Annotated in this window: 44 protein-coding genes (1 of these 44 running past the window's edge); 20 read left to right on the top strand and 24 right to left on the bottom strand. The window is 42.8% G+C overall.

The genetic code is table 11. The features are described from left to right. Window positions 1-21: the end of a DegT/DnrJ/EryC1/StrS aminotransferase family protein gene (locus Q0Q74_RS07635; RefSeq protein ID WP_294429756.1), read on the top strand. Its footprint begins 1,668 nt before the window's first position; 21 of the gene's 1,689 nt are visible here — the last part of the coding sequence; the start codon falls outside the window, past its left edge; it ends in the stop codon at window positions 19-21. 124 nt (window positions 22-145) lie between these two features. After that, window positions 146-769: a hypothetical protein gene (locus Q0Q74_RS07630; protein WP_294429755.1), complete on the top strand. Its 624-nt coding sequence runs from the start codon at window positions 146-148 to the stop codon at window positions 767-769. A gap of 146 nt (window positions 770-915) precedes the next feature. Here the strand turns inward: Q0Q74_RS07630 and Q0Q74_RS07625 are convergent, their stop codons facing one another. From Q0Q74_RS07625 to Q0Q74_RS07610, 4 genes are all read right to left on the bottom strand, one after another. Then, a complete protein-coding gene (locus Q0Q74_RS07625; RefSeq protein ID WP_294429754.1) occupies window positions 916-1,692 on the bottom strand; it encodes a DUF4469 domain-containing protein in 777 nt (258 codons plus the stop codon). 28 nt (window positions 1,693-1,720) lie between these two features. Further along, window positions 1,721-2,116, bottom strand: coding sequence for a hypothetical protein (locus Q0Q74_RS07620; protein WP_294429753.1), 396 nt, complete (start codon window positions 2,114-2,116; stop codon window positions 1,721-1,723). Then, window positions 2,107-2,574 carry an NlpC/P60 family protein gene (locus Q0Q74_RS07615; RefSeq protein WP_294429752.1) on the bottom strand — a complete coding sequence of 156 codons (468 nt, stop codon included), beginning with the start codon at window positions 2,572-2,574 and terminating at the stop codon, window positions 2,107-2,109. The genes Q0Q74_RS07620 and Q0Q74_RS07615 overlap by 10 nt, the downstream gene beginning before the upstream one ends. Before the next feature lie 184 nt (window positions 2,575-2,758). Beyond that, window positions 2,759-3,784 (bottom strand): NAD-dependent epimerase/dehydratase family protein, encoded by a 1,026-nt coding sequence (locus Q0Q74_RS07610; RefSeq protein ID WP_294429751.1) that lies wholly within the window; start codon window positions 3,782-3,784, stop codon window positions 2,759-2,761. 110 nt (window positions 3,785-3,894) lie between these two features. On the opposite strand from Q0Q74_RS07610, the gene Q0Q74_RS07605 reads away from it, so the two are divergent. The 8 genes from Q0Q74_RS07605 to Q0Q74_RS07570 are packed head-to-tail and all read left to right on the top strand — an operon-like array spanning window position 3,895 to window position 12,680. Then, window positions 3,895-5,079: a nucleotide sugar dehydrogenase gene (locus Q0Q74_RS07605; RefSeq protein ID WP_294429750.1), complete on the top strand. Its 1,185-nt coding sequence runs from the start codon at window positions 3,895-3,897 to the stop codon at window positions 5,077-5,079. Window positions 5,080-5,084: 5 nt separating this feature from the next. Continuing rightward, entirely contained in the window at window positions 5,085-6,101 is a 1,017-nt protein-coding gene (locus Q0Q74_RS07600) for a glycosyltransferase (RefSeq protein WP_294429749.1), read from the top strand. Continuing rightward, window positions 6,098-7,237: a glycosyltransferase gene (locus tag Q0Q74_RS07595; protein WP_294429748.1), complete on the top strand. Its 1,140-nt coding sequence runs from the start codon at window positions 6,098-6,100 to the stop codon at window positions 7,235-7,237. The genes Q0Q74_RS07600 and Q0Q74_RS07595 overlap by 4 nt, the downstream gene beginning before the upstream one ends. 12 nt (window positions 7,238-7,249) lie before the next feature. After that, the gene (locus Q0Q74_RS07590; RefSeq protein WP_294429747.1) at window positions 7,250-8,761 is read left to right on the top strand and encodes an amino acid adenylation domain-containing protein; all 1,512 of its coding nucleotides are present in this window, start codon (window positions 7,250-7,252) and stop codon (window positions 8,759-8,761) included. After that, window positions 8,745-9,908, top strand: a complete 1,164-nt coding sequence (locus tag Q0Q74_RS07585; protein WP_294429746.1) for an alanine racemase — start codon at window positions 8,745-8,747, stop codon at window positions 9,906-9,908. The genes Q0Q74_RS07590 and Q0Q74_RS07585 overlap by 17 nt, the downstream gene beginning before the upstream one ends. A gap of 27 nt (window positions 9,909-9,935) precedes the next feature. Further along, complete coding sequence (locus Q0Q74_RS07580) at window positions 9,936-10,157, top strand: phosphopantetheine-binding protein (RefSeq protein ID WP_294429745.1); 222 nt, start codon at window positions 9,936-9,938, stop codon at window positions 10,155-10,157. A gap of 2 nt (window positions 10,158-10,159) precedes the next feature. Continuing rightward, a complete protein-coding gene (locus Q0Q74_RS07575) occupies window positions 10,160-11,716 on the top strand; it encodes an MBOAT family protein (RefSeq protein WP_294429744.1) in 1,557 nt (518 codons plus the stop codon). Next, window positions 11,703-12,680 carry a hypothetical protein gene (locus Q0Q74_RS07570; protein ID WP_294429743.1) on the top strand — a complete coding sequence of 326 codons (978 nt, stop codon included), beginning with the start codon at window positions 11,703-11,705 and terminating at the stop codon, window positions 12,678-12,680. Before Q0Q74_RS07575 ends, Q0Q74_RS07570 begins: the two co-directional genes overlap by 14 nt. On the opposite strand, the gene Q0Q74_RS07565 is transcribed toward Q0Q74_RS07570, so the two are convergent. The 5 genes from Q0Q74_RS07565 to yidC (Q0Q74_RS07545) form a co-directional block, all read right to left on the bottom strand. Then, entirely contained in the window at window positions 12,677-13,345 is a 669-nt protein-coding gene (locus Q0Q74_RS07565) for an MBOAT family O-acyltransferase (RefSeq protein WP_294429742.1), read from the bottom strand. The genes Q0Q74_RS07570 and Q0Q74_RS07565 overlap by 4 nt on opposite strands. Next, window positions 13,338-13,574 (bottom strand): hypothetical protein, encoded by a 237-nt coding sequence (locus Q0Q74_RS07560; protein ID WP_294429741.1) that lies wholly within the window; start codon window positions 13,572-13,574, stop codon window positions 13,338-13,340. The genes Q0Q74_RS07565 and Q0Q74_RS07560 overlap by 8 nt, the downstream gene beginning before the upstream one ends. A gap of 80 nt (window positions 13,575-13,654) precedes the next feature. After that, window positions 13,655-14,509 carry a hypothetical protein gene (locus tag Q0Q74_RS07555; RefSeq protein WP_294429740.1) on the bottom strand — a complete coding sequence of 285 codons (855 nt, stop codon included), beginning with the start codon at window positions 14,507-14,509 and terminating at the stop codon, window positions 13,655-13,657. A gap of 67 nt (window positions 14,510-14,576) precedes the next feature. After that, on the bottom strand, window positions 14,577-15,803 hold the full coding sequence (locus Q0Q74_RS07550; RefSeq protein WP_294429739.1) for a CDP-glycerol glycerophosphotransferase family protein: 1,227 nt from the start codon (window positions 15,801-15,803) through the stop codon (window positions 14,577-14,579). Then, window positions 15,800-18,523, bottom strand: coding sequence for a membrane protein insertase YidC (gene yidC / locus Q0Q74_RS07545; RefSeq protein WP_294429738.1), 2,724 nt, complete (start codon window positions 18,521-18,523; stop codon window positions 15,800-15,802). Before yidC (Q0Q74_RS07545) ends, Q0Q74_RS07550 begins: the two co-directional genes overlap by 4 nt. 104 nt (window positions 18,524-18,627) lie before the next feature. Here yidC (Q0Q74_RS07545) and yidC (Q0Q74_RS07540) point away from each other — a divergent pair, with 104 nt between their 5' ends. The 10 genes from yidC (Q0Q74_RS07540) (at window position 18,628) to Q0Q74_RS07495 (ending at window position 36,675) form a co-directional block, all read left to right on the top strand. After that, window positions 18,628-21,420, top strand: a complete 2,793-nt coding sequence (yidC, locus tag Q0Q74_RS07540) for a YidC/Oxa1 family membrane protein insertase (protein WP_294429737.1) — start codon at window positions 18,628-18,630, stop codon at window positions 21,418-21,420. 1 nt (window position 21,421) lies between these two features. Next, window positions 21,422-24,133, top strand: coding sequence for a YidC/Oxa1 family membrane protein insertase (locus Q0Q74_RS07535; RefSeq protein ID WP_294429736.1), 2,712 nt, complete (start codon window positions 21,422-21,424; stop codon window positions 24,131-24,133). 5 nt (window positions 24,134-24,138) lie between these two features. Continuing rightward, complete coding sequence (locus Q0Q74_RS07530; protein WP_294429735.1) at window positions 24,139-26,865, top strand: YidC/Oxa1 family membrane protein insertase; 2,727 nt, start codon at window positions 24,139-24,141, stop codon at window positions 26,863-26,865. Window positions 26,866-26,937: 72 nt separating this feature from the next. Continuing rightward, window positions 26,938-28,929 carry an aminotransferase class I/II-fold pyridoxal phosphate-dependent enzyme gene (locus Q0Q74_RS07525; protein ID WP_294429734.1) on the top strand — a complete coding sequence of 664 codons (1,992 nt, stop codon included), beginning with the start codon at window positions 26,938-26,940 and terminating at the stop codon, window positions 28,927-28,929. A gap of 78 nt (window positions 28,930-29,007) precedes the next feature. Further along, entirely contained in the window at window positions 29,008-30,252 is a 1,245-nt protein-coding gene (locus tag Q0Q74_RS07520; protein WP_294429733.1) for a CDP-glycerol glycerophosphotransferase family protein, read from the top strand. 13 nt (window positions 30,253-30,265) lie between these two features. After that, window positions 30,266-31,354, top strand: a complete 1,089-nt coding sequence (locus tag Q0Q74_RS07515; protein ID WP_294429732.1) for a glycosyltransferase family 1 protein — start codon at window positions 30,266-30,268, stop codon at window positions 31,352-31,354. Then, window positions 31,351-32,487, top strand: coding sequence for a glycosyltransferase (locus tag Q0Q74_RS07510; RefSeq protein WP_294429730.1), 1,137 nt, complete (start codon window positions 31,351-31,353; stop codon window positions 32,485-32,487). Before Q0Q74_RS07515 ends, Q0Q74_RS07510 begins: the two co-directional genes overlap by 4 nt. Window positions 32,488-32,503: 16 nt before the next feature. Further along, the gene (locus Q0Q74_RS07505) at window positions 32,504-33,595 is read left to right on the top strand and encodes a glycosyltransferase family 1 protein (protein WP_294429729.1); all 1,092 of its coding nucleotides are present in this window, start codon (window positions 32,504-32,506) and stop codon (window positions 33,593-33,595) included. A gap of 61 nt (window positions 33,596-33,656) precedes the next feature. Next, window positions 33,657-35,081: an undecaprenyl-phosphate galactose phosphotransferase WbaP gene (gene wbaP, locus Q0Q74_RS07500; RefSeq protein ID WP_294429728.1), complete on the top strand. Its 1,425-nt coding sequence runs from the start codon at window positions 33,657-33,659 to the stop codon at window positions 35,079-35,081. Between the two features lie 175 nt (window positions 35,082-35,256). Next, entirely contained in the window at window positions 35,257-36,675 is a 1,419-nt protein-coding gene (locus Q0Q74_RS07495) for a hypothetical protein (RefSeq protein ID WP_294429727.1), read from the top strand. 11 nt (window positions 36,676-36,686) lie between these two features. Here Q0Q74_RS07495 and Q0Q74_RS07490 read toward each other — a convergent pair whose 3' ends face one another. The 15 genes from Q0Q74_RS07490 to Q0Q74_RS07420 form a co-directional block, all read right to left on the bottom strand. Further along, complete coding sequence (locus Q0Q74_RS07490; RefSeq protein WP_294429726.1) at window positions 36,687-37,790, bottom strand: hypothetical protein; 1,104 nt, start codon at window positions 37,788-37,790, stop codon at window positions 36,687-36,689. Between the two features lie 33 nt (window positions 37,791-37,823). Then, window positions 37,824-38,927, bottom strand: coding sequence for a flavodoxin-dependent (E)-4-hydroxy-3-methylbut-2-enyl-diphosphate synthase (ispG, locus tag Q0Q74_RS07485; RefSeq protein WP_294429725.1), 1,104 nt, complete (start codon window positions 38,925-38,927; stop codon window positions 37,824-37,826). Between the two features lie 52 nt (window positions 38,928-38,979). Beyond that, window positions 38,980-41,313, bottom strand: coding sequence for a C13 family peptidase (locus Q0Q74_RS07480; RefSeq protein ID WP_294429724.1), 2,334 nt, complete (start codon window positions 41,311-41,313; stop codon window positions 38,980-38,982). Continuing rightward, the gene (locus Q0Q74_RS07475; RefSeq protein ID WP_294429723.1) at window positions 41,303-42,463 is read right to left on the bottom strand and encodes a BMP family ABC transporter substrate-binding protein; all 1,161 of its coding nucleotides are present in this window, start codon (window positions 42,461-42,463) and stop codon (window positions 41,303-41,305) included. The genes Q0Q74_RS07480 and Q0Q74_RS07475 overlap by 11 nt, the downstream gene beginning before the upstream one ends. Window positions 42,464-42,478: 15 nt before the next feature. Beyond that, window positions 42,479-43,906 carry a hypothetical protein gene (locus Q0Q74_RS07470; protein WP_294429722.1) on the bottom strand — a complete coding sequence of 476 codons (1,428 nt, stop codon included), beginning with the start codon at window positions 43,904-43,906 and terminating at the stop codon, window positions 42,479-42,481. A gap of 8 nt (window positions 43,907-43,914) precedes the next feature. Next, on the bottom strand, window positions 43,915-45,603 hold the full coding sequence (locus Q0Q74_RS07465; protein ID WP_294429721.1) for a hypothetical protein: 1,689 nt from the start codon (window positions 45,601-45,603) through the stop codon (window positions 43,915-43,917). Between the two features lie 10 nt (window positions 45,604-45,613). Then, complete coding sequence (locus Q0Q74_RS07460; RefSeq protein WP_294429720.1) at window positions 45,614-47,152, bottom strand: hypothetical protein; 1,539 nt, start codon at window positions 47,150-47,152, stop codon at window positions 45,614-45,616. 92 nt (window positions 47,153-47,244) lie between these two features. Further along, window positions 47,245-49,815, bottom strand: a complete 2,571-nt coding sequence (locus Q0Q74_RS07455) for an MAC/perforin domain-containing protein (RefSeq protein WP_294429719.1) — start codon at window positions 49,813-49,815, stop codon at window positions 47,245-47,247. Between the two features lie 434 nt (window positions 49,816-50,249). Next, window positions 50,250-50,681 carry a V-type ATP synthase subunit K gene (locus tag Q0Q74_RS07450; protein WP_294429718.1) on the bottom strand — a complete coding sequence of 144 codons (432 nt, stop codon included), beginning with the start codon at window positions 50,679-50,681 and terminating at the stop codon, window positions 50,250-50,252. A gap of 200 nt (window positions 50,682-50,881) precedes the next feature. After that, window positions 50,882-52,810, bottom strand: coding sequence for an ATPase (locus Q0Q74_RS07445; protein WP_294429717.1), 1,929 nt, complete (start codon window positions 52,808-52,810; stop codon window positions 50,882-50,884). Beyond that, on the bottom strand, window positions 52,807-53,484 hold the full coding sequence (locus Q0Q74_RS07440; protein ID WP_294429716.1) for a V-type ATP synthase subunit D: 678 nt from the start codon (window positions 53,482-53,484) through the stop codon (window positions 52,807-52,809). Before Q0Q74_RS07440 ends, Q0Q74_RS07445 begins: the two co-directional genes overlap by 4 nt. Before the next feature lie 19 nt (window positions 53,485-53,503). Then, a complete protein-coding gene (locus Q0Q74_RS07435) occupies window positions 53,504-54,799 on the bottom strand; it encodes a V-type ATP synthase subunit B (protein WP_294429715.1) in 1,296 nt (431 codons plus the stop codon). 17 nt (window positions 54,800-54,816) lie between these two features. Then, entirely contained in the window at window positions 54,817-56,580 is a 1,764-nt protein-coding gene (locus tag Q0Q74_RS07430; RefSeq protein WP_294429714.1) for a V-type ATP synthase subunit A, read from the bottom strand. A gap of 42 nt (window positions 56,581-56,622) precedes the next feature. After that, window positions 56,623-57,165: a DUF2764 family protein gene (locus tag Q0Q74_RS07425; protein ID WP_294429713.1), complete on the bottom strand. Its 543-nt coding sequence runs from the start codon at window positions 57,163-57,165 to the stop codon at window positions 56,623-56,625. A gap of 12 nt (window positions 57,166-57,177) precedes the next feature. Further along, the coding region (locus tag Q0Q74_RS07420) for a V-type ATP synthase subunit E (RefSeq protein ID WP_294429712.1) at window positions 57,178-57,671 on the bottom strand (494 nt) is incomplete at its 5' end.

Here is a 57,671-nt window from a genome sequence, read left to right as displayed (position 1 = left end):
TTGTATCAAACACAGAAATAAGATAATTTCTCATTCGCAATAACAAGATTTATGTCACAGATTTATGTTACATCAGTTTTTAAGATTATCAAATTTTCTTAGCAGTTCTAATACCACCCGATAATCCCATTAGGAGGAATACCTTATGGGATTCAAAAAAGTTTGTGTGTACGGATTCGGCATGAACGAGTATTTTTTCATGCTGCCCGCAATCCGCTATGTTCTCGGCAATATCAAGTACGAGATGATTTTAAGCCTTGACGAAATCAGGGAAAAAGAGCCGGAATGTGATGTTTTTTGCGTGAACTGCGCGATGTCGTTCTTTGACCTGGAGCTTTTCTTCAATTTTTTTGAAGAGGCTTACGGCTCGGAAAAGAGGCCTGTTGTTTTCTGCTTGGCTTGGGAAGGTGTGCCGTATGAGAATCTTGAGATAATGCTGAATCACAAGACCGAAATCATCATGTTCGACCTTCGGAGCGAGGAAGAATTTTCATTCTGCAGAAACGCGGTTCTTGAAGGAAAGCCCTTCCGCTCGCAGGGAACTTTCGCCAGTTCCGATGAGTTTTACTGCGACCGTGTTGATACTTATTACAAGCTGTCCAAAAATCAGAAATACGCTTTTTTGTACATGATGGCGGGCAAGACTCAGAAGGAGCTACAAATTGACTTCGGCTTTAACTCGTTGAATACCGCCGCCTCGCACTGGCATGGCGTGCTCACGAAGTTCAATGTCCGCTCCGTGTTCGAGCTTCGGGCAAAGTTCAGGTAGACAAAAAAATACGGCAATGCTTTTGGAAAAGTATTGCCGTACTTGTGTGTAAGTACAGTAATGCTTATGCGTAAGTATTGCCGTACTCGTATGTAAGTACAGTAATGCTTTTGTATAAGTATTACTGTACTTTTATGTAAGCAGTGCTATGCTACTGTAAAAGTATTGCCGAATGTCTGCGACTTCGATTCCTTGCATGGAACGGTGCTCTTTGCGAATTGCGTCACAATCTTAATCTTGTAGCTTCCGCTCGCGAGCTGTGGCACTACGCAGGCGATTCTTGCCGAGGTGTTCACGCCGATTTTTGTTGCAGCGATCTTCACGCTCTGAGACGCGTCTTCGGTATTCTCGAAGTACAAGCCCACGTCAGCGTTATCGCCGGTGACAAGGATGCTCTTTCCCGTGATGTCTAGGAAGCCGCCCGGTGTGAGCGTTTCGGATTTTCCACTCTCAATGTCCGTGACGGAGATAATCTCTGGCTTCACGCTGTTGCCCTGTGCGATTACTGGCTGAATCTGAGAAGAAAGCTCCTTCACGGTCTTTCCGCTCCTGAACGCAATGTCAATCGCGTTCTTCTTTGAGTCGAACGATGACTGCTCGCTGTCGAAGCTGCCTGTGACTCTCGCGTAGAATGTTCCGATTCCGCCGTCAACGATAGAGCCGTTGAGGATTCGGTCAATCATGGCATTGTTCGCGACCCGCCAGATTGAAATAATCTGCTCCGGCGTGTAACCTTCAAGCGCGCCTGTGGCGATGATGTCGTTCGCGATATTCTCCATGGTGAGCTTGTTTCGGAAAATCGGGCGTGCGTGGTAGGTTGTCTTTCCGTCTTTTTCCTTTCGCATTGATGTCGGATAAAGTGCCACCGCGAGTTTTGATGATTCGTAATCCGCAGTTGTCTTTGAAAGTGTGTTGATATTCATAAATTTTTCTCCTTAATCGTATTATTTTTCAGAATTCTCCGTTTGAGAGGATGTTTCTGATTCGCGCCTTTGCGTTTCTTGCCGCTCCGTCTGCTTTCGCAGAAACTTTTCTCTGAGCGGAAGGGCTGTAAGCTCGCCCAAGACAAGTCCCAGAAGCAGGGCTGTCACAGTCAGTTTCCTTTTCATCTTCATGTTCTCCTTTTCCAAGATGGTTCATAATCTGCTTGCCTGTCCTGTTCGTGATGATTCCGAGAATCAGCGAGCACCAGACCGCGCCCGAAATCACCCCGATGTACAGGAACGCACAGCAGACTATGAAAGCCGCCCCCTTGAAGCTGATGAACTTCGCCACGAGGTAGACGAGGCGTTTGAGCACCAGCGACCAAAGCTCCGAAAAGCTCACTTCGCAGAGATTTATGCCCATGCATTTTCCCCCAGTTTCCGCCGTACCATGAGAAACGGCGAGTACATTGCCTTAAGTTCGCTGAGTGTCCGTGGTGTTCCGCCGTTTTTTTCAATGCGCGACTCGTTGAGGAACAGGCCTTCGCCCATATATCCCGCGACATGCACGGTCTTTCCGCTCTCGTTGAGAAAGAATGCCGCCTGTATTCCGTCGTAGCAATCGGCCTTCTCGCTGAAGAAGTTCCTGAAAAGGCTGTCTGCCGTCACACGGATTTGTTTCCCGAAAATCGCGTTGAGGCTCGCGCAGACCGTGCCTGAGCAGTCGCTTCCGTCGATTGAAGATCCGCCCCATATGTAAGGAGTGCCGTTGAACTCGGCGAGCAGGCTGTGGAAAATCTCGTCATCTGCGAGACCTTTCCTTCGGAGTGTGTTTGCATAATTGCACAAGTATTCGTGCGAGTCATTTTTGTTTTGATTCATGAGAATCTCCTTTAGTTAAGATTTATAAGCGCTTATGACTAAAGGATAGCGGAAAATTTCGAGGAAAAATCTAGTAGTTTAGTTAGGGTATAAAAAACACCGCATGAATGCGGTGAGAAACAAAGTGAAAATTCAAATATTTAAACGAACAATTTTCCGAATATTTGATTGCAGGAAAATAGGCTTATTTTCTGTAATACCCCTTATACCATGCCGCAAATTTCGCCAGACCTTCGGCTAGCGGTGTGGCAGGCTTAAAGCCGAAATCTTTCTGCAAGTCGGTGACATCGGCATAAGTCTGATAAACATCACCGGGTTGCATTGGCAAAAGCTCTTTTTTGGCTGGCTCAGTGATGATTCCTTCTTTGAGCAGGCATTTTTCCAAAGTCTCCACGAAATACATGAGACTCTCTGGGTTATTGTTTCCGATGTTGTAGACTTTGTATGGTGCTCCGTCCTCTGTCTCGCAAGGAGTCTTCTGCATTACATTCACGATTCCTGTCACGATGTCATCAATATAAGTGAAATCGCGGTACATGTCGCCCATGTTGTAAATCTGGATGCTCTCGCCTTTGACAAGTTTGTTCGTGAATTTAAAATATGCCATGTCCGGCCGCCCCATGGGGCCATAAACTGTAAAGAAGCGCAAACCTGTGCATGGAATTTTGTAAAGTTTTGCATATGCATGGGCAAAAAGCTCATTTGATTTTTTTGTTGCAGCATAAAGAGATACAGGATTATCAACTTTATCCTCGGTAGAATACGGAACTTTTTTGTTCGTGCCGTAAACGCTTGAAGATGAAGCATAAACCAAATGCTCCACAGGATAATGACGACAAAGCTCAAGAATCGTATAGAATCCAAGCATGTTTGAGTGAATGTATGCATCAGGATTGTCGATTGAATAACGCACGCCAGCCTGAGCCGCAAGGTTCACTACGACAGAAATCTTATTCTCGGTAAAAATTTTTTCCATCGCTTTTTTGTCGGCAATATCCGCTTTGATAAAGGTAAATCTGCCGTCAAATTTGGCAAGCATATTCAAACGCTCTTCTTTGAGAGATACATCGTAATAGTCAGTAATGCAGTCAACACCAATAACACGGCATGATTTTGTAGATTCGATAATTCTTTTTGAAAGAAAACTTCCGATAAAGCCCGCGGCACCTGTGACGAGTACAGTCTTATTTTCCAGCTCAATGTTTTTCATATTCTTTACAATACCACACAAATTGTTTTATGTCTTGCCGATTCTATTGATTCTGAGTAAAATTATAAATCTTCTATAATATTGCATTAATGTAAACATTCGAGGTCAATATGAAAATCGCAGTCGCAGGAACAGGATATGTAGGTCTCTCAAATGCCATTCTTCTGGCACAGCACAATGAAGTTTACGCAGTTGACATTGTGCAGGAAAAGGTTGATTTGATTAACAGCAAAAAATCCCCGATTATCGACAAAGAAATTGAAGAATATCTGGCTACAAAAAAACTCAACCTAACGGCCACAACAGATGCAAATCTTGCATATAAGGACGCTGATTTCATCATCATTTCAACTCCTACAAACTACGACCCGGAAAAGAATTACTTTGACACTTCAAGCGTTGAGGCTGTCGTTGAGCTGGTAAAAAAATCCGGCTCAAATGCAACGATCATCGTAAAATCAACAGTTCCGGTCGGCTACACAGAAAAGCTTCGTGCTGAGTCTGGCTACAAGAATATGCTTTTCTCACCAGAATTCTTGCGCGAAGGTCACGCCCTTTACGATAACCTCTACCCTAGCCGAATCGTCGTAAGTTATCCAAAAGATTCCCCGGAGCTTAAAACTCAGGCAGAAAGATTTGCATCTCTTTTAAAAGAAGGCGCAATCAAAGAAAATATCGAAGTTCTGCACCCCAACTGCACCGAAGCCGAAGCAATCAAGCTTTTCGCTAACACCTATCTTGCCCTGCGCGTTGCTTTCTTCAACGAACTTGATACTTATGCCGAAGTCCGAGGATTGAACACAAAATCAATCATTCAGGGAATCTGTCTTGACCCTCGAATCGGCGACTTCTATAACAATCCAAGTTTCGGTTACGGCGGCTACTGCCTTCCAAAGGACACAAAGCAGCTTCTGGCGAACTACAGGGATGTTCCTCAGAATTTGATTCAGGCAATCGTAGAGTCCAACACAACGCGAAAGGACTTCATCGCCGACACTATCATCCACAAGCATCCCAAAGCAGTTGGCGTTTACCGTCTCACAATGAAAGCGAACAGTGACAACTTCCGTCAGTCTTCTATTCAGGGTGTAATGAAGCGAATCAAGGCAAAAGGCATCCCGGTCATTGTCTATGAGCCAACATACAAAGGTGATGAATTTTTCAACTCAAAGGTCACAAAGAATCTCGAAGAATTCAAAAAAGAATGTGACGTAATTATTGCAAACAGATATTCAGAAGAACTGGCCGACGTAAAAGAAAAGATTTTCACACGCGATTTGTTCAGCAGGGATTAATTTTTATGAAATATGTATATGTTCTGACATCAACTCCAAAAGATTTGTATTACGAGCAGGCTTTGATGTCCGCTTATTCTCTCCGAAAGCGCAATCCTTCGGCTCAAATTATAATTCTCGTTGACAACAAGACGAACGCAACTTTTACCGAAGAAAACAAACGAACCGCTCTCAAAAAATATGCAAGCCAGATTATCAGCATTGACTTTGCGGATGACGTGCCGAACGTTGACCGAAGCCGCCTCATCAAGACTGCGATTCCAGAATATGTCAGCGGAAGTTTTCTTTACATTGACTGTGACACAATTATTTGTGACGATTTGAGCGATATCGAAAAGGAAGATTACATTACAGGCGGCGTTTTGGACGGACACTGTATGCTCGACGAACATATTCACAAAAAATACTTCCTTGCCCGTGACAAAAAGCTTGGTTTTTCCGGCACGAAAAAACTCGGTGCAAACATTAACGGCGGCCTGATTCTCGCAAAAGCCGAGAACGAGGAGCAAAAAAAACAGACAAACGAGCTTTTCAAACAATGGAATGAAATCTGGAAATACTCGGCTTATACAAAGCACGACAAGCACGACCAGAGCGCACTCAACGAAGCAAATTACCGCACTGGCCTTAAAATGAAATTCCTTGACGGAAAGTGGAACTGTCAGCCAAGTCACGGCGGACTCGCTTTCTTAAAAAATGCAAAAATCATCCATTATTATTCAAGCGAATTCTCTGGAAAGAATTACATTCCATATTACAAGCTTGCGGATAAGGCATTACAGGAGCGCATAAAAGAAGCCGGCGACATTCCAGAAGACATAAAAAAAATGATTGATGAGCCGAAATTCCAGTTCAATTCTGTTCATTTAATAAATGATTCGCGCATCGTAAGCATAATGCAGTCCCCACTCACATTCACGCTTGCAGATATTAAGGCTCATTGCCCCGCACTTTTCAATTTTATGGAAGCAGTTGTTGGAGGATTACGCGGAATGGCAAAAAAATTAAAGGGGAAAAAATGAACATTGCTATAGACTGTACTTTTTTTGGACATGCGGAAGCTCGTTCAAAAAAACTTTCTCTCTCTACCTCTATTTTTACAGCGGATATATTAGATGCTTTTGTAAAAATGGGCCTTTCCGATAATTTCACACTTTTTGTAAATTACAATCACGCATCTTTCTTTCAAGAACGTTTTCCGCAATACAAATTAAAAATTCTTAAATTTTTCCCACTCACACTTGCAAACAAAATCTCTGACGGTCGTTTCAAGGGAACAAAATATCTCAAAAAATTAGGCATTTTCAAGCGGGCAGTCAAAAAAGGCGGATTCGATTCAATCTGGTTCCCCTACTGCGTTGACTATACTTTTGTCCAAACTGCACTTCCCGCTCTCTGCACAATCCACGATATTTACCCTGTTCACCGCAATGGAATGTCAGGCTGGAATTTCATAAAAAATCAGAACTGTACGCTCACAACTGTCTCAAATTACACGAAGAATGATATCATAGGCACTTTTGGACTTGACGAAGCTCGTGCAAATTCCATAACAAAGATTCCGAATTCAATTATATTCGATGTATCAAAAAAACAGGAAAGAAAGGAACTTTCAGGAAAAAAATATATCCTCGACCTCAACGCCTACATCGAAAAAAAGAACCCTCTCACGCTCTTAAAGGCATTCAACCTGATAAAAGAAAAGACTAACGCAACTTTGGTTTTCTGCGGCGGTTATAAGGATGAAAATCTTTTCGCAGAAATGAAGAACTTTATTGAAGAAAACTCACTTTTCGAACGGGTCTTACTATTGTTCCGTGTTACAGACGAGGAACGCAACTGGCTTTTGACAAACGCCACACTTTTTGTAACTCCGTCGCTGTTCGAAGGCTTCGGTCGCACGCCTGTCGAAGCCGCCATCTGCAAGATTCCAGTAATTTCCACAAAAGAAACTTCACTTTTCGAAGCAACATTGGGATTGTGTAATTATGTAGAAAATCCAAAAGACGAAAATGAACTTGCAGAACTGATTCTCAAAAAACTAGGAAATCCCGATTCCGAAGAAAAACTTACGGAAATCGCAAAAATTCTCACGGAAAATTATGAGCCAGAAACACTTGCTAAAAGATATATGGAATTATTTTCAAAATTAAGATAAAATATTTTTTCTATGAAATATACAATTCTTGATTACCTTGAAGAAACAGCAAATAAATATCCTGATAAAACAGCTTTCGCAGATGTAAATTCTTCTGTCACTTGGGCAGAATTCGTTGAACGGGCAAAACAAAAGTCCGCAATTATCGCAAAATACTTTGAGCCAGGCATGGCCGTGCCTGTAATGATTGATAAAAGCGTCAAGACTCTTGAATATTTCTTTGGTGCACTTTATGCAGGCTGCTTTTATTCATATTTTGATGCGACATTCCCTGACGAGCGGCTCAACTCAATGATTTCAACCCTCGGTGTAAAGCACATCATTGCTGACAGCCGCTTTGAGAAAAAACTTTCGAATCTCAATGTAACTCCCCTATTCTATAAAAACCTTGAGGAAGAAAAAGTTGAATATACAGAGGCCCGCCGCCGTTCAATCATCGATACGGATCCGGTCTATGCAAACTTCACCTCTGGCTCAACAGGCACTCCAAAGGCCGTCGTTGTTTCTCACCGCTCGGTAATCGATTTTATTTCGATTTTCACTGAGATTTTTGGAATTGAATCAAGCGACAATATTGCAAACCAGGCGCCATTTGACTTCGATGTTTCCGTAAAAGACATTTTCTCAGGAGTATTCACAGGTGCTACTGTTCATCTGGTGCCAAAAATGTTCTTTTCATTTCCGACAAAACTCCTTGACTACCTTGAAGAACGCGAAATCACAATTCTTATCTGGGCTGTCTCAGCACTCTGCATTGTCTCTACACTCAACGGTTTTGATTACAAAGTGCCCAAAAAACTCCGCAAAGTCATGTTCTCAGGTGAAGTTATGCCAATCAAGCAGCTTGAAATCTGGAAAAAGTTTCTGCCAGATACTGAATACATAAATCTATACGGACCAACGGAAATCACCTGCAACTGCACGTATTTCAGGATTCCTTTTGAAGCAGATTTGGCTTCATACACAAAAGGCATTCCGATGGGTATCCCCTTCCCGAACGAGCGAATCCTTCTTCTCGACGAAAACAACAATCTTGTGACAGATGCAGACACCGAAGGCGAAGTATGTGTTTCAGGCACTTGCGTAGCCCTCGGCTATTACAACAACGAAAAGACAGCCGAAGTTTTCGTTCAGAATCCAAATAACAAGTCTACTTTCGAGCGAATCTACAAAACAGGCGACCTTGCGACATTCGGAACAGACGGAAATTACTATTACATCGGGCGAAAAGACACCCAGATTAAGCACATGGGGCACAGAATCGAGCTTGGTGAGATTGAGAACGCAATAGCAAAACATGAGTTCATTACCCGAGCCTGCTGTATTTTCGCCGACAATAAAATCACGGCATTCTACACCGGAAAAGAGACCGAAAAAAAGGAAATCGTCACTCTTCTCAAAGTCTCTCTTCCAGTCTACATGGTTCCTTCAGATTTCATTTTTATCGAAGAATTCCCGCTCACAAAGAACGGAAAGATTGATAAACGAGCCTTAACGGAGAAATTAAATGCCTGCAAAGATTGATTTTACAGCCCTCGCTTCAGATTATGGAACGCCTTTCTATCTTCTCAATAAAAAAGAGGCTATAAACCGCGTTCATGAGATTCAGGAAAAGCTTCCAAAGAACGCAAAACTTTGCTATGCAATCAAGGCAAACGCTTTTCTAACGGATTTTCTTAAAAACGAGGACATTTTGTTTGAGGTCTGCTCACCGGGAGAGCTTTCAATCTGCGAAAAAATCAGCTTGAATCCAGACAAAATCGTTTTCTCAGGCGTTGTAAAAACATTCGAAGATGTAAAAAGAGCTTACTCACTTAAAGTGAACACAATCACGCTTGAGTCTCCGGCCCACTGTGAATATCTTCTTGAAGCCGCAAAAGGTGAAAATCAGCACGAGCAGGCCGTAATTCTCAGGCTCACCGGTGGAAATCAGTTCGGAATGAGCCAAAAAGACCTGGCGGAATGCATTTCCAAAATCAAGCAGGTTCCGTCCATCAAAATCCGGGGAATTCACTTCTTCACTGGCACACAGAAGAAATTCAAGACGATATCCGAGGAAATCCCATTCATCGAAGATTACTGCACGCGCTTAAAATCAGAACTCAGTCTAGAAAATCTTGAAATCGAGTATGGTGCAGGTCTTCCCTACGATTATTTTTCGGGCAAAGATGAAAAGAACGACTTCTCAGCACTTGAAGAATTCTCAAAGCTTATTGAAAACTCGAAATTCAAATATGTGATTGAGCTTGGTCGTTATGTGGCTTCCCCCTGCGGAAAATATGTCACAAAAATCGTCGATGTTAAGGGCGACGTAAAAAACAATTACTGTCTTATCGATGGCGGAATCAATCACATAAATTACTTCGGCCAGATGATGGGCATGAAAGTTCCGCCAGTCACTCATATCGCCCAGGCAAACGCATTTTCAGACGCCCAGGACTACACAATCGCAGGCTCCCTCTGCACCACCGCCGACATAGTGCTCAGAAAGCTTTCTCTTCAGGCCCCTGCAATCGGAGACCTTCTGGTTTTCGGTGACATCGGCGCATACTCAATCACAGAAGGAATCTACCTCTTTTTGAGCCACCCGCTGCCAGCCGTTTTGTGCAATGATGACGGGAAAATCAGCGTATTGCGAAAATCCGAGGAAACTTATAAACTGAATTATTAAGAAAATTATTATTATAGGAATTACTTTATGGAAGAATTACTCAAAATTTTGGAAGAACTTAAACCAGATGTAGATTTCAAAAGCGAAACAGGTCTTATCGACAACGCAATTTTGGACTCATTCGACATCGTTCAGCTCATCACCACTCTCAAAGAAACTTTCGACATCGATATTACACCAGCCGACATCGTTCCAGAGAATTTCAACTCTGCCGAAGCAATGTGGGCTATGGTTGAGAAATTGCAGTAATTATGACTTTCATATCAACAGGATTCGTTCTCTTTTTTCTCTTGACAGCAACAGTTTTCTATGCAGTTCCGCAAAGAATCAAGTGGGTTGTGTTGCTTTGTGCAAGCTATATTTTTTATGCACTAAACAATCCGAAAGCATTAATTTTTATAATTCTTTCTACCACAATCAGCTTCTTTACTGCCGATAAACTTAGTGCAATTAATTCCGAATGTGAGGAAAAACGCTCTAAAACCGAAGATAAACAAGAGCGAAAAGAAATCCGAACTCACTACAACGCAATAAAAAAGCGTTTCGTTTCGCTTGGAGTCGTTTCCTGCTTTGCAATTTTGGCCGTATTGAAATATACGAATTTTGTAGTTTTTAACATTAATTCGGTTTTCAAAACAAGCATCCAGATGTTCCACTTTTTGCTTCCTCTAGGAATCTCTTTCTACACTTTCCAAGTCGTAAGCTATATGCTTGATGTTTATAATGGGAAATATCCGGCCGAGAAAAATCTTTTTCATTATGCACTATATGTAAGCTGGTTTCCTTCAATTTTGCAAGGACCAATCAGCCGTTACAACGAACTTCGGCCACAATTTTTTGAAACAGAGCATCATTTTTCACTTGAAAACACCCAGTTTGCCATGCAGCGTATTTTGTGGGGTTTTCTCAAAAAACTGGTTATCGCTGACCGTGCCACAGAAGTCGTTACATACATTTTCGGAAATCATGCAGATTTACCATGGTACATCACATTTACAGGCCTTTTCTTTTATTCAATTGAGTTGTACGCAGATTTCTCCGGCGGCATGGATGTTGTCATAGGCGTTTCTGAGCTTATGGGCATAAAACTCACAGAAAATTTCCGTCAGCCATTTTTTAGTCAGTCAATAGCGGAATTCTGGAGACGTTGGCACATTACTCTCGGAACATGGATGAAAGACTATGTATTTTATCCTTATAGTCTTTCAAACTTTTCAACATCTATGGGTAAAAAACTTGCAAAAATCAGCAAAACAGCAAGTAAACTTGTTCCTGCATGTCTAGGCAATCTTCTTGTTTTCTTCATTGTTGGTGTCTGGCATGGAGCTGAATGGCATTTCATCGTATACGGTCTTTACAACGGAATTTTGATTGTTCTAGGAATCCTTTTCAAACCACTTTTTGAAAAGTTAATCACTCTATTTCATATAAACGCCCAAAGTACATATTGGAAGGCATTCCGAATCATAAGAACATTTCTTTTAATCAATATTGGATGGGCATTCGATGATGTTACAGATCTTCACATGAGCGCATCAATGATTAAACAGCTTTTTACCTTCACAAACGGCAGCCTCATCCAAAACTGGAAATTCGATACATTCAGCGAATTGACCATTTATACAGTAGCTTTGTTCAGTGTAATCTGGCTTATCATCAGTATTTTAAAAGAAAAAGGTGTTGATGTACGAAAGTCAATCTCAAAACTGGCACTTCCAGTCAGATGGACAATTTATCTTGCACTTATTTTGAGTGTTCCTTTCTTTCAGGCTGCAAATATGGTAGGTTTTATTTATGCTCAGTTCTAAAACTACAAAAGTCATCAAATCAATCATATTCTGTCTGGTGCTCGTTCTATGCTCCCGCATCATGACTTTCCTTCTCTACCCTTTTTCTTCGTTAAATCAAAGATTCGTCCGCTACCATAGAATTACAAAGAACATCGATTTTCTTGTTTTGGGCAATTCACTTGAAAATGACGGATTTGTTCCAGAAGTCATAGAAAAAAATCTCGGACAGTACTGCGGTCTTTTGGCTCCTCAAGGTTCATATCCTGAAAGCCTTTATTATCTTCTTGTTGATGCAGCTCATACCCACAATGTAAAAACTGTAGTCGCAGGCTGGGATATAATGCAAAATTTTCAGCTTCCGGCCTATAAATATCCTCATTCAGAAGAATTATATCGTGAGTTTTTTGCAGACATGAAAGGAAATACTGAACTCCAAAAAATAGTTTTCAAAAATGTGATGGAACAGCGTTATACATCAACTTTTTTTGACTGGTCTTCATTTCCTGAAAATATAACACAAATTCCAAAAGTTTTCGAATCACGAAAAAAAGTCGTAACAGATAAAACAATGGCTTCTTCAACACCAATTGATGAGTCAACGTTAAAAACAAACAGCAAATGGAATTATGAAGAAGCTGTTAACCGCACTTATGGAACAGAAATTCAAGAAAGTGACAAGGCATATTTTCTGAAAATCCAAGAGTACTGCAAAAAACGCGGAATTGATTTTTACGTTATCTCTTGCCCTATTCCTGAATGTATTTATGAAGTCCACCCGGAACTCAAAACTTCCATCGCTGTAAGCCGTGATTTTTTTAAGGAACACGGAATTTCTTACATTGATACGACAGATGAAAAATATTTTCCACAAATCACAAGAAACACCAATTTTTCAGACTGTTTCGGACACATTATCACTCCATACAATGAAACTTACACGCAGTATGTGTGTGACTGGATAAGAGACAACGGAAATAATTAATACTGAGCGTACATAAATCCTGCATCGCCTTCGCTGAAACTTAGTGAAAGAATAACCAGAATCAATGGAATATAATAGCCCAGCCAGCGAACGGCGATGTTCTTCTTTTGAATCTCGCCGTACACATCGATTTTATTTTCTTTTAGAACACTCACCACAAAAATAATCAGCGAACCTAAAGTAATCAGAACGATATGACTCTGGAAATCCGAGATATTTCCCAGAATTTGGTTCATATAGTCTTTTGAAGCAAGCATGAGAGGATTTCCGAAATTGATAAAAGTGTTTCTAAGATAAGCGAATGCCTTCGGGACATCAACGATTCTGTCAAAATACCAGCCGATGTTCACGATTATGAAAGTGCGGATAATCTGGAAAATGTGCCATCCCCTGCTCTTTGCGTTTACATGAAGTTTTTCATTCACTTTTTCAAATACAGGCTTTAGAATATCGCTTAAAGCAATCACAAGTCCGTTGTACAAGCCCCAGACAAAAAAGTGAAGCTCAGGACCATGCCACAGGCCGACAAGCATAAAAACGAGAATGTTAGCGATACATGCCGGCAAAGTGCGGCCGAAATGCTTTCCGAGATGATTCGTACACCACTTGCTCAGATTTTGCATGGCTTTTGTAAGCGCGAACGGATAGAAAATATAGTCACGCATCCAGCCACCGAGAGTGATATGCCATCTCTGCCAGAAATTTGCAAGGCTTACCGAAAAATGTAACAAGAGAACTTGCAAGAATAAAAATAAAGTTTCCGATTCCGCTAAGCGCATAAAAAACAGTGTTTGCCAGAAGAAGTACGAACCACTGAAATCGTTTCGGAACAATGTAATATACAAAAAGTGAAATAAAAAGAAAAAATGCAAAAGCAAACGAATAAAAACTCATAAAAATCTCCTCTAGAAACTCTTAGAAAGATGCGAACTTCTCAGTGCAGTCGGTCTGCTTAATGCCGTCGATGTAGCTAATTACGCGGATTTTACAAGATTTGCCTGCCGGAAGCGAAACGACCGTTTGAATCGAATCTTTGGCATGTAAAGACCAAAAATCTTTTCAGGCATCTCCGCCATTTTTTGAGCGAATGATGAATAAAAATACTTTTCTAGGGCATTTTCTTCTTTATATTTTGAGCCGAAAAAGTCGCAGAAAGCATTAGTCCAGACATAAACGCCCTTTTTACAAAAATGATTGTCATCACGGAAATCAGAATCTGTTAAAGAAAGAATCTCAGGGCGGGCAAGATTGAAATCATAATATGAAAAGCCCTTTTCAGCCGTAAAATCCCGGCAGAAAGAATAATACTCATCGTAATTTCCGCGCTCGTTAAGGTAAAAATCCGAGCATGGCATCGAGAAAAGAATCAGTTCAATGTCATTCTCACGGCACAAAGCTATGATTTTGTCGATTGTGTCCTTCCAGTCTTCGCTGACTTCAGAAACATTGATTTTTCCTTCTTTTGAATCATTTGAAAAGCCACCGTCAGGAATTTCCTCTAAATCCAAAACGCAGCCCTTCCCCGCATATTCAACTTTTTCGATTTTGTAAAGCTTAACTGCCTGCCGCAAAATTGCATAAGTTCCGTCGATTTTTTGGGAAGGAGTGCCCGCATTAAAAACAGCTTTTCCCAGTTTTTGCGAAGCATTATTCGCCTCAACACCGTGCGAGACATGGGAAGCACCGCAAACAAGATAGTCAATCTTATCCTGATTGTAGAATTCGTGGAAGAGCACGCGCGCATAGGAATTGGCATCATCTTTGAGAATGAATGCAATCGGAATCGTAAAGATGAAGAAAATCAACACAAACAAAAAGATTTTTAGCACGAGAAAGATTTTTTAATAACATTAAACCTCAATGAAAAAAGTCGAAGCAGTTCGTTTTTAGCAATTTCTAAAGAGACTTTTGTTTCTCAATCAAGAAATCCACAACAGACTTCGCGGCATTTCCCTGATTCTGCCATGCGGCAGCTCGGACTTCTTTTCTTGATTCTTTAAGGCTCTCGCTTGCAATCGCTTTCTCAATCACATTTTGCATGTCCGAGAACTGCTCCTCTTTCAGCTGGATTCCGAGCTTGTCAAGAATCGTGAATTCCCACATCGGCTCGTCCAGCCAATCCGCATCATAAGGAGACTTGTCAAATTCCGTATCCGTGTAAATCAGAGGTTTGTCAAATACAAGAGAATAATCAAACATTACGCCAGAAAAATCAGTAATCATAATATCTGCACGATTCAAAACATCAAAGTTGTCGTTGTCGAAATTCCATTCAAAATCCGAAAATTTTTCCTGTAATGGTTTCAAAATATTCTGTTCGCTTACAACCGACTGCGGATGAGGCCGGACTATAATCTTGAAATCAGTTTTTTGTAATGAAGAAAGAAAAGCTTCTCCGAATTTTGCGAGTATTCCACTTTTTCCCCAGGTTGGCGCTACCAGAACAATTTTCTTATTATTTGGCACAAGTTTTTCCATGGAATCAAGCCGTTTTTTCATGGAATCGAGATAAGTTGAACCAACGACTTTAAATTCCTTCTTACGCAAAGAAGGTCTGAGTTCTTCCAGTTTTCGCATTGAAGGCAGCTGATTCTCACCTGATGCAATTACACAGTCATAGTAATCAAGTGCAAACTGGCGGTAGCCTGCAAAATCCGAGATAGAATGCGGAATATGAACATAACACTTTACTCCCTTGCTTCGCTTCCACTGATAAATATCAAGTCCCGGAGTCGTGGCAAGAAGCAAATCTGCATGAAGCATATTAAGTTTTGCATAGGGCTTGTTTTTTTCACCCAAATATTCAGCCTTAACATGAGTGTAATCTGCAATTAAAGCCGGGTCATCAGCACTTGCAGTGTAGAACACTACAGGAACTCCACGCTTTTCAAATTCATCACAAATCGGCTTAAAAACATTCCAATATCGCTTGTGATCAGAGAAAATCACAAAATGAATATTTTTTGAATCTTCCTTAGAAACTTTGCCACCTGACAAGACAAATTTCAACTTCATAAATAATGCACGGAGACCGAATGTAGCAGCCGCTGCAAGTCCAATAAAAAGAGAGAAAAGCATGCTGCCTGTACCGGGATCAATATATAACAGATATGCACTAATCATTTTTTGTCTCCTGAATTAGCTTTTTCAAACAAGTCTTTATATTCTGGCTTTTCCTGCTTCCAGTTTGAAGCCTCAAAAATACTGTCGTGAACCGTATACCAATCAGAATCTTTTATCCTATAACCGTTATTGACAGTATTAAGCACAGAATTTGCACCACTAAGCGAAATGACGGAATGAGCATTTTTTTCTTCCGTGGTAAGTTTTTTGATTTTATTACCTGTATATGGATTAACAGGATTCTCAATAAGTCCTTCAAATGCCATCTGAGGAACATCGGAATGCGTCATATAGGAATAATCATCATGCATTCTGCCCTTTGCATTAAAATCCTTCACCATAAGGACAGGATTATAGCTTTCAAGCGAACGAGGAAGAGGACTTTCATCAAACTTTTCTTTTACACGCTCGTTAGCACCGTGGTCAGCAACAATGATAATTCTCGTATTATCCCATACTCCGTTTTCTTTTAAATAATCAAACCATTTTCCGAGCATGATATATCCTGCGGAATTTACATGGAAAATCTTTTTAGAAAACCATCGCCCCTTACCAGTATCAGTAAGATTAAGTGTCGGCTTAAAATCAGGAGCCTGTGTATAAACCCAGTCATGCGGCAATTCATTATCCATAATTACAAAACAGTTTTCATCATTATCAAAGCTGGTCAGGCGCGGCAGATACTCCAAAATCGAGTAGTTGTCAATAAAATGAGAAATATCCTGACCGCCGCTTCCCTTTTCAGCTCCCCAGAATTCCTTATAATGAATGACAGGTCGTAAAATCATCGGAGAAATCTTGAAAAGACTGAACCAAATGAAATTTCGTTTTATGAGATTACTTCGGATAGGAACGATCGGAAAACCATGCTCGTGATACCAGATATTGCTGTATTTTCCAATACACTGATAGAAACTTGTATTAGGCAAATCTGCAAAAGCTTTTGCAACCGGAACCTGATCATAATTAGGATAAGGAGGATCCATAACAGTTACTTTGTAGCCGTTGTTCGCAAAAATATTTGCCTGCAGGGAAATTCCTTCGTTGTGCTTATCAACCATTGGCTTTTCACGGTGATTATTCATTTCCCACGGAGTATATTCATAACCGCCATAAAGGCATACCGCGCCCTGAATAGTCCAGAAACCGAATGAAACAGTATTCGGATATTTTACAAATCCATCAAACTGCTCATAAAGTTCGGGCTTATTTTCAAAAACCGGGTCGATTACAAATCCTGTTGAACGATCCATCATAATCACAACAACATTTTTGCCTGTTTTTGAAAGATTAACGATTTTGTCAGTTTCCGTGAGCTGAGGGGCTGGTTTGTCATAATTCTTGAAAAAAGAACCGATTTTTACGAGGTTGAAAGTTGAAATGAGCACGACGGCGGCAAGAAAAACAGTCGAACAAAGATTAAGCACTTTATAAAGCTGTTTCTTAAACAGAAAAACAATAAAAGCGAATACAGCGGCAAGAGCGAACACATTGGCAAAAAATTCTGTTTTAGAAGGAAAAAAGGAGCGGTGCTCACTGAACACGACTTCCGGCAGAATAACACCATAATTTCCCTGAAAACAGAATGCGTTTATTACACCCAAAAACAAGATTGTAAAAAGCCCGAATGCCATAACGGATTTGACTTTCTTATTAAAAAGATAATACAGACATACAGGCCAGAAAACAAACAAGCCGACAGCCTGCAAAAAGCTATTATATAGAAAATAAAGTGGATTTGAATATCCTTCAAGATAACAGTATTCCGAGGTTGAGGAAACGACCAGCAATGAAGGGATAACGATACCGCATAAAAAAGCCAAGGCAATGGCTGTCTGCCAGAAAATAGAAGCTGATACAGAGCTTCGGGCAATCAAAGAACGAAACATTCCTGCAAAAAACTTTTTTGCATATTTGACAAATACAGGAAGCAAAAGCAATGCGGCATCAAGAAGAATCAAAATGGTGATGCGCTCGAAACGCTTAAAAAGCAGATACAAGACAGCTGATGTAAAAACGACTGCACATAAGATGTAAAACTTTTTGAGTGGATTCTTTAATTTATAGAAAATATGCTTGACGAGTGAAAAAACATTGTTCATCGTCCAGTAAAAAACAAGACCTGCAGGAGAATTATAAAGAAGCACAAGGAACACCAGTGCCATGCCGTAAACCTGAATTTTATCTTTTATGGCAAATCCTTTTGTATAAATCGCACCGGCTGTAATATTAATTGCTGTCATAAGAATTGGCAGAACATTTACGGAAAAAGTACCAATGTGAAAGAGAGCATCCGGCTGCCCCATATTTTTTATAAACAGGAAAGATTTACTCTGCAAGTCAGGATTGCTTGAAAGAAAACGAAAGGCAGCAATGAAAAAAGGTATTTGTATGAGGATTCCGAACGAAGAGCGGAGTGCCATGAGCGGGTTGTACCCCTCAAGACGGTTATAGGCCGAAAGCATCATGTATCTTTCGTCCCCTTTAAATGTTTTTTTTATCCGCGCCACCCTATATGACATTTTTTTCTGAATATCACGCTCAACTTCCTGCCACTTTTCAGCGACATCATAAAGAGGAAGACAAAGAAGAGTTATTACAATACTAACCCCGATAATTGATATTCCAGGATTGTCAAAAACAGATTTAAAGACCCTATAGACAAATTCGACTATCTGATATAATGGATAAATAATAATTGTATAAAGAGCGTTCAACATGGTAAAAATAATATCATTTTTATTTTTGAGATACAATTAGATTTTTCGACTCTAACAAAGAAATGTAATTGTACAATTATTTAATTTTGATTAGACTAAAATACATGGTATCAGCATTATACAACCTGATTATATTTCCGATTTCACAACTTTTGGATTTTTTTTATCAGTTTATTTATGAAGCCACGGACAAGGAGCCGGTTGCTGTAATAGGCTTAAGTTTTGTAGTTACACTCTGCACGCTCCCGCTTTACATGGTTGCAGAAGAATGGCAGGAAACAGAAAGAAAAATAAGAACCCGATTGCAGCCTGGTATAGACCGCATTAAAAAGGCATTCAAGGGCGATGAACAGTACATGATTCTAAATACTTTTTACCGCCAGAATCACTACAGCCCGATTATGGCTTTGCGTTCTTCACTCAGCCTGATGATTCAGATTCCGTTTTTTCTGGCCGCATATCACTTTCTTTCAGAATTCAGCGACTTAAAGGGAATCAGTTTTTTATTCATAAAAGATTTCGGTTCGCCTGATCAGACTTTTCATATTGGCTCTTTTGCAATCAACATTCTTCCAATTGCAATGACATTAATCAACTGTGTGTCAGGCTTTATTTACTCACGGGGGCATGAACTTCGTGAGAAAGTTCAGATTTATGTATTCGCTGCAGTTTTTCTGGTAGTACTGTACAATTCGCCGGCTGGGCTAGTCGTCTACTGGACAATGAACAATATTCTTTCACTCGTAAAAAATATCTTTTACAAAATCAAGAATCCCAAAAAAGTTCTATACATTATTCTCTGCACATTCGCAGTTTTCTGTATTTTTCTTCCATTCACTCTACTATCACAACAAAAATCTGCATTCAGAATGGCAGTTTTATTTCTTGGGGTTATTTTACCGATAATTCCTTTCGCCTTTAAGTATTGCGCAGTTTTTCTCGACAGGCACTTTATAATTCTTGACGAAAACAAAAATCTTCGCTGCATTATTTTCTTCTCTTCGGTTATTGCGCTCACAATTCTTGCGGGGCTTTCCATTCCTTCAACAATCATAGAAAGCGAACCGAACAATTATTGCTATGTAGACAGCTATCATTCACCTTTCGTCTTCATGACATCCAGTTTTTTCCAAAGTGCAGGAATTTTTCTGCTTTGGTGCGGTGCGATTTACGGTCTTTTTTCAGCACGCATAAAAAAACTTCTGGTCCTAGCCTTTTCGACTTTTGCTTTTATCGCACCAATAAATACCTTTGTGTTTGGCGGCAAATACGGTCCAGTCGAGCCATGGCTTGAGTTTATGCAGCCGCAGGAATTTATTCCGTCAATGCAAAGTTTTATTTTAAACACAGTCATTGTTATTGCAGTTTTTTTAACGATTCTTTTTCTCATTTCAAAGTATCCTTCAGTAATCAAATCGCTTCTTGTCATTCTGCTACTATCTTTAACGGCAATTTCTGCAAAAAACTCATATATAATTCAAAGAGAATACTCAAACATGCCGGTTCCATCATATAACAATGATTTGGAGCCTATTTTTCATCTGTCAAAAGCAGAACAGAATGTGATTGTAATCATGCAGGACAGATGCTTTTCACCTTTCATACCTGCAGTTCTTGACGAGCTTCCAGATTCACGCGAGAAATTCGATGGTTTCACCTACTATCCGAACACTATCTCAATGGGTAAGCTCACAATGATTGGCACCCCAGGGCTTTTTGGCGGGTATGACTACACACCATATCGAATGAACCAGCGCGCAGATGAAGAGCCGGAAAAAACACTACAGGACAAACACAGCGAAGCCATGATGACTCTTCCATTGCTTTTTACAGAACATGGATACAGAGCAGAAGTCGCAAATCTTCCTTACGAAAACTATCTTGAACAGCCAGAAAGCAATATGTACTTCAACAACCCAAATCTGCAGAAGCATGGAATTGAACTTGAAGAAAGAATTGACATCAACAGCATTTCATATATTGCAAAGTACAAGGGACACGAAGCTATCCGCCACAATAAAGTTCTTGGAACTTTCACGAACTACTGGTATGCGCAGCACGGAATGGAAAAAGAACCTTATATAAGTTCTCAGATTTTCAGGAATTTCGTATGGTTCTCTCTATTCAAAATGGTTTCACCGATTCTCCGTGGTGCAGTATATCATCGTGATTACTGGATGGCATACAACAAATGGGATAACAGTGCAAGATTCGTAGACAACTATTCTGTAATCGACTACCTTCCTGAACTTACGCAAATTGATGATGGCAAGGGAACCCTCATTCTGCTGGACAATGAGGCAACTCATGAGCCGACACTTTTACAGGCACCGGAATATGATTTCAGAAAAACAAAGGACATAACAAATCCAGGAAACAGTTTCCTTAAGCACAATCCTGAATTCAGCACGATGTGCGGAATCTTCAGCCGCTACTTCGATTTTTTTGAATACCTCAAAGCAAACGACTGTTACGACAACACAAGAATCATCATCGTATCAGATCATGGTATGTCTAATGACTTGGGTGGAGAAGCAAAAAAAACAATTACCGATTTGCAGGGAACAAGTACACCGTTCCCCAAAAGCCTTTTCGTTGCAACGCTTATCGTCAAGGATTTCAACTCACATGGAAGCATTAAAACAGATTACACCTATATGACAAATGCGGATACTCCTCATCTTGCCGCAAAAGATTTAATCGAAAATGCACGCCATCCTTTCACAGGAAAACCGCTCGAAGTTGAAGATAAGAACGCTTATTCAATTCTGAACACAGCCCGCGCTCAAAGCACCAGAATCCGCAAAGAAAAAGCCTTCAATGTGAAACCTGAAGAATGGTACGCTGTTAAAAATAATATATATATAGATGAAAACTGGAGCAAATTAAACAAATAAAATGCCGATTACAACAATTCTTTACAATATTATTCTCTCACCGATTACACAGATTATAGAAATTTCTTACCGTGTTTTTGACAAAATGTTCGGAAACACAGGAATTGCAGTTCTGGGTGTCAGTCTCACGGTCACACTTTTATGTCTTCCACTTTACATTGTTGCAGAAGGCTGGCAGGAAACAGAACGCGATATCCAGTTCAAAATGAAAAACGGCATTGACCGCATAAAGAATGCCTTCAAAGGTGATGAGCAGTACATGATTCTGAACACCTATTACCGTCAGAATCATTACCATCCGATTATGGCATTGCGTTCAAGTTTCGGAATTCTCATTCAAATTCCTTTCTTTCTTGCCGCATACCATACTCTTTCTTCCCTTCCAGATTTAATGGGGCAGCATTTCTTTTTTATCCGGGATATGGGAAAACCCGATGCAATTTTTTCAATCGGCTCATTCAATGTGAACATCCTTCCAATCGCAATGACGGCGATTAACTGCATTTCAGGTGCAATTTACTCAAAGGGACACGGTCTCCGCGAAAAGATTCAGATTTACGGAATGGCAGCTCTTTTCCTTGTTGTTCTTTATGATTCTCCTGCAGGACTTGTTCTTTACTGGACTATGAACAATGTTTTCTCCCTCGTAAAGAATGTTTTCTACAAGATGAAAAATCCTGTGAAAGTCCTTTATTTCTGCATGGTCGCTGCAGTCTGCAGCATTGCTTTCTATATTCTTTTCCTTTATGACGGCGGAGCCAACCTCAAAAAGCGAATGGCCGCAGTATTATTCCTTCTGGCTTTGATTCCGATTCCTTTATATGTCAGACTTTTTAACTATCTTGCACAAAATACCCTCAAAGCTCTTTTCGATGACAAAAAGGCTCGTTTTCTTCTATTTATCTTCTGTGCATCTGGTCTTTGTATTCTGAACGGCCTCGTACTTCCGAGTGAGCTGATTTCAAGCTCGGTGCAGGAATTTTCAAATATCGAAAGCTACACTAATCCGACCTCTTTCCTTCACTCTTCATTCTGGATGAGTTTCGGTCTCATGATTTTCTGGCCAACATGTATCTTCTTTTTATTCAAAGAAAAGATACAAACTTTATCTGCATGGCTTTTCGCTGCATTTTTTATCGGTGCAATCTTTAACGCCTACATTTTCTCAGGCAATTATGGCTCAATGGATGTTACGCTTAAATTTATTGACGGTATTTCAAATTCATCTAAAATCTTCATTCTGCTTAATATTTTCGTCACGATTTTTGTACTCATTCTTTCAGCCGCTTTAATTCGATTCCGCTTTCAGAAGATTCTCACGAATCTCTGTCTTGTCGCAGCCTCGGTCTTCATCATCTTGTCTGTAATCAACACAAAAAAAATCTCAAATGAATACAGAATTTTTGCAGAATCACACACAGGCGATGATGCGCAGAGCATAAAATTTTCTCTTTCAAAGACGCAGCCGAATGTTGTGATTTTTATGCTTGACCGTTTTGAATCCGCCTATGTTGAAAAAATTCTTACCGATCAGAAAGGTCTTTCAGAAAAGCTTGACGGCTTCACTTTCTACCCTAACTGCCTCAGTTTCAACGGCCACACTCTCATGGGATCCCCTGCCCTTTACGGCGGATTTGACTACACTCCTTATGAGATGAACAAGCGCAAAGAGCTTACCCTTAAAGAAAAACACAATCAGGCTTTGACCGTGCTTCCAAAAATCCTTTCAGAAAAAGATTTTGTTTCAACAGTTTCTGATCTTTCTTGGGCAAATTACAGCTATATCGCCGACATGGAAGGATACAAACGCTTTACTCTCAAAAAAAATCCTGAACTCAACGGAAAATTAAATACATTTTCTCTTCTCGGCCGATATTCCGGTGACTTCAAAAAAGAAACCCTCAAACCAGGCTATGAAAAAGCATCTCTTTCACATGTTCTGCTCAGGAATCTTTTCTGGGTAAGTCTTTTCCGTGAGGTTCCAGCCGTTTTAAGACCCGTTGTTTACTACAAGGGAACCTGGTGGGAAAACGGCATTAAAGAAAGTTCCAGCGACTTTGCTAACTGGTATTCAATCCTCTATTATCTCCCAGAAATTACGGACACGAATTCTGAAAAACCAACTCTTTCAATCCTCACAAACGAATGTACCCATTCAAACGAAGACATCTCAATGTATGCCATCGAACCAGAATATCCATATTCATTAAACGATGGTGCTTACAAAATTGACACAGTATCACTAATTCAAGTTGCCAGATTTGCAGATTATCTTCGGGAACAGGGAATTTATGACAATACAAGAATCATCATAGTCTCTGACCACGGAATCGGCGGAAGAAATTTTCTGTATAAAACAGCTGATTTTGAAGGATACTCAAAAGACCACCTGAACTGCGTTCTGCTCGTAAAAGATTTTAACGCACATACAGACGAAAAAATCGAAGTCAACAATAGATTTATGACAAACGCTGATGTTCCTTCACTTGCACTCAAAGGTCTTGTTGAAAATCCGGTCAACCCCTTTACAGGCAATCCAATCAACGAAGGCTATAAAGAAAACGGAGTTATTGTCACAAAAGGTGATGTTTTCATGCCTTATCATTCAAAGAGCGAATATGAGTTTACTCTCAAAGATGATGAATGGATTCATATAAAAGACAATATTTTTGTTGATGAAAACTGGCAGAAGTTCAAAGCCCAGAAGGATTAGGTTAAATGAATTTTCTTTACACGCTGATAATTTACCCTCTCTACACGATTATCGAAATCGCATACACTCTCGTTGATAAAATCACTCACAACGAGGGCATTTCCGTTATCGGGGTAAGTATTGCAATTACCCTTCTGTGTCTTCCTCTTTATGCAGTAGCAGAACACTGGCAGGAAGTTGAGCGCGACAAGCAAAACAAGATGAAAGCGGGCTTAGGCCGAATCAAAAAGGCATTTTCTGGCGATGAACGCTACATGATGACCACGACATTCTACAAACAGCATCATTACAGTCCGATTATGGGATTGCGCTCTTCCTTCGGTCTTTTGATTCAGATTCCCTTTTTCCTTGCGGCTTATTCTTACCTTTCACACCTCACGGATTTACAGGGAGAATCTTTCCTTTTTATCCGTGACATGGGAAGTCCAGACTCACTTTTTTCAATCGGCTCTTTTAAGGTAAATGTCCTTCCGATTGCAATGACCTTAATCAACTGCATTTCAGGCCTCATCTACTCGCGCGGACACGGAATCCGTGAAAAGGTTCAGATTTTCGGTATGGCGGCGATTTTCCTTGTAGTCCTTTACAATTCGCCGGCAGGTTTAGTCCTCTACTGGACATTCAACAATATTTTCTCCCTTGTAAAGAATGTGTTCTACAAGCTCAAAAATCCGCTCAAATCCTTCTGGATTTTCAGCTGTGCGGTGTGCATCCCGGTTCTCATTTACATTCTCTTCTTTTTTGACACAAAGACAGCCTACAAAGCGATTATCGTTTCGGCAGTCCTTCTTGTTTACCTGATTCCCTTCATTTTGACGGCAGTGAAGTTCCTTTTCCATAAATTCCTCACGCCGCTTTTTGAACATAACAAAACCCGTACCACTATTTACCTTCTTTCTTGCATACTGCTTTTTATTCTTTCAGGGCTTACACTTCCAGCATCCCTTATTTCTTCATCTCCGATTGAATTTTCCGGGATCGGTTCAAATCCGGAGCCTTTAAGATTCTTAATTATCACACTCATGCAGGCATCGGGCTTCTTTCTTTTTTGGCCAGTGTGCGTGTACTTTCTTTTCAATAAAAAAGTTCAGACTGTGCTTTCAGTTTTCATGGCCTTTTTATCCATTTCAGCACTGCTTAATTCTTTTGTCTTTATGCTGAATTACGGAGATGTTTCGGCAACCCTCACTTTCCTGAATTCAGTTGATTTCAGGTCAGGCTCGGCTGTTTCTATTTTAAATCTTTTTGTTATCGCAGCGTTTTTTGTATTTACCGCACTCACTATCGCCCGCCTCGACGGAAAGATTTTCACATATTCATTCGCGATAATCTGTTTTGCGATGCTTGCACTTGCAGTAACAAATATCAATACAATCAAAAAAGAATACAAGGCCTTTGTCGCAAGCGGAAGCCTTAATGAAGTCGAAATAGAGCCAATTTTTCATCTTTCAAACAAAGCAAAAAATGTAGTTGTTTTTATGCTTGATCGTTCGGAAAGCCAATATATAGAAGAAATGTTCAAAGAATCCAGCGATTTCAAAGATATTTTCACAGGATTTACTTTCTATCCGAACACAGTTTCTTTCAATGGACATACTTTCATGGGCGCGCCACTTGTCTACGGCGGATATGAATATTCACCACTAGAAATGAACAGAAGAAACGATGAACTCCTGTACAAAAAGACAAACGAAGCCCTTCTCATGTTGCCGAGAATCTTTACAGAACAGGCGAATTTCCGTGCCGTAATCACGGATCCGTCATGGTCAAACTATTCTGCCTATGCAGATTTGACGATAACAGAACCTTATAAAAAAATCGACGGCTATCAGACCATCGGGAAATACTCAACTGCATGGTACAAAACCCATTCAGGAGCAGACAATCTTGATAATACAGATGATATCTTAAAAAGAAACCTGTTCTTCTTCAGCATTTTCCGTGAAAGTCCCGTAATTCTACGCGAAGTAATTTACATGAAGGGCAAATATTGGAATTCAAACGGTGATGTTACTTCATACACGAATGTAATCAACAATCTTGCCCCACTCGACTTTCTTTGTGAACTCACGGATTTTTCTGATTCAGAAGAAGGAAGCTATGTCTGCATGGTTAACGAACTTACGCACTCAAGCGTTTACATGCAGGCTCCAGACTATGTGCCGGTTCAAAATGTAAGCGATTTCGGAACTTCGCGTTTTTCAGAAGAAGAAGCATATCACACAAACATGGCGGCAATGAAACGGCTTGCAAAATGGATTTCTTACCTCAAGGATCACGGTGTTTATGACAATACAAGAATCATTCTTGTTGCAGATCATGGACGGGCAACTTACGAGGACTGCCTTGAAAAAGACGACGAACTTGATGAAAAGATTGCTGGTGACCGCTATAAAGGCAGGGGGCATTTTCATCCGCTACTGATGATGAAAGACTTTGAAGCAGAAGGCACCTTAAAAGAAGACATGACATTCATGACTAATGGAGATGTGCCCTCACTTGCACTTAGAGGAATCGTTAAAAATCCAGTAAACCCCTTCACAAACAAAGCCCTTCCGCTCGATACAAACGAAATCAAAAAAGACGGGGTTGTAGTTACATCAAGTGATGTTCATCAGGCCTGGCTTTACAAGGACTGGTACACCTACAAAATCCGCGATGACCAGTGGTGGCGTGTAAAAGACAGCATTTTTAAAGCTTCAAGCTGGAAGCGTGAAAATATAAAAGATTGAAATATATAGCAATTCGTATTACAATATTTGCTAATACTTCTTTCCGAATTATTACCAAGAACAGGAGATTTTATGACAGAACAAGAATTTGATTATCTTATGGCTGTCCGACGCAAGGAAGACACAAGTTTATTCAACAAGGACACAGTTCTCAGCTGTACAAAGGCAGGCTGGGTAAAAAATAACAAAGTCACAGATGATGGTATGGCAGCCCTCGCTCCATACAAAGTTGACAATGCAATCATCATGGCAGCGGGCCGAAGCCGAAGGTGTATGCCGCTTTCAAACTACCTTCCAAAAGGTTTGTTTGAGATTAAGGGCGACACAATGGTTGAACGACAGATTAAGCAGCTCCACGATGCAGGAATCAAGGAAATCGTACTTGTAGTCGGCTACCTCAAAGAGCGCTACTACGAAATGGCAAAAAAATACCCTGAGCTTATCGTAATCGACAACACCGAATGGGAAGAAAAAAACAATATGTCTTCCCTCTACGCGGCAAAAGACTACATCAAAGCAAGTTACATCTGCTGTTCTGACAACTGGTTCGCTCACAACGTTTACCGGGATTATGTTTACGACTCATACTACGGCTGTCTTTACTCAGACGAATTCTGTAACGAATACTGCGTAAAGGGATTGGATGACCGCGGCTACATGACAGAAGTCAAAAAAGGCGGTGAAAAAGCATGGTACACAATCGGTGAAGCTTTCTTCTCAAAATCATTCTCAGAGAAATTCGTCGATTTGATGGTAAAAGAATACTACGACCCAGAAATGAAATACATGCTCTGGGACGACTTCCAGATCAAGCACATCACTGAGCTTCTGATGAAAATCAAACGCTATGACGACAATGAGTGCAAAGAATTCGATACAACAGACGACATTCTTCAGTTCTATCCAAATTTCAAAGAATTCATCGAGCAGTTCTTCCAGGAAGACGAGCTCATCAATTCCACACAGCGAATCAGCTATCTTTCAAACTACGGCGAGACAAAACAGTATTCTGTAGTCGCAACTGAGCAGCTAACAGGCCGAATGCATGTAAACGAAAACTTGTTCGGACCAAGCCCAAAATGTCTTGAAGTTCTTCACAACGCAACGATGGAAGACTTGTATCTTTACGACTTGACCCGTGAGGATGATCTGGCTGTTGAAGTCTCAAAAGTTACTGAAATTCCAACAGACTCAATTTTCATTCATTCAGGCTCTTCTGATGTCATCAAGACAATCATGACAATCGTTCTCAACAAGGACGACACTGTTCTTATTTCTTCTCCTGCATGGAACTACTACAAATCAGTCTGTGAGCTTCGCCATGCCAAAGCCGCTTACTACAATGTAGTTCCGGGCAAAGACTCTTATGAATTCGATATGAAGAGCCTTATGTCAGAGGCAAAAAAGACCAAACCACGCATCATCGTAATCACAACACCACACAACCCGACTGGCGCCGTAATCAGCAGAAACGACTTGGAGAAGGTCATCAAAGAGAATCCGACTTCCCTCGTAATCGTTGACGAAGCATATCTCGGACTTTCAACAGTCACTTACGATGCAAAATATTTGCTCAACTCATACAACAATGTCGTATTCTGCCGTACCTTCTCAAAACTCTACGGTCTTGCAGGAATCCGCATGGGCTTCGGCTTGTGTACTCCAATGGCAAAACAGGTTTTCAAGCTCGACTTGAACCCGTTCCGAGTATCGAACATCGGCCGCAAAGTCTGTATCGCTGCCCTTCGCGACAAAGAGTATTACTCAAACCTCACAAAAACAATCATCAAGCTCAAGGACGACTTCATCTCTGAAATCAACAAGATTAAGGGAATCAAAGCCTACAAGTCTGCCGCAAACTTCATCTTTATCCGCTTCAATGAGAATTTGGGCGAGAACGACAAAGAAATCGATGTTCAATCCCTCAAAGACTATCTCGCACAAAACGGCTACCTCACACGCCTCTGGACAGAAGGAAGCCATCTTTCAATGCGAATCACTGTCGCTCCACAGGCTGACATGGACAAAGTTCTCGAACTTATCAAGGAATTTGTGAACAAATAAAAACGCGGTGGTTGAGCCTAATCGAAACCACTATCAAAGCAAGGTCATTTCGACAGGCTCAATGACCGCAATACAATTATGATTTTACCTTTGTATATCGATCCTGGCACAGGTTCGATGCTCTTTTCTATTTTGATTGGTGCAGCTGCAACGCTCTTTTTCCTGGCTAAGGCACTTTGGCTCAAACTAAAGCTTGTTTTTGCCGGAAAAAAAGGTGTTCAGGAAGACAAGTCCTACAAAAAATATGTAATTTACTGCGAAGACAAGCGTTATTTTACGGTTTTTCTTCCAGTAGCCGAAGAATTTGAAAAACGCGGTATTGACCTTACCTATTACACAGGAACAGAAGATGACCCTATTTATGAAAAAGGCTTTTCTTTTGTAAAACCTGAATGTATCGGTACAGGAAATGTTGCCTACGCAAAGCTCAACATGCTCAGCGCCGGAATCGTCTTAATGACAACACCGGGCTTGCAGGTCTATCAGCTCAAACGAAGCAAGAATGTAAAGCATTACAGCCATATCTTCCATTCTTGTACTGACTCAACAATGTACCGCCTTTTCGGTCTCGATTACTTTGATTCAGTTTTGATGACCGGAGATTATCAGGCAGATGACATTCGACTGCTTGAAAAACAGCGCGAACTTCCTGCAAAGGAACTTGTAACTGTCGGCTGTACATATCTTGATGTGCTCAAAGAAAAAATGGCTTCAATCCCTGCCGAAGAAAATCATGAATTCACTGTTCTTGTCTCTCCTTCATGGGGAAAAAGTGCATTGCTCGGTCTTTACGGCGAAAAGCTGCTTGACCCGCTCGTAAAAAGTGGCATGAAGATTATCGTTCGCCCTCATCCGCAGAGCCGCATTTCAGAAAAAGAAATGCTCGACCGTCTTCAGGAACGATACAAAGATGCGGCAAACCTTTCATGGGATAATGAACGGGATAATATCTACTCACTTAAAAAGGCCGATATCATGATTTCTGACTTCTCAGGAATCGTCTATGACTACACCTTCTTATGCGACAAGCCGGTAATGTACGCAAATGCCGAGATGGATTTGCTTCCGTACGACATCTACGATACAGGTCATGAACCATGGGCAGTCACGACGCTGCAGAAAATCGGAATTCCAATCAAGGAAGAAGATTTTGCAAATATTGCCGAAGTCATAAAAAATGCCAGCGACAGTCCAGAACTTGCAAAATTGCGTGCCCACTACAAGGCAGAAGCATGGCAGCACATCGGTGAAGCAGGTAAGCTCACAGCCGATTACATGATTTCCACAATGGACAAGATTGAAAAATCTGCAGTGCTAAATTAAAGGAAAACAGCACATGTCAAACAAAATCCTAATCAACGGAAATTTTCTCTGCCGTAATCTAACTGGTATTGAACGGTTCGCCTTTGAGATTTGCCGTCAGCTGGATTCTATTCTTGCAAAAAAACAAAATTCGTCTGTCGAATACGCAATTCTAGTTCCAGCTAACGCAAAATCGATTCCTGTATTCAACAATATCAAAATTATCCATGGCAAACTACTTAAAAGTTTTCCACGATGGGATTTATTCTATTTTTCAAAAATGTGCAAAAAGCACAAGGCGACCGGGCTGAATTTTTCGAACACAGCCCCGCTCTCACGCAAGTGCGGCTACGCTTTTCTGCATGACATTTACGCAAAAGATTTTCCAGAAGATTTTACTTCCAAAAAAGACAAATTGATTCGTCTCTACAGCTGCATTAACTACAGAAATATTGCGAAAAATGCAAAAAAAGTGCTCACAGTCTCAAACTTTTCCAAAAATCAGATTCAAAAGGCATACAAAGTCGATGATTCAAGAATTTCGGTTATTCCAAACGGCTGGGATCACTTTCTCAACATAGCAGAAGATAACGAAATTTTCAAAAGATTTCCGCGCCTTTCAGAACAGGAATTTTTCTTTACACTCGGAAGCCTTCAAAAACGCAAAAATCTTAAATGGATTGCACAATACGCAAAAAAGCATCCGGAGCAGACTTTCGCAATTTCCGGTAAGGTCATCGGAGGAATGCATTCACCCGAAATCGAGGAACTTTCAACACTCAAAAATGTACTTCTCCTTGGCTATGTAAGTGACGGTGAGGTCAAGTCGCTGATGAAAAAATGCCTTGCCTTCATTTTCCCGTCTTACTATGAAGGATTCGGAATTCCTCCGCTTGAAGCGCTTTCTGTTGGTGCAAAAATAATTGTCGCAAAAAGCGCCAGTCTCCCCGAAATTTACGGAAACGCCGCAATTTACATCGACCCAAAAGACACGGATTGCAATCTTCAAGAACTTTTAGGCAAACAGATTTCTGAAGAAGAAAAAAATCTAATTTTAGACAAATTCACCTATCAAAATTCAGCAAATATGTTATATAATCTTCTTGAGGAGGCTGAATCATGAAAAGAGTTGCGATTGTACATGACTGGCTGGTTAATTATGGCGGTGCAGAACGCGTCGTTGAAGAACTTCTCAAAATCTACCCGGAAGCAGAAATTTTTACGCTTGTTTATGATGAAAAAAAGATGGGAAAAATTTTTCCAAAAGAGAAAGTTCATACATCTTTCATGCAGAAATGGCCTTTTTCTACAAAGTTGTACACAAAATTTCTTTCTTTCATGCCAAAAGCATTCGAATCCTTCGACCTTTCATATTACAAGCTGGTAATCTGCTCATCATCCAGCTGTGCAAAAGGGGTAATCACCTCACCACTCACCCCGCATGTCGCATACATTCACACACCAATGCGTTATGCCTGGGACAAATACTTTGACTATAAAACCAGAAGCGGCAGAATAACTCAATTTTTCATGGATAAATGGATGCCAAAAATCCGACTTTGGGATTACATTTCAAGTCAGAGAGTTGACACACTGATTGCGAACTCAAACTACATCTCAAGACGAATAAAAAAATACTGGAACCGTGAGTCAACTGTCATTTATCCGCCAGTTAACACAGACAAACTGTTTCCAAACTACAAACCTCATGAAGATTTCTTTGTCGTTTTCAGCCGTTTTGTCCCATATAAGAGAATTGATTTGGCAATTCAGGCCTGTGGAAACCTCAAAAAGAATCTTGTCGTAATCGGAAGCGGAAGTCAGGAAAAATCACTCAAAAAGCTGGCCTCAAGCTACAAGGATTCAAAAATCACTTTCACAGGAAGAATTTCGGACAAAGAGGTCATGGACTATCTTCAGAGATGCCGTGCATTAATTTTCTGTGCAGAAGAAGATTTCGGAATCATACCTGTTGAAGCTCAGTGTTGCGGTCGCCCGGTAATCGCGTTTGGCAAAGGCGGTGCTCTGGAAACCGTAATCAATGGCAAAACAGGAACTTTCTTCAGCCATGCCACAGTAGATTCAGTTGAGCGTGCGATAAACCGTTTTGAGGAACTTGAAAAAGACGGTGCTTTCGACACAAATTTCATTTATCAGCATGCAAAAAAATTCTCTGCAGAAAGATTTGCACGCGAAATAAAAGAATGTATCGATAACACACTCATCAAGCTTGACGAAGAAACAAGCCAAAACTAAACGCAAGGATTTTTTCATGCTTAGAATCGCAATTGACTGCAGAATGATTGGCTCAGGCGGAATCGGTTCATTTATTTCAGAACTGATTCCATGTTTTCTCAAAGACAATGAGTGCCTTTTAATCGGTACTCACGAACAGTGCTCCCCATTTTTAAGGCTGCAAAATGTTGAATTCTGTTTTTGTGATATAAAGCCTTTTTCTTTTAAAGAGTCATTTAATTTTCCTTTAGAGGTTCTCGAAAAAATCAACAATTGCGAAGCATATTTCACCCCCTACTGCAACATTCCATCAGGAATCACAATACCAATTTTTTCTACAATTCATGATGTTGTATTCCTTGATGTAAAAGAATTGACCGGATTTTTCGGCCGATTCATACGAAAGATGTTCTACAAAAGAGCAGTCAATTATTCCGAAGCAGTTTTCACGGTATCAAACTTTTCAAAAGAAAGGATTCAAAAGCATCTCAATTGTAAAAAGCCTCTCAAGGTTATCTACAATGCAGCCCCTTCATACCTTAAAGAGCCATTTGATACTTTGCCTAAAAAAGAAGATAAAATTCTCTTCGTCGGCAACATAAAAAAACACAAAGGCTTAAAGTCTCTTCTAGAAGCCTTTGAACTTGCCCGCAAAAAAGATTCAAATTTCAAGTCTAAGCTGGTAATTGTCGGTAATTTCGAAAATTTCCGCACTGGAGACAAAGAAATCGTTGAAAAATTGCAAAAACTTTCGTCATCAGCTTCCTGCATCGAATTCACAGGTAAAATCTCAAATAATGAACTAAAATATCTTTATGCAGAATCAAAACTTCTGGTTCAGCCGTCACTTTACGAAGGATTTGGAATTCCGCCGCTTGAAGCCATGACAGTCGGCACTCAGGCCTTGATTTCAGACATTCCGGTCTTTAAGGAAATTTACGGAAACCTGCCGGTTACATTTTTCAGGGCGGGTGATTCAGAAGATCTCGCAAACAAACTTCTGGAGTCAATCAAAGCAGAATCAAAACCAATAAACCTGTCTGTTGTTGAAGAGCTGTACTCTTATGAACGCTCTGCAAACATTATCCTCGAAAGCATGGCAGAACTTATTCCTCTTTTCAAAAAATAACATTTCTAGTGACTTTTTTCATTATATTGTGTAGAATTACATTAGCACTTTTGAGAAACATATGACAAACGAAGAATACAAAAAATATTTTAAGAAAAATTTCTGGCGTACGAGTTCATTCACCTCCGGGGCGGCCCTTATGCTGGTCGATTGTATCGGGGTAATGCTCTGTATCGGAACAAGTTTTTTCATCATAAATTTTATCAACCACTCTTGGATTAATTTCAGGTCCTTTGTCACTTATTGGATTTATCTGCCACCAATGATGGTTGTTTTTTATGCGGCAGGCCTTTATCCAGGGCTTGTTCATCCGCCAGCAGACGAAGTAAAAAAACTTGGAATCTGTTCATTTTTCGTATTTGTAGGAATCGCACTTTCAATCACAGTCGAAGAAGTTGATGACAAATGGCCGATTGTCGTTGCTATGCTTTGTGCAACACCAATAGCGCTTATAATCCTCCCTACTGGCAGAGAATTCGCCCGAACAATTTTCTCAAAACAAAAATGGTTCGGGGTTCCGGCTGTAATGTATGTATGCGGAAATTCCGGGGATGTAATTATTGAACGTCTCATAAAAAGACCTGATTTGGGATACAAACCTGGAATGATTATAGACAGCAGGGCTTTTATTCCTGGTGAAAAACTAGGCATTCCGGTCTATCCGCCATCACCAGATACATTTGAATTCATAAAGTCATTAGGAATCAAAGTAGCCATTCTTTGTGATTATGACAGGGACACGACCTACATCAATTCCTATTACCGATACACAATTCAAATACCGAAAATCAACGATGTCTCAACGATTTCGACAAATGTACGTGATTTTGGAGGTATTCTTGGTTTTTCATCAACACATAACCTTACAAAACCGATAAGTCTTTTCTGGAAGCGCGTAATTGACCTGTTCCTTCTTTTAATTTCCTCGCCTCTTACGCTCCCGCTTGTCCTTTTTGTATCTCTTGCAATAAAAATCTCCTCTCCGGGGCCGGTTTTCTATGGCCACAAGCGAATTGGTAAAAATGGAAAGGAATTCAAATGCTGGAAATTCCGCTCAATGGTTATTGATGCCGACAAACAGCTGGAAAAGATTCTTGCAGAAAATCCTCAGATGCGCGAAGAATGGGAAAAAGACCGCAAATTTACAAACGATCCGCGCGTCACAAAAATCGGCAAAATCCTCAGAAAAACAAGCATTGATGAAATCCCGCAGTTTTTCAATGTTCTCACAGGAGAAATGAGTTTCATAGGTCCACGCCCAGTAACCCAACCAGAGCTTAAAAAATACGGCAACAAATCTGATTTTATTCTCTCTGTACAGCCTGGTCTTAGTGGAATGTGGCAGATTTCAGGCCGCAGTGATACTGGATATGAAGAGCGGGTCACTCTCGATTCTTATTACATTCAGAACTGGTCTGTATGGCTTGATATTTGGATTATCATAAAAACACTTTATGTCGTAGTCAGGGGAAAAGGTGCATATTAAAGGCATTTTTTCCACAGCATTTTTGCTTTGTTTTTTACTCCCCTTGTCCTCTGAGCGCTATCAAATTTCTGAAATTTCTTATTCACTAGAAAAAACCCGCGCTCAGGATCTCAGGCGGATTGTTCCTGTAAATACAACAAAAATCTTTGAAAATAAATCAGAATTTGATTCTTACATGGCTGACTTGCACCAACGACTTATGAATAAAAGGGCATTTCAGAAAGTTGACATAGAGTTTAACACTATAGAATCAAGCAGTTTTGACACAGAATCCGCTCCCCCACCGTTTGAAGAAGAAATAATTCAAATCTCACTCAATATCACGGCAGAAGATACAAAACATCTTCTTATATTACCATATCCAAAATATGATTCAAATGACGGTCTGATTTTCAAAATCAAGGTCAAGGATGTTAATTTTCTCGGCACAATGAATACAATGGATGCAGCAGTTTTTGCAGGTCTAAAAGAAGATTTACAAACTGGCAATCAAAATCCCATATTTGGTGCTGAATTTAAGTACAGTTATCCTTTCCTTTTAGGAGCTTTTCTTGGAAGCTGGAACAATAATTTTGATTTACGCTACACAACAGGAATCAAAGAACTTGAATTTTGGACTGGAACAGGCTTCACATTCGAGCTTCCCTTCCAGAGATTTTCACTTGTACTCGATTTGAGTGAACAATTCAACCGGGATTTAGAATATGATTTCTATAATGACACGCAGTTTTTTACGAGTGATTTGAATTTTTCAGTTCCAGTCAAAATTTGCGATATTGAAAACTGGGGTTATGTATTCTGGACTCCTTACACTGACGCAAAAATCAACTATGACAAGAATGGAATCAACAAGTTAAACGATGATTTGGCAAGTCCGGTGATTTCTGCCGGGGAAAAACTTTCTACATCAAGAATAAACTGGTATGGGAATTTCAGGAACGGATTATCTGTAAGTCTTGCCCATGCAATAGCTTATGATTTCATGCAAAAAGAATGGGAACCCAGAGTTTCATTCGAACTTCAAGCTTTTAAAGCCTTCAAATACATTGCTTTTAACACAAGAATCAATGCTTTTCTTACAAAATCAAACAGAAGCACGGTCGGCGAACTCATTCGCGGAATTCGGGATAAGCAAAAATACCTTAATGCGAATCTAAATGACTTTAGAACAGAACGGGCATTAAAAACACCATCAGCAATCGTAATGAATTTAGATATTCCCGTCCACATAATTGAAACGCACTGGCTTGACTGGTCTAATTTAATTTTTGGCGAAGAATCATGGTTCTCGAAAACATTCGCCTGGACAGATAAATTTAACTTTGAACTGCAAGCGTCTCCTTTCCTAGACATTGCTCTTACAAAAAACGAAAGTACAGGCCGCCTTTTTTCAACAAAAGACGGATGGTACGCAGGAGGAATTGAATTTCTTTGTTTCCCTGAGCATTGGAAAGGAATCGTAATGAGGGCAAGTCTCGGAATCGATTTGGGCAGAAAGTTAATTTCAAAAAAACTTCCTGAAAAAATCGATATGTCATGGCGCTCAAATGTTAAGAGCTATGAAATTTATGCAGGAATCGGACTTCATTACTGATTTAACAAAACCTATCTTACTATACAAGCTTTTGCGGCTGCACGACAGTATGAATCAGGCGCATTTTCGGCAAGAACTTCGAGAGTTGCGTTTGCAAAAATAATATCGCCTCTGGCAGAGCATTTTTTACAGAAATCAATAAAATAATCCCAAAAATGATTCTCTTCGCACCACAAAACGATGTCTTCATAATCACCAATTTTTTTCAAGAATAGCGCAAGACTCTTGTACTCAAAACTTGAATCTCTTCCAGAAATTGAATCAAGAATATGGCTGAAAGACTCTACAGTTCCCAAAGCGGAAGAGAAAAGCGAATTTTCAAGTTCATTTTCTCTCTCAAAAATAACGCTGATATTATAAAGAGCATTCAATGTCTTTGGCGAAGAAACTCTGAACAAATCGAAGAATCTGTCAACATTTGAGTTTTTATTCGTATCAATAATCTTCAGCATTGCCCGACGAAGGACTTCGTTCTTATAATTCTCATCTTTGTCAAGAATCAAAAGAAGTGCCTGCTTATATTTTTCAGATTCATTTTGATGCAAGAGCAAATCAGCCATCTCGTATAGTATGTCATAAAGCTGCTCAGGAATATCAAGAAATTTGCTTTCAAGCCGTGCCTTCTCGTAAAAATCAATTGCCGTCTTGTATTCGCCTTCAAAACGATAAATTTGTCCGATTAAAAAATCAGCTTCCGGGTAAACTCGTTTTTCTTCAATCCAATCTTTCATCTTATGGATTGAATATTGAAAGAAATCCTCGCCATGCAGTTCAAGATAATGTTTTATAATGTTGATAGCTTCTGTCTGATCTCTTTCTTCAAGAACTTCAAGAACTGAATCAAAATTCTCACCTGCTCTGCGAACTGCCAGCGGAGAAAGAGCCGTATCCAAAATATAGACCTCGTAATCACTTTCTGCCACACGGTTAGCCTTAGCTTTATTTGCAAGATTCATCGCATTTGCAAAATCACCTTTGTCGAAAGCGAATTTTGCATCCTGAAAAATTCTCCATGAATATTCAGTAGGAGCAGGCTTTTTAGGTACAATCTGCGAAAAGAGACTTGAAAAAATTGAAAAAAAACAAACTGACAGAATAATTTTTTTTAGGCTCATATAAATGTTAATTCCTCTCGGAAACGCCATAGATTAAAGGCTTTGCAACATTTCCATAAATACATTATCGGCATCTTTTTCATCAACCGTGCGTATAATTTCACCTTTTTTGAAAATAATTGCTTTTCCACCGGCACCAGCAATGCCTATATCAGCATGCTTACCTTCGCCAGGGCCATTAACTACACAGCCCATTACCGCTACAGTGATATTTTTGTTCATTGAAAGAAGTTTATTCTGCCACCTGTCCATGAAAGCATGGACATCAAATCCCTGACGGCCACAGCGGGGACAACTTACGAGAGTAACGCCCCCCTTACGCTTTCCACATTCACGCAGAATCTCAAGACCAGTGATAACCTCGTTCTCTGGAACCGAAGAAAGTGACACGCGGATTGTAGAGCCGATTCCTTCATTTAAGAGATGACTGAACGCAAGCGTCGATTTTACAACGCCAGTAATAAGAGGACCAGCCTCAGTAACCCCGACATGAAGAGGAATGTTATATTTTGAAGCAAAATCCTCGTTAGCTTCAATTGTCTCAGAAACAGAACTTGCCTTCATGCTTACGACAAACTGATCAAATTTAAGTTCATCAAAAACAGCACATTCCCTGGCGGCAGTCTCGCTCAAAGCAACGGCCCGGCTCATCTCGCCTTTTTCAACTTTTTCACGCAAATCATGCGGAAGTGAGCCCGTATTCACTCCGATTCGAATTGCAACACCTTTTTCGCGGCAACCGTTCACGACAGCTTCAACTCTGTCTCTTGCACCAATATTCCCCGGATTGATTCTGATTGCCGCGACAGGTCCTTCAAGGCACTTCAGTGCAAGTCTGTAATCAAAATGAATATCAGCAACAAGCGGCATTGAAGTAGCTTTACATATTTCAATAAAACTTTCCGCACTTTCCATGTCAGGAACAGCAAAACGGATTATGTCACAGCCTAACATTTTAAGAGAGGTAATTTTGTTTCGGATTTCTTCTAATTTTTGAGGATTATCCTTTACACCGATAATTCCTTCTTTCCACATCGTTTGAATAGTGACAGGATTTGCTCCACCAACAACAATTTTATCAACATTTCCAAATCCGCCTACAGTAACTTCACGCGGAGTAAAAAATTTCTTTTCCATGAGATAATTATATCACAAATCCAGATAACTTGCACCAGTAAAAGCTTTGAAATCAATCAGGCACCTTGTACACAACAAGCTCGTTCGGACTTAGATTATACAGGTTTCCGAAACAGGTACCGTTGAAAAGCCTGACATGAGAGCCAATCGTGTTTTTCACAAGATATTTGTACAAATCGGCGTAATAAATCCCCGAATTTTCTATTATGCTTTCCGTAAAGTTCTTGGTGAACCGGTTTGAAAGCCACACTTTCAGGTCTACGCTGTACAAATCGGCAAGGGATGTTTCAGAACCGTTGGCGGCGGTAAAGGCAAGCACGCCCTCGATTCCAGAGCAGATATGCATGACGCTTCCCGAATAGCAGGTTTCCGTGACAATCAGAAGCTGTCTGAAATGCTTTTTTCCATCGCTGTCACTGCTCATCGATTCGAGCGTGTTTTTCATTAAGTCCGTGGTGAAGCCTTTATAGGCAGAATTTTTTCCTTCCCATACGAAATAGCCGTTCTCGCTGTCGCCCCTGATGTTCGTTCCGTGCCCTGACCAGAACCACAGGACGTTTGAGTCAGAGCCGCTTTTAAGAATCGTAGGCGTTTCAACAAGATGAGGATGAGAGAGCCTTAATGTCTCCCGATTTTCCAGAGTGATGCTTTCCCCCTGCATGATTTTTGACATATCCTCGGCGCTAAGTTCCTCTAAAAGATAATCAATCTGCAAATTATCGGTGTACAGGTTTTCGCCTTCAAAGCGGGCGATTATCTCGCCGGGTCGCTTGTTCCGCTTGTGGTTCACGATGTCGTCCGCAAGAATTAGTATGATGTGGTCGTCGGGGAAGCCGTTTTTGCGCAGAAGCTGGTAGATGTAGAGCGCGTCCGCCTGATGGCGGTAGTTTGCCCAGCCGGTGGAAGCCGCAACGATGACTGCCCATTGGTCTTCCATATCGCCGTAGGTGACGGTCGAATTCTCGGTGTCCTCCACATCCTCGTTGTCGTCAAAGCTTACAATCCATTCCCAGCTCGCCCTGTTCCCGCTCGAATGGGAGTTGTTCTCGGTGGAAGTGAATTCGAGCGGCACGAATTTGCCCTCGACTACGCACCAATGCACATAGATGCTGTACAAGGCAGATGTGAGCGTTTCCTTGTCGAAATCGAGCAAGCCCGTAGCTCCGCACAGGTTCGTGTAAATGCCACAGTCAAGGCTCTTGAAGGCAACGACCATGCCCACGAGATTCCATGCGTATTCTCTTCCCGCCGTCGCCTCGTTCATCTTGCGAAGTTCGGCGTTCACTTTCTCGTTGGTGAATGCGTCCGCATCTCCGTTTTTCTGGTTGCAGAAGCACCCTGCGGCGGCAAACGAGCACAAAAGGAGCGAGTCGTAGAACTGAGCCTCACCGAGCACGGGATTTTCGCCGAAACGGGCGGCATAATCCACCGCAAACGCGCTCTCAGGGTCGGCATAGGGGGCCGTTCCCTCGATTCCTTCCGCAAGGCAGTTCTCGCCGTCCGTGAACGAAAGCAGCTCCGCAGTGAAAGCGGTGTCGGAGAAAAGCAGGCGCGGGGCAGAGTCGCCAAAAGCCGCGCGTTTTTCAAGTACTTCCTGTGCGTCTTCATAAGACGAAAAGGCGCAGAGGACAAAATCGGCGTCACAGCCCAATACGGTTTGGGCAGCCACGGAAAGCGATACTGGCTCCGTTCCCGACTCGTATTCTTTTTTTACGGTGTCGGTCTCATAGATGACATTCTTCACTATCTCCAAATCAAGCTCGGTGGCAAGGAATGGCACCCAGTCAAAGAAGGTCTTTCCGTAGACATCCGCGCTCGCAAGCAGGGCGATGCGTTTTCCGCCGTAAGTGGTGATTTTTGCAAGCATTGCCTCAATCTGCGATACATCGGACTCGGTGAGCGTCCACAAAAAGGGCGATTTTTTGTCCTTGACGGCGGCATTCACCGCATACGCTCGGATGACAGTCTCGCTTGAGGCGCAGGGCGCAATCAGCGTTTTTTTCGTCTCGTAGCATTTGTCTGCGAATGTCTGCACATGGCTTGAATACATGGGGCCGATGACAGCAAGCAGGTCTTGGCGCGATGAAAGCGTGGCTGCAAGCGATTCCAAATCCGCGCTGTTCTCGTCGTACCATTCAATGTTGAGCGTAAAAGGCGTTGAGAACACGCTCGTTCCCTTTTCAAGCGTGGAAAGATACCAGTCCGCGACGCGCCTAAACCGCTGTGACTGCGTGCTTCCCTCTGCAAGCGGAAGCACCACCGCCACATTCACTTTTTCTAAGGAACTCGCGGGGGATGAGGGCGAATCATCGTCGTTGTTTTTGCAGGAAGAAAGGGAGAAGAGCGCAAAAACTGCGGATAAAAGTAAGAGAGGCCTAGTTTTCATAATATGCCTGCTCCTTTTCAATCGCTTCTGAAAGATGTTCCTGAACGACAGCAGAAAGGCTTTCGTAGCCTTCTGAAACCACAAGCTCGGTGTAGCCTTCGCCAAGCCCCAGCCGCTGGTAGTGCTCGATTTTGCCCTCGGCGAGCCACTGCGCTATGCACTTTTCTGCCGCCTTGTCCACGCGCTTGACCACCGAGAACGGCACCTGCGGGCTGTACGCGCTCATGTCAGAATCCATGCCGACGGTGTAGAACGAGGACGCTCCCTGCTCGCGGTTGTAGCGGAGCAGCCCGTGAATGCTCCCGCCGCAAATGGGGAAGTAGAGGTCAAAGGTATTGAAACTGTTGTTGTAGGCGATTTTGTAGGCGGTTTCCTCACTGTTAAAGCCCGTTGTGTCTGCCTCGCCGTTGATTGACTCGGCGACAAAGGTGGCGTTTCTCATTTCTTCCACTTCTTCTGCCGTAGTCGTAAAATAGTTGTAGATATAGGAAGTGCTACCCGATGAGCCGTAGCCGACCGAAAAGCCGTTCAGCGCGTCAATCAGCGGCTGCATAAAATCATTGGCAAGCAGGGAAATCACGCGGGGATTTTCTTTTTCAGAAAGCAGTGTTTTTGCCGCCGTTCCCGCAAGGTAGCTCGCACCGTACAGCGGCATATACACCGTGCTCAGATACGGAACTTCCGTTTCCTCCGACTCAAAAAGCAGGTAGGTGAACGGCTCGGTGGAAGCGGCAATGCTTTCTGCAATCTCGTCTGATTCAAGCACGGGAAGATAGCTTTCGCTCGCAAAAACAAAAAGGACGGGAATATCGGCGTTCTCTTCCGCGCCGATAAGTTCCCGATATGACGAGAAAACTTTCTGTATTTTTACCTGTGCGTCATCCCAGTCATCAGGGCTTACATCGTACACAAGCAGGTTGTTCTCAAACGCCGCCTTGTGTATTCCGTACGCCAAGATGTCGGTGTAGGAATTGTCGCCCAAGCCGGCGGGCAAATGAAAGACAATGACGAGCTTTTCCGAGGTTTTTTCGGTCTCGTCCTTTCCTCCTCCGCCGCTGTCACCGTCATTCGAGCAGGAGGCTAGTGCGAAAAGCAGCAACAGCAGCATAAGAGGAAAAAGAGAAACCCGACATTGTTTTTTCATTCGCATAGGCTTATTTTCGTGTTAGAGCGACCCCCAGTAGTCAAAGGCGTTGTCTCCGCTGATGTACACATCCGTGTAGGCGGAGTTTTTTGTTCCAGAGTCCTTAATTACGATTTCAGGACTGTAGATGATGTGATACGGATACGAGTTGTACGAAGTATATTTTGGATTTGCCGTCGCCGTATTGTTCATCCAGGTGTATGTGCCGCTGAATCCGAGACTTCCGTTAGTAACGCGGTGAATGTAGTCAAGGTAGGTGTAGCCGTCATCAACATCCGCAGACATTTTCAGAACATAGCAAACCCATGTCGTGTAAAAAGAATCCAGATAGTTGAGGTCATAAGAGTCGGTTACGGCAAGCATCGTCGTCGCGCCAGAAACAGAGCTGTAGCCGTCCGAAGTCGTTTGGATAGAATCCGTTGCGCCAACTGTGCCGATAAAGAATGGCTGCACATAGGTTGTCTGGGAATTTACGCTGTTTCCGCGCGATACGCGGCTCTTGTCGTTTTTGGGGTTTCCGAACGCAAAGCAGAAATTCTCGCCGTTGTTTGAGAGGTTCGCGATGTCGTAGCCACGGCTCGCAATGGCAGAGTACACCGCCTGTGCGTTTGTGCCGTTCCCGTTCAGGAGCGCGTTGAATGTGTGGTACGCCGCCTTTGCCGTGTCGAGCGACATAAGGTTCTTTGCGTACACCCAGTTTTTCTGGATAAGGTTTGCGTAGGAAAGCCAGACTTTCTTTTTGTCCTCTTTGACGATGCACTTTCCCGCCTTGCTACCGCTTTTTGCGAAGGGGTCAAGGCACATCCAGTAGCTGTTGCTGTCGTTTGAAGGGCCGCCCGCAGGTTTTACGCATATCCATGTAGTTCCGTCCGAATCGCGCGTGACGATGTCGCCGGCGTGGTAGTAGGTGGGATTTACGGCGTTAGTTCCGACAGAATCTTTGATGCCATCCTCAGAGTAGAATTTTAAGAGCGAAAGCCCGGAAACGCGATTGCTTTTTACCGTGAGCGTGGCAAACAAATCTTCGTCGCTGTTTGCATTACCCGCTTTCTCAAAGGTGAATTCGCCCACATCGGCATCGCTCCAGGAGTCGTTTTCGCTTCCGATAAGCTCGTGGAAGTAGTCGGCGGCATCGTCTGCACTGTCGTACGCAACATAGCGCACCGTGTCGCTGCCCCCCGCTTCTGTGGGGAATGTCGTTCCGATGTCTGCTGTGAATGTCTTGCTCTTCCAGTCGGAGGGAAGCTCTTCGTCGCCGTCGTCGTTTTTCAGGTCGCACAAATCGCGCAGAATGTTGAATGCGATGTCTTCTGTTGTGACCGCGTTGTCCTGCTTGTCGGCGATTGTCTCTTCTTTTTTCTCGTCGTCATCGTTCGAGCATGAGGCAAGAGCCAACCCCATCGCAAGGGTGAGGGCTATAGCCCCCGCAAAAAATTTTGCCCGTTTCATAAAACTTCCTATTTGTTTTCAGTGTTCCAATCAACTGCTTTGTTATCAATGGTGCGTACCGTTTTTGCAAGCGAAGCCCACCAGTCAAAGTGAGTGCCAGTGCCGTCGGTAGCCGTTCCGTCCTGGCGGTAGATGTCCTCAAACGCGCTGTCCGGCTTTTTTTGCGTTGTGGCAGTTCCCTTGTTGTCCTTTATGACCAGTTCGGGGCTGTACAGGACATGCCAGCCCGGCAGCGGAGACATCCATCGGGAATAGCTGTGAGACTCGGTGTCCACATAATCCTTGTATTGCAGCCCGCCAACTTCATCCACATAGTGGAGAAAGTTCGAAAAGTCATAGGTAAAAGCCAGCATCTCTTCATCTGTGCCGTTCGAGGGGAACGGACGCTGGGTATCTTTCAGCGAAAACATGTATGCTTCGTCAAACGCGTCGGTCGTGGAAAGCAAAAACTCGACATTTTGGAAGCTTGAGTAGCTTAGAGTCTCTGCAATCTGTTTTGTCATCATGGTTTCGGCTCCGTTTTCACCGCTCAGGGCAAGATGCGCGGCAAGAATCGGCTGCACATAGCTCACCATTCCGAGCGTTGTCACATATTTTTTATACTCATCCGAGACTTCGGGGAGTGCCCTAAGCTCCCTGCTCGTGCGTTTTTTTGCCCTGTTGCTGTCTTTCTTGGGGCTGTCATAGGCAAACATATAGCCGAATTCGTTGCTTGCAACCTGATGGTCGCCTGTTGATGAACTTGCGCTGCGCTCCAGTGCCATAACATTGTAGCCGCTGTTTTTAAGCCCATTAAACGCCGTCTCTGCATTGGGATAGAGACTGTAGGTGTCCGTGCAGGCAAGTGCCAAAAGCGTATGCCCCGCCGCCTTTGCCGTTTTGAGCGTCATAAGGTTCTTTGCGTATACCCACTCCCAATCGCCTTCAACAACCATCGTCTTCGTAATATCGTAGGCAAGGCTGTATGTTTTTTTCTCGCTTTTGATGATGCATTTGCCGTTTTTGTCAAACGGATGAAGGCACATCCAGTAGCTCTTGTCTTTTCTGAGGTCGCCGCCGGCAGGTCGCACGCACATCCAGTAGGTGCCGTCTTTTTTCCGCCGGACAACATCGCCCGCCGCATAATAGGGAAGCCCTGAGTAGCTGTTTTCGGCACTCGAGAGATTTTCTTTAAGATAGTCTGCGCTCACAAACTGAATCTGGCTGAGATTGGCGATAATCGGAATGCTCACATCGAGCGTGGCAAAAATGCCCTCCTCGCCGCTGGTCTTGAAGCGGAATGAGCCTAGCCCGCTGAAATTCCAGTAGCCGCTCGTAGTGTCGCTGTCAAGTTCCTCGCCCACAAGGCTTGAGACATACACCCGCGCTTCGTCCAGGTCTGTCACCGCAACGGAGCGGACGGCTTCTGAATCTTCGTCAAGCACATAGCCTTCATCGCACATGAATTCCATGCCCTGCCAGCCTTCGGGAAGCTCCTCAACGCCGTTGTTTTCGTCGCTCTCATCTTCCGTGGGAAGCGTGCAGAGCGAGCGCAGAATGTTGAACGCAGCGTCCTCAATCTCCTGCTCCGCCTCGCTCTTTGTAGTGGCAGAAGTATTGCTTGTGTTGTCGTCGCTGTCGTTCGAGCAGGAGAGGAAGCCTAAGCCCATCGCAAAGACGAGGGCTAGTGCCCCCGCAAAAAATCTCGTTCGTTTCATGGGATGCCTCCTATTCTTTCTGCCAGTTGGCTTCTACAGCGTCTATGAACAACTGTGTGTTCTGCCGTGCCGTCCAATAGTCAAACTGCGAGGCACTGTCGTTCTGCACAAAGCAGTCTTCATACGCGCTGCTCGGCTTTTTGGGCGCGCCCACCTTGCCCTTGTTGTCGTTGATGCAGAGTTCTATCGTCATAACGGGGGCAAGCGGTACATCCGTATTTACCAATTTATTTCTGTTGGTAAAGGTGAGATTGTTCGGCAGATACTTGAAAAGATAGTCCTCGTAATTATATGGCGTTGTGTCATCGTTTACGCCGCCAAAGTCACCGTCATTGGCATACCCCACATCATGCCTGTCGGTCACAGAGTACAGACAAAGTGGCTTGTCGTCATCACATCGGAACGTGTTTATGTCTGCTCGGAGCGTTTTTCTATCCCTTCCCTTTTCGCCGTTGACGACAAGATAGGGCTGCACATATTTTACATCTGCATCTCTCGGTCGTTTTGAATCGTTTTTCGGCTTGCCGTACACAAAGACAAATGCTCCCAAACTTTGCAATGTGTATTCGTCAACTTTGCCGTCTTTCATTCTGCCGCCCGCCGAAAGCTGAAGCAGGTCAAAGCCGATGTTCTTGAGGTTCTTGTATGTATCTGAGCATCCGTCAAAAACAGTGTTCGTCGAAGGGTTGGCAAGACACAGGAAAGTGAATGCCGCCGCCTGTGCCGTTTTGAGAGACATAAGGTTCTTCGCATACTTCCAGGTCTGTTTTGTTGTCTCGTCGGAAAATCCTTCCTTGTCGTCATAAACACTGAGCGTGACCTTCTTTGTCTCGCCGGTAATCAGGCTTTTATCCTTTTTGTCGTAGGGATTAAGGCAAATCCAGTAGCTCTTGTCCTTGTACAAGGGACCGCCCGCCGGACGAACGCAAATCCAGAATGTATCATCTTTTGTTCTTTTGATGACATCACCCGCATGGTAGTAGGGCTCGCCTTTGTAGCTGTTTTCCGCGCCTGCGCCTTTGATGACATCATACGGCACAAAGTTGAGCTGCGACACGCCCGGAAGCACATCGATTGCCACATCAACCGTGGCGTAGAGGCTAGCGTCGTCCGTTACCTCTTTGTAGGAAAGCGTGCCGAAGCCGGGACAGCTCCAGGTGTAGCTGTCGTCCTCAACGCTCTCGCCAATCATGTCAGAGAAGAAGGCACGCGCGTCGTCGGTGCCGGCGGTCGCAATTGAGCGCACGGTTTCATCGTCGCCAAGCACATAGCCCTGGTCGCAGGTGAATTTGATGCTCTGCCAGTTTGAAGGAAGCGTCTCCACGCCGGTGTATGCACCGTCCTCGTCTGTTGCGGCGTTTTCATCGTATTCGGCAAGGTTGCAAAGTGAACGCAAAACGCTGAAAGCCGAATTTTCAAGTTCTTCCTGAGCCTCGCTCTTTTCGGCAGAAGTGTTGTTGTCATCATCATCATTTGAGCAGGAAATAAATCCCAAACTCATCGCAAAAGTGAGTGCAATTGCACTGGCAAAAAATTTTGTTCGTTTCATAAAAATGTCTCCTATTTGAGTACCGTCATGTTGAGCGACAGCGAAACATCTCTGTTTGCATGAGATTCTTCGCTGCGCTCAGAATGACGCGCTTATTTGCATTCCATGCTGATGATTACCGGGAAGCAGGGGCTTCTTGAGCTTTTGATATTGTCTGTGTCAAGTGTCTTTCCAACGCCAGCCCAGTTTTTGGTATAATGGGAAACGCCCGATACCTTTGTAACAGAACCAGATTCTGGTGAAATTACGAAGCGTGTGGCATTATCGTAAACACTTTCGTACATATTGCCTTGACTGTCGTCCAAGCAGGCAAGCTCGCTCAGTGAAGCATCTTCCCAGAAGTACCGCTCATAATTATTAATCCTGTCGTTATAACCAAGCCAGCCTGTGCGTATGAGGTTCAAGCCGAGTACGCCGCCATTCATGAACATACCTGCAACTGAGCCGTCTGGATTAGTTCCTGTGAGATTACCGAGCCTTCCGACAAGAGCCGTAAGAGTGCTTGCCTTAGGAATCGTGTACCCAGCTGGAAGGAAGCCGCTAAAGCGAGTCCACTTGTAGCCATACAAATATGCAGGATAATAATTGGTGTCGTTGGTACCAGTTAAAGTCTTCCATTTACCGCGCTCATATTCATAGCTGTTCCAGATTACCTTTATGTCAGAGCCGTCAGCACCATTATACGCGGTTCCGTCAACGAAGAGTTGTCCTGTATAATAATCGCGTGCATAGAGGTAGTTTTCGATTTTTACGACATTGTAAGTGCCGTTTACAGCTCCGATAGTAAATTGGTAGTCAGTCGGCTTTGGCTCTGCCATTTTGTTCATGTCTTCATCTGAAAGCCATGTAGGCTCAACGGCGGTGAGCGTGGTGCCGATAAGGTAGAGCGTGGGATATGCCTCGTATTTAAGGTCGTTCTTTTCTGCAAGGACAACCTCGCCGCCGTTCCAGCCTACGCTGTGAGGCTTGTGGTAGTCGTCGCCGGGGTAGAAGCCCAAGTTCCAGTAAATTTTGTTGTTTGCCGCTGGGTATACGACGGTAACGCGCTTTTTCGTGTTGATTTCGGGTATATACTCGTTGCAGGCATAGGCAACAATAGTACCCTGATCGTCGAGCGTGAGCGTTTTGACAAGCGAGCCGTCATCGCTGAATGAGATGTCAGAAAGGTCAATCTTTGTGGGTACGGTGTTCACAAAGCGGGACTGGCTTTTAATCGGGAAATCCTGTTCGAGCTGTCCGTCCTCAAAATATGCTTTCATTGCATTGTAACGCTCATTGCCTTCGTCTTCCTCCTCGTCAATCAGCTCGTAGAGTGGCACAAGGTTGTCCTCGCTCACAAAGTCGATGAAGACACAGTTGTCGCTTTCGTTGAGTGTCTTTTTCCAGTCGGCGAATTTCTGGGCGCGGTCCTCGTCTTTGCCCGTCCTGCCGGTAATCATGCCGTCAAGGTCTGACGCGCTCTCTTTGCTTCCACCCCGTGTTTCTCCGTGGAAGGTAAAATTCTGTGACTCGTTGGTGAGCGTTTCTTTGTAACTTACATCAACGCTTGAATTCACTTCAAAAAGGCCGTTGTAGCCAGCCTTAATCATGCAGCCCGCATCGAATGTGCCTGTCATTTCGCCCGTGTAGGCTTCCATTGTGACATTTGCCTTGCCGCCAAGATAGCCGCCTACGACGACATGCGTTCCGTAGTCTTTGACGAGCTTTTTGAAGCCTTCGTTTGTTGAAGGGTAAGAGCGTCCGATACCGTTGATTGCGTTGTATGCCGCTGACTTCATCATTTCTTTTTTGGTCATAACCGCAGAGTCTGCACTCAGTTCAGCTGTCCATGTGCTTACCTTGATGTCCGCCCATGCATACTGATAATCCTTCTTGCTCTTGTTCGTCCATTCTGTGTGTGAATCGATTTCGCCAGAGAAGTTCGCCTTGTCGAAATTTCCGTCAAGCGTGAGTTTGAGTGATGTTTCAAGCTCTGCGATGTTAGAGCCAGACGCTTCGCGGTATGTGGTGTGGGTGCCGTCGTCTGAGTAGGTGATTTTTATCGTGTCGCCATCAATTTCAATTCCGTCAGCAACGAGTTCCGTAGTCTTGAAAATTTCTTTCTTGCGGCAGAGAGTCGAAGCATAGCCCAAGCGCGTGTTGTAGCCGTAGCCGATGAACTGCTTTTGCATGACAGTCTCTTCGGCCGCGTTGGCGCTGCCCGCCACCTGAGTGAGGGCAACTGTCTTTGCGGAAGTCGCTCCATCGTAGGTAACGGAGAGCGTCGCATCATGCGTCTGGCTGTTTGTGTTTTCGTACACATAAAGCGTGAGCGTTCCGCTTCCTGTTCCTGTTGTATCAGCGAGATGTCCAAGCTCGTACACCTCATCTTCAACCGTGTTTCCGTCGTCGTCGGTTTCAAAGTCGTTTTGGTCAAACGCAAGCGAAGCCGTCCAGTTTTCGCCTTTTGCTGCCGGAACCGAGAAGACAACCTTGTAGCTGCAGTTCTCAAGCTCCATGCTCGTGGTGCTCGCCAAATCCGCTTTGACGATCGTAACGCCGTTTTTTGTTTTTGCGTTGGTATTGCTCGGAGAATCATCGTCTCCATTTGAACAACTCAGAAGGCTTGCAGCAAAAAGCAAGGCTGATGCCAAAAGCAAGCCGATTTTACTCGTCTTTTTCATAAAAGACCTCCTCTAGAAATGTGTGTGTGAGACTTTTTGACATAACAGAAAAAGCGCAAATCCTTGCAGAAAAATCCCGCAAAGACTGCGCTGTTTTTTGAGAAAATTGGTGTGTATATAGGAAGAGATTTTGCTATGCGGACAGAATACGAGCCTGAGAACTGAGAAATTTTCGGCATCAATAAATATTTGTCAACTGCTTTCATAGCCAATTCTTACTTTAATTATAATGAAAAGTTAAAAAAATTCAATGTTTCTCTAAAAAAACTGCAAAAATATTGAAATACTTGCAGTTTTCTACGGTTTACTGTAATACTATTGCACTGCACAGATGTGCCCCCTGACGCGATGGAGTACAGAATTCAGGAATAAATAAAAAAAATTCCCTGCATCATCTGACACAGGGGATTTACGCTAGACTGTAATTTCGATTCCTAGCACTGGATCATTCCGAAGACCATTGCGAACAAAGCTACAGTTTCGCAAAGACCTACGACCATGATGTAGTTAGAGAAGCCTTTTCCTGTCTCACCAAGAGCGTCGCTGCCTGCGGCACCGGCTTTTCCCTGTGCGATAGCAGAGAAACACATTGCAAGACCTGCTGCAATACCAAGACCGAGGAAGAAGAGCGGATTCTCAGCGATTTTTGAAGATCCTGCCATCTGCTGCATAAGAAGGAAGCCGTAGATTGTCTGTGTAAGTGGAGCACCAGCGAAAACGGTAAGGATGAACGGAGCCGGCTTATTTGCCATAAAACAGCGTTTCCAAGCACCAATTGCTCCCTGACCAGCGATACCGATACCGATTGCAGAACCAATAGCTGCAATACCCATTACAAGACCTGCACCAATCATTCCAAAATTCATAATTTTCTCCTATGAAAAGCCGAGAAGAAAGTTGTAGCAACTTTAGTTGCAGACTTTCTAGCGGCTTTTCAGGCTTCTCCGCAATGTAATGAGGAGAAGCAGTTAATATTGCAAGTTTCCGTACGGAAACTTGTCAAGATAAAAAACGGACGATATTTTAGGCCGTTTTTTATCTATATCTCCTTTTTTTACCGTAAGTTTTATTCACTCAACGGTTCATACTTAAAGCCAGCCCAGCTCATTCCCAAGTGATTTGAGAATTCGAGCGTGTTCAATCGCACGCCGTGGACAATGACCGAAAGCAAGTTCAAAATCATGTTCAAGCCATGACCAAAAACAAGCAGTATGATAAGAACGATAAACAATGCCGCGTGTCCAACCAACGGACCTGCGAAAGTGTTTACCGTGCCACTGATTGCGGCTCCAGCAAGACCTACAGCCCACAATCGGATATAAGAAACGATGTCCGAGAACACATTGACCACTCCCAGCAAAACTGAGATGATGTTCTTAACGCTCTCAAGGATTGACTTGGCGACGCTTCCTTCATAGTTTGCGAAAACGAAGCTGAATGCAAATCCACCGCCGACCATCGCAATTGAGATTGTTCCCCATGGAAGACCGTAAACATCTCCACCCATAAGCGGGAAGACATTTCCGTCAACAACCATTGAAAGAACAACCCAATACATACCGATAAGCTGCACAAACGAACCGAATTCACCAAGGAATTTAAGGCGATGAGCCTTATCTTTGATGTATCTGCCCATTCCCTTCAAATGTGCCACACAAAGCTGAATAAGAGCCAGTGTAAAACAGAAAATCTGAAGATTCTGTGCAGTTCCTAGCGTACCCACAGAGGTATCACTAGTCCAGAACGGAAGCCATTGGACATCCGCGTAGGCATTTGAAATCGGCGGGACAGAAAGTGCAATAATCCAGTCTGGAAGCTGATCAGGTGTGAGACCGAACCAAGTACAAGTCACAGCACCCCAAGCCATTGTTGCCACTCCAAGAAGGAGAACAAGTCCAAGCACTGGTGCAACTTTCTTTCCTGTAAAAAGCGACTTCAAAATCAAAATCAGTGCGACAGCCGTGACAAGTGCGCCATAACCGCCGTCTCCAAAAATCATTCCGAAGAAGATTGTAAAGAACGCAAGGAACCAGCCGGAAATATCGTATTCATGATATCCTGGAACAGTTCCAAGGAAGTCAGTAAGAGGATAAATCAAACTGACAAATCTGTTGTTCTTGAGTTTTGTCGGAACAGCATCATCTTCAGTTGGATCACTAGCTGCAAAAGCCCATTTCTGTTCTTTTGCAAAAGCCTCAAACTTTGACATGGCATCGACAGGAACAAATCCTGTAATCCATGAAAGTTTGTCCTCAATTCCCATGCCTGAATAAATGTTTTCAAGCTCAATATCCTTTGCGATTACACCCAAAGACTTTTTAAGGGAATCTTTATACTGAACGCTTAAACGCAATTCTTCATCGATTTGAGAAATTCTTGCCTTACTTTCGGCGATTTCTTTCATCAAATCTGCCGTAGAAACTCTCGGAAGAGGAACCTGATAGGCTTCACTAGGAATTCCTGCTGGCCGTTCGTTCACGACAAGTGCCTTTTCACTTACCAGAACAAAGCGGATTTCAGATTTTTCCTTTCCGACTACGATAGTTTTTGCTTCCTCACCAACCAGAGAATATTTGTCTGCCGGTATTTCATATAGAGCCAGATGGATTTCTTTTTCAGAAAGCTCGGCAAAATCAGCAGGATTCACTGAACCCCATTTTGCAAAGCGCTCCAGCTCAACAGAATCAGCAGTAATCCTGTCAAAACAAGATTTTTTCTCGTCAACAAGAGCAAGAACTTTCTTGGCAATATCAAAAGAAGCTTCTTTTCCAACCAGAGCTGGCTTCGGAACTTCTTTTTTACCAAATTTGATTTCAGTAAGAATAGCAAGTGCCTTCTCGATTTTGGAATTCTGGTCTTTGTAGGAAGCAAGTTCCTCACTTGAGCCCTGAACTTCCTCAACATGAAGAACGCCAAGCTTTCTCAAATCTTTAAGTGCAGCCTTTCGTTCATTTTCAAGAACGATAAGGGAGATTTTTTTCATTGGGACTATCATTTACGAGCCCCCTTTTTATCTTCCGGTTTTCCGGCTAAAGCTTCTTCTTCAGCCTTCTTAGCAGCAGCAGCGGCGGCATTTCTCTGGTCAATCTTCTTTTTAGAGACCTTTGAAATAACGACTGCGCTTACCTGCTGGTCGCCAAGATAAACCGAAATCTTTTTGATGTTTGCCTTTGCCTCAGGAATCTTAACCTTTTCGAAAAGATTTACACGTTGGCTGGTTGTGCGAAGCTCCTGAGAAAGCAGCCTTACCTGTTCATCAAGAACGCTGGCTTCCAAATCTAAAGAAAGAGCCTTTTCCATGCGGTCGGCAGCCAAGTCAATCCAGAGCGGTGTCTCATACAAATCGTAGTCACCGCGACCAAACTCAGCTCCCTCGTAAACAGGAATCGTAACGCCGGCGATGTTGCCGACACCTTTCTTTATATTGCGGACAGTAACCATACCTGGCTTGAAGGCCTCTTCCTCGCCGAAAACGCTGATCCACACCTTGAATTCCTGTTCAAGGGCGACACGCTGCGCACGGACTTCATTTGCCTTCTGCTCGATAGTTCTGATTTCAGATTGAAGCTGCTGCTTTTTGAGCGTAAGGGTCGGAAGATAGCGCTGATACATTTTGAGCGCATCTTTCTGAGCCTTTTGTTCATTTTTAGTCAGCTTAATTTTAGCCATTCAATCTACCCCGCAAAAATTATTTGTTAGGCCAGAATTCAGAAATCAATTCAGACTTAATACCAGTCTCGTCTTTGTCGAAACAATCCGCAAGAATCTTCCAACCCAAGTCGAGAGCACCTTCGAGTGAGATATTGACAGACAAGTCCATCATTTCTTTCTCGAACATTACGCCGTATTTAAGGAGCTTTTCGTCCCACTTACTCATCATGAAGCCCATTGACTTCTTTTCGAGAGTATCTTTGTAAGAAGCGTAAAGACGAATCATAGCGTCCATGAGGGCACGGTGATCTTTACGAGTCTTGCCGTTTACGTTCTGCTTGAGTCGTGAAAGAGAACCGAATGGCTCGATACGGCCGCCTTTGAGATAGTACTGACCTTCAGTAATGTAACCAGTGTTATCTGGAACCGGGTGAGTAACGTCATCACCAGGCATTGTTGTTACAGCAAGAACTGTTACTGAGCCGCTTCCCTTGAAGTCAACAGCCTTTTCGTAACGAGCCGCAAGCTGAGAGTACAAATCACCAGGATAACCTCGGTTAGAAGGAACCTGCTCCTGTGTGATAGCAATTTCCTTCATAGCGTCAGCATAAGAAGTCATGTCTGTAAGAAGAACGAGAACGTCCTTGTTCTGCAAAGCGAACTGCTCCGCAACAGCCAGTGACATATCCGGAATCTTGATACATTCTACAGTTGGGTCAGCAGCTGTATGGATGAACATGACAGTCTTGCTCAATGAACCGCCATCCTCCAGAGTTTTTTTGAAGTAAAGGAAGTCATCGTATTTAAGGCCCATACCACCGAGAACGATTACATCAGCTTCAGCCTGCATAGCGATTCGTGCAAGAAGCTGGTTGTAAGGTTCACCAGAGATAGAGAAGATTGGAAGCTTCTGAGAAACGACCAATGTGTTGAACATATCAATCATCGGAATGTTCGTACGCATCATTCGCTCAGCAAGGATTCGTTTTGAAGGGTTTACTGAAGGACCACCGATTGGCTTCATGTTCTCAGTGAGGGCAGGTCCGTTATCACGAGGCTCGCCAGAACCGTTGAAGATTCGTCCCATCAAATCGTCGCCGAAAGAAACGCGCATTTCGTTTCCGAGGAAGCGGATCTGGTCGCCTGTTGAAACACCACGGCCACCGGCAAAAACCTGCAATGAAACTGTGTCACCGTCGATTTTGTTGACCTCGGCAAGAGATTTACCGAATCGTGTGGTGATTTCTGCAAGCTCGTTGTATTTAACGCCCTCAGCTTTTACTGTAATTACGGAACCTGTAATAGATTCGATTTTATTGTATACCTTATTCATATCTATTCACCGTCCCCCTATGCCTTAAGAAGATTCTCAGCTTCGACTGTCAGTTTGCCAGATTTTGAAGCATACAAATCATCGATTTCTTTTTCGAGTTTCTTGAAGTCATCGCTCTCAAACTCAGTGTAGTTCCAGTCGAGGAACTTCTGTCGGAGCTGGTTGAAGTATGTTCGGGCTTCATCCTTGTCCGAGAGAGTGAAATCAGAACCAAGAATCTTAATCAACTTGTCAAGGTCATATTTCTGTCGCTCGACAGTTGCGTTTGCATCGATTGCGTCGAATGAGTTCTGCTGGAAGTAAACCGCATCAAGCATCTCTTCCTTAAGATATACCAGGTAATCATCCAGAGATGTACCTTCCTCACCGACGACCTTCATCATTGAGCCTACGTCTACGCCCTTTTTGAGGACATTGAAACAGAAGTCAACTTTGTCCTGAGCGATGATACCGTGATATTTTGACCATGACTGAATCGGGTCGATTGCAGGGTACTTACGGGCATCTGAACGTGCTCGTGAAAGACCGTGGAATGCTCCGACAACCTTAAGAGTTGCCTGTGTAACAGGTTCCTCGAAGTTACCGCCTGCAGGAGATACTGTACCACCGATTGTGACAGAGCCTTTGCTTCCGTCGCTCAAGCGAACCTGACCGGCACGCTCGTAGAATGCTGCGATGTAAGACTCCATGTAAGCAGGGAATGCTTCCTCACCCGGAATCTCTTCCAAGCGGCCTGACATTTCTCGCAAAGCCTGTGCCCAGCGGGATGTTGAGTCAGCAAGAAGAAGGACATTCAAGCCCATCTGACGGTAGTATTCTGCCAGAGTAACTGATGTGTAAACCGAAGCTTCTCGTGAAGCAACCGGCATTGAAGAAGTGTTACAAATGATGATTGTTCGCTCCATCAATGACTTGCCTGTTTTCGGATCTTTGAGTTCAGGGAACTCAGTCAAAGTCTCAACGACCTCACCTGCTCGTTCACCACAAGCCGCGATGATTACGATGTCAACGTCAGCGTATTTTGAAGTGGTGTGCTGCAATACTGTTTTACCGGCACCGAACGGACCCGGGATACAATATGTACCGCCTCGTGCAACAGGGAAGAAAGTATCGATAAGTCGGACTTTTGTGACCATTGTCTCTGTTGGAGCCAGGCGCTCTGCATAGCAGTTGACGGCTCGCTTGACAGGCCATTTGAATGAAAGACCGATTTTAACATCGTTGCCCTTTTCATCAGTCAAAGTTGCGATTGTGTCTTTGAGTGTGTAGCTGCCCTTTTCTGCAATTGATTTTACAGTGTAAGAGCCAAGCAAATAGAAAGGAACGAAAATTTTGTGAGTGAACGGTCCCTCTGGAACGCTTCCCACATATTCGCCAGCTTTGAGAACATCGCCAACTTTTGCAGTCGGTGTGAATTCCCACTGTTTTTCTTTATCGAGAGGGTCAACATAAATACCCTTCTCAAGGAACCAGCCTGCCTTTTCTGCAAGCAAAGGAAGTGGGTTCTGCAAGCCGTCGTAAACCTGTCCCAAAAGGCCAGGACCAAGCTCAGCAGAAAGAAGGTCGCCAGTGAACTCAACAACATCCCCCGCCTTGATTCCTTTTGTCATCTCGTAGACCTGAAGCTGTGCTACATTTCCGCGGATACGGATAACTTCGCTCTTCAAGCTTGAGTCTTCTACTTTTACATAGGCAACTTCGTTCATGGAAACTGTTCCGTCAAATTCGACAGAGACCATGTTTCCATTTACTCCGACTACCTTTCCTTTTGTATCCGTCATTTATTATTCTCCATATAAAAGGTTTCTCAAAAAAATCAGCAATTACTGGTCTTCAAGAATCCTTGTATAAATCTTCTTGTAAGAAGCCATACCAGCCGCCTCATCGAATTTTTTCATTCGGGAAGCGAGTTTCAGCTTGAGACCGTAACTGAAAACGGCATCAAGTGAAAATCCATCTGTTGGACGCATACTTTCTATAACATTGAGCCTGTACTGATTGAGGTACTGTTCGGCAGCCAAAGGACTATCCATACCACTCGCTGTACGAGCCGCCTGAACTGCATCAGGAGCGATCTGCTCATTGCCTGCGCTGAACTTTTTTTTCATGCGAAGAGCACGAATACCAGCAAGCGCAAGGCGAAGACTCTTTTCTTTGTAATTCCATTCATCAACAAAGGCAGAGCCAGTTTTTGAAGTTTCAAGAGGAGGTTCAAGCGAAAGTCCGTCAAGAATCTTCATTTCCTTTTTGTTAAGAAAGCGTGAACAGAGGTCATAGTAGTATTCATAAGTAATTGGCAATACCGTTTTGTCATCACTGACAGTGAATCCTGGGAGCTGCGACACAAGGTAATATTGATTACTCATCTTCACCCCCTGTTACTCTTTTGCGGCCTCTTTCATGATTCCTGCCACTCGTGGATTGAGATATGCACTGAACAGTTCTGCAACAGCCTCAGCAGAGAAATCGTAGAACGCAGCACCATCTTTTACCCCGATACGGAATCCCGAATTAATTGATGAATCAACTTTGAGCGTAAGACCTTTTGAGATTTCGGCTTTGAGTGCAGCTTTGAGATTTGACTCGAGAGATTTCAAATCTTTCTCATTCAGGAGAACTGAGACTTCACTAGCCTCGGTTTTGTCTGTCCATGCTTTGACAGTTTCTGGGATAAGTTTTGAAAGCAAGTCAGAAGAATAAGCCTTTTCTGATTCTGCGGTGATAATCGCAGAAAGTTCCTTTGTGATGCTGTCACGGAATGAAAGCACGAGATTTCGGCTAGCCTGACGAATTGCGTCTTCACTTGCCTTCTCCATGCGTGCTGTTTCATCTTTTGCTGCTTTGATGATTTTTTCTGCTTCTTCTTTCGCAT

The organism is uncultured Treponema sp., assembly GCF_946187725.1.
GTDB lineage: Bacteria > Spirochaetota > Spirochaetia > Treponematales > Treponemataceae > Treponema_D.
The sequence above is the reverse complement of the archived record's forward strand: the minus strand, read 5'-3'. Positions and strand labels throughout refer to the sequence as shown.

Excerpts from the sequence above, each read along its gene's own strand:
- Q0Q74_RS07630 (WP_294429755.1), top strand. The coding sequence starts at position 146 with ATGGGATTCAAAAAAGTTTGTGTGTACGGATTCGGCATGAACGAGTAT.
- Q0Q74_RS07625 (WP_294429754.1), bottom strand. The coding sequence starts at position 1,692 with ATGAATATCAACACACTTTCAAAGACAACTGCGGATTACGAATCATCA.
- Q0Q74_RS07620 (WP_294429753.1), bottom strand. The coding sequence starts at position 2,116 with ATGGGCATAAATCTCTGCGAAGTGAGCTTTTCGGAGCTTTGGTCGCTG.
- Q0Q74_RS07615 (WP_294429752.1), bottom strand. The coding sequence starts at position 2,574 with ATGAATCAAAACAAAAATGACTCGCACGAATACTTGTGCAATTATGCA.
- Q0Q74_RS07610 (WP_294429751.1), bottom strand. The coding sequence starts at position 3,784 with ATGAAAAACATTGAGCTGGAAAATAAGACTGTACTCGTCACAGGTGCC.
- Q0Q74_RS07605 (WP_294429750.1), top strand. The coding sequence starts at position 3,895 with ATGAAAATCGCAGTCGCAGGAACAGGATATGTAGGTCTCTCAAATGCC.
- Q0Q74_RS07600 (WP_294429749.1), top strand. The coding sequence starts at position 5,085 with ATGAAATATGTATATGTTCTGACATCAACTCCAAAAGATTTGTATTAC.
- Q0Q74_RS07595 (WP_294429748.1), top strand. The coding sequence starts at position 6,098 with ATGAACATTGCTATAGACTGTACTTTTTTTGGACATGCGGAAGCTCGT.
- Q0Q74_RS07590 (WP_294429747.1), top strand. The coding sequence starts at position 7,250 with ATGAAATATACAATTCTTGATTACCTTGAAGAAACAGCAAATAAATAT.
- Q0Q74_RS07585 (WP_294429746.1), top strand. The coding sequence starts at position 8,745 with ATGCCTGCAAAGATTGATTTTACAGCCCTCGCTTCAGATTATGGAACG.
- Q0Q74_RS07580 (WP_294429745.1), top strand. The coding sequence starts at position 9,936 with ATGGAAGAATTACTCAAAATTTTGGAAGAACTTAAACCAGATGTAGAT.
- Q0Q74_RS07575 (WP_294429744.1), top strand. The coding sequence starts at position 10,160 with ATGACTTTCATATCAACAGGATTCGTTCTCTTTTTTCTCTTGACAGCA.
- Q0Q74_RS07570 (WP_294429743.1), top strand. The coding sequence starts at position 11,703 with ATGCTCAGTTCTAAAACTACAAAAGTCATCAAATCAATCATATTCTGT.
- Q0Q74_RS07565 (WP_294429742.1), bottom strand. The coding sequence starts at position 13,345 with ATGCGTGACTATATTTTCTATCCGTTCGCGCTTACAAAAGCCATGCAA.
- Q0Q74_RS07560 (WP_294429741.1), bottom strand. The coding sequence starts at position 13,574 with ATGAGTTTTTATTCGTTTGCTTTTGCATTTTTTCTTTTTATTTCACTT.
- Q0Q74_RS07550 (WP_294429739.1), bottom strand. The coding sequence starts at position 15,803 with ATGATTAGTGCATATCTGTTATATATTGATCCCGGTACAGGCAGCATG.
- yidC (WP_294429738.1), bottom strand. The coding sequence starts at position 18,523 with ATGTTGAACGCTCTTTATACAATTATTATTTATCCATTATATCAGATA.
- yidC (WP_294429737.1), top strand. The coding sequence starts at position 18,628 with ATGGTATCAGCATTATACAACCTGATTATATTTCCGATTTCACAACTT.
- Q0Q74_RS07535 (WP_294429736.1), top strand. The coding sequence starts at position 21,422 with ATGCCGATTACAACAATTCTTTACAATATTATTCTCTCACCGATTACA.
- Q0Q74_RS07530 (WP_294429735.1), top strand. The coding sequence starts at position 24,139 with ATGAATTTTCTTTACACGCTGATAATTTACCCTCTCTACACGATTATC.
- Q0Q74_RS07525 (WP_294429734.1), top strand. The coding sequence starts at position 26,938 with ATGACAGAACAAGAATTTGATTATCTTATGGCTGTCCGACGCAAGGAA.
- Q0Q74_RS07520 (WP_294429733.1), top strand. The coding sequence starts at position 29,008 with ATGATTTTACCTTTGTATATCGATCCTGGCACAGGTTCGATGCTCTTT.
- Q0Q74_RS07515 (WP_294429732.1), top strand. The coding sequence starts at position 30,266 with ATGTCAAACAAAATCCTAATCAACGGAAATTTTCTCTGCCGTAATCTA.
- Q0Q74_RS07510 (WP_294429730.1), top strand. The coding sequence starts at position 31,351 with ATGAAAAGAGTTGCGATTGTACATGACTGGCTGGTTAATTATGGCGGT.
- Q0Q74_RS07505 (WP_294429729.1), top strand. The coding sequence starts at position 32,504 with ATGCTTAGAATCGCAATTGACTGCAGAATGATTGGCTCAGGCGGAATC.
- wbaP (WP_294429728.1), top strand. The coding sequence starts at position 33,657 with ATGACAAACGAAGAATACAAAAAATATTTTAAGAAAAATTTCTGGCGT.
- Q0Q74_RS07495 (WP_294429727.1), top strand. The coding sequence starts at position 35,257 with ATGGCTGACTTGCACCAACGACTTATGAATAAAAGGGCATTTCAGAAA.
- Q0Q74_RS07490 (WP_294429726.1), bottom strand. The coding sequence starts at position 37,790 with ATGAGCCTAAAAAAAATTATTCTGTCAGTTTGTTTTTTTTCAATTTTT.
- ispG (WP_294429725.1), bottom strand. The coding sequence starts at position 38,927 with ATGGAAAAGAAATTTTTTACTCCGCGTGAAGTTACTGTAGGCGGATTT.
- Q0Q74_RS07480 (WP_294429724.1), bottom strand. The coding sequence starts at position 41,313 with ATGAAAACTAGGCCTCTCTTACTTTTATCCGCAGTTTTTGCGCTCTTC.
- Q0Q74_RS07475 (WP_294429723.1), bottom strand. The coding sequence starts at position 42,463 with ATGCGAATGAAAAAACAATGTCGGGTTTCTCTTTTTCCTCTTATGCTG.
- Q0Q74_RS07470 (WP_294429722.1), bottom strand. The coding sequence starts at position 43,906 with ATGAAACGGGCAAAATTTTTTGCGGGGGCTATAGCCCTCACCCTTGCG.
- Q0Q74_RS07465 (WP_294429721.1), bottom strand. The coding sequence starts at position 45,603 with ATGAAACGAACGAGATTTTTTGCGGGGGCACTAGCCCTCGTCTTTGCG.
- Q0Q74_RS07460 (WP_294429720.1), bottom strand. The coding sequence starts at position 47,152 with ATGAAACGAACAAAATTTTTTGCCAGTGCAATTGCACTCACTTTTGCG.
- Q0Q74_RS07455 (WP_294429719.1), bottom strand. The coding sequence starts at position 49,815 with ATGAAAAAGACGAGTAAAATCGGCTTGCTTTTGGCATCAGCCTTGCTT.
- Q0Q74_RS07450 (WP_294429718.1), bottom strand. The coding sequence starts at position 50,681 with ATGAATTTTGGAATGATTGGTGCAGGTCTTGTAATGGGTATTGCAGCT.
- Q0Q74_RS07445 (WP_294429717.1), bottom strand. The coding sequence starts at position 52,810 with ATGATAGTCCCAATGAAAAAAATCTCCCTTATCGTTCTTGAAAATGAA.
- Q0Q74_RS07440 (WP_294429716.1), bottom strand. The coding sequence starts at position 53,484 with ATGGCTAAAATTAAGCTGACTAAAAATGAACAAAAGGCTCAGAAAGAT.
- Q0Q74_RS07435 (WP_294429715.1), bottom strand. The coding sequence starts at position 54,799 with ATGAATAAGGTATACAATAAAATCGAATCTATTACAGGTTCCGTAATT.
- Q0Q74_RS07430 (WP_294429714.1), bottom strand. The coding sequence starts at position 56,580 with ATGACGGATACAAAAGGAAAGGTAGTCGGAGTAAATGGAAACATGGTC.
- Q0Q74_RS07425 (WP_294429713.1), bottom strand. The coding sequence starts at position 57,165 with ATGAGTAATCAATATTACCTTGTGTCGCAGCTCCCAGGATTCACTGTC.